Genomic DNA, 56,418 nt, shown 5'->3' with positions numbered 1-56,418 from the left:
CCCAACCGCCCGAAGTATTTTCTACCAGGTGGTGATTGTTGGTCTGCTGCTCTGGTTCGTTCTGAACATAGTCGGCAACGTCATGACCAACCTTGATCAGCGCGGCATCTCTACAGGCTTTGGTTTTTTGAGCCAGCCTGCTGGCTTCGGTATCTCACAATCCCTGATTGAATATGATGAAACCTTCACTTTCGGCAGAACCTTCTTTGTCGGCCTGCTGAACACTCTGCTGATTTCAGCAATGGGTATCATCACTGCTACTATTCTGGGAGTGTTTGTTGGTATCAGCCGTTTGTCGCCCAACTGGCTGCTGCGCAAGCTGTCGATGGTTTACATCGAAATCCTGCGTAACATCCCGCTGCTGCTCCAGATATTTTTCTGGTACTACGTTGTATTGCAGGCGATGCCCAGACCAAGAGACAGTCTCTCTATCGGAGAAGCGATCTTTATCAATGTCAGGGGGATCTCAATGCCCAAGCCTGTACCCGATTCGGGGTTCGGTATCTATGTGGCCTTGATTGTTGCTGCCATTATCGGTGTGATTGTGCTTGCCCGCTGGGCGCACAAACGGATGATGGATACTGGTCAGCAATTCCCGACCTTCTGGGCCTCCACTGGCATCCTGCTGGCGACCTTGATTATCGGGTTCTTCCTGACAGGTCGACCCATTGATCTCGATTATCCTGAGCTGAGAGGTCTGAACTTCCGTGGTGGTATGACCTTGTTGCCTGAACTGATAGCACTGTGGTTTGCACTGACTATCTATACAAGCACCTATATCGCCGAAATCGTTCGTTCAGGTATCGAATCAGTATCACATGGTCAGACAGAGGCTTGTCGTGCATTGGGTTTGAATGAAGGTCAGCGTCTGAAGCTGGTTATTCTCCCTCAGGCGATGCGCGTCATGATCCCACCGATGACCAGTCAGTATCTTAACCTGGCGAAAAACTCCTCACTGGCGACCGCTATCGGTTATCCGGACCTGGTATCTGTCTTTGCCGGAACAACCTTGAATCAGACCGGTCAGGCGATCGAGATCATCAGTATGACCATGCTGGTCTATCTGACGATCAGTCTGTCAGTATCGGCATTCATGAACTGGTTCAACAGGCGCATGGCGTTGGTGGAGCGTTAAGATGACTGAATTTACTCCAAAACCTGCGCGTCCCGCACCGCTGAGCGAAGTCGGCCTGGTGGGCTGGATGCGGAAAAATCTCTTCTCGAGTATCCCTAACGGGATCGTAACGCTGATTGGCATCTATGTTATCTGGCAAGCACTTTACTGGGTTATCAGTTGGGGCCTTGTAAATGCTGACTTTCTGGGTAATCACCGTTCCGATTGTGATAGTGGTGGTGCTTGCTGGGTATTTATCAGTGTGCGCTGGAATCTATTCATGTATGGATTCTATCCTGAAGATAGCTACTGGCGTCCGAACCTGGCGTTTATCCTGCTGATCGGGTTTCTGATCTGGTTGAGTGTGCCGCGTCTGCCTTTCAAAAAGGTTGGTGCAATACTCTCCATCACGGTCTTTCCGGTTACGGCTTACATTCTGCTTTATGGTGGTTTGGGGCTGGAAGTGGTTCCCACTCACCGCTGGGGCGGTTTGATGCTGACGCTGGTGCTGGCACTGATCGGTATTGTGGCAGCGATTCCGATAGGGATACTGCTTGCTCTGGGGCGTCGCAGCACCAATATGCCGGCAGTCCGTCTGGTCTGTGTGATCTTTATCGAGTTCTGGCGTGGTGTACCACTGATCACCATTCTGTTCATGGCGTCGGTGATGTTGCCGTTGTTCTTTGCTGGCGGCACGGATGCGGACAAGCTGATGCGTGCGTTGATCGGTATCATCATGTTCCAGTCCGCCTACATGGCTGAAGTGGTGCGCGGTGGTCTGCAGGCGCTGGGCAAAGGTCAGTATGAAGGTGCGGATGCGCTGGGTCTGAGCTATTGGCAGAAGACCAATCTGATCATTTTGCCACAGGCATTGAAAATCATGATTCCGGGCATAGTGAATACGCTCATCTCCCTGTACAAAGATACCAGTCTGATTTTGATTATCGGTCTGCTCGATGTTCTTGGGATGGTGCGCCAGGCACTGGCTGACCCGGCTTGGCTGGGATATCCGGCAGAAGGCTATATTTTTGCCGCCTTCATGTTCTGGATATTCTGTTTCAGCATGTCGCGCTACAGTGCCTATCTGGAGCGACGTCTCAACACCGGCCATAAAAGTTAAGTGGAGTCGTGGTCAATGACTACTGAAGATAAGTTTGTAATTACACTCAAGAATGTAAACAAGTGGTACGGTGAGTTTCACGTTCTCAAAGATATCAATCTGAACGTCAAGATGGGCGAGAAGATTGTTATCTGTGGACCTTCCGGTTCCGGAAAATCAACCATGATCCGTTGTATCAACCATCTTGAAGAGCATCAGGAAGGTGATATCGTCGTTGATGGAGTGCTTCTGAACAATGACTTGAAGAACATTGGTCAGATACGCAAGGAAGTCGGGATGGTGTTCCAGCACTTCAACCTATTCCCGCACCTGACGGTTCTGCAGAACTGTACATTGGCACCTATCTGGGTACGTAAAATGCCGAAGAAGGAAGCTGAAGCGATTGCGATGCAATTTCTTGAGCGAGTCAAAATTCCTGAACAGGCCAATAAGTACCCCGGCCAGTTGTCCGGTGGTCAGCAGCAGCGTGTGGCGATAGCACGCAGTCTGTGTATGAACCCGCGTGTCATGCTGTTTGATGAGCCGACCTCAGCGCTTGATCCGGAGATGATCAAAGAGGTGCTGGATGTCATGGTGCAACTTGCCAGCGAAGGGATGACCATGCTCTGCGTGACGCATGAGATGGGATTTGCGAAGAAGGTTGCAGATCGCGTTTTGTTCATGGATGCAGGTCAGATTGTCGAAGAGAACGAACCGGAGGAGTTTTTCAATAACCCTCAGTCGGATCGTACTAAACTCTTCCTCAGCCAGATTCTCGGTCACTGATCGAGAGCCTCACCGCAAAAAAAGGCAGCTCTTGAGCTGCCTTTTTCATTTCTACTACCAATGACCCCGGCATATCAGTCGTGTTGGACCCAGTGAATGCTTGTCAGGTGATTCAATGGTGAAATTTTCACGTAGACTTGATATAAGTTCTGGGCGCGGACTGGTAACGACCCAACTGGTAACGACCCAACTATAGGAACTCCACTCTTGGTCGTAACTCAAACGACTGATCAGGGATTGTTCGCTTTCTGACGTTCGGGTTATGAGCATGTTAATACGACAGCCATGCTACAGAGGCAGACTATTGAAGATTTTAATACTGAAACTCACTACCCTGCTGGGTCTCGCAGCAATGCTTGTGGCGTGTGGTAATGAAGCACCAGCCCGAACAGGTTCTGCGCCTGCTCGTGAACATCTTGTTGAGGTACATCGTGCCGAATTGGTGAATGCAGCCATTGAGCGCGTGCGTACAGGCTCACTGCGAGCCAAAACTGAGGTCAAACTATTTACACAAGAGGAGGGGCGTATTACGGCGTTGCCTTTCTATCCAGGAGACAGCGTCAAGCAGGGTGAAATGGTAGCGCAGTTGGATGATGCTTTACTGACGGCACAGCTGCAGCGGGCACGAGCAGAACTGGCACAGGCAAGACAGGATCTGGAGCGGGTGAAATCAATGGCACAGCGTAATCTGGTTTCTACAGAAGAGTTGCTGCGACGTGAAACGGAGCTTGAATCTGCACGCGCCGAAGAGGCTATTCTGGCAACCAGGATTGGCTATACCCGAATGCTGGCACCTTTTGATGGCGTTGTGACCGAAAGACTGAGCGAGATTGGCAATATAGCTCAGCGTTACACCCATTTGCTGACGCTGGCTGATCACAGCACGCTGATCGCGGATGTAACCTTATCAGAACTGGTGTTGGCCAATCTGGCCGAGGGCTATGCGGTGCAGATTACCATTGATGCTTTGGGAGGTGGAGGGCGTTTTGCAGGCATCATCAATCGCATATATCCCAATGTGGATCCCATAACCCGACGTGGCCAGATAGAGGTGGCGCTGCATCCAGTTCCGCCGGGTGCAAGGCCGGGTCAATTGGTCCGTGTAAACCTGTCAAGTACGTCGGGTGAGCGCCTGCTGGTGCCGTTCATTGCATTGAGATTCGATCAGGTTGAGTATATGTACGTAGTGGGTGAAGATGCATCAGTGGTGCGCAAGCCAGTGGTAACCGGACTACGGATTGGTGATCAGGTTGAGGTTCTTCAGGGAGTTGATCCGGGCGATATGATTGTCACACGTGGTTTCCTCGGTTTGACCGAAGGGCGTCAGGTTCGCGTGGTGACACCTCTTTCAGAACGTCAGGAAACCTGACAGGAGCACAGCAATGGCCAGAACACCTCTTCGACATGGTTCAGGTTTGGCCGGTTGGTCAATAAAACACCCTGTCGGTGTCTGCATGATTGCGCTTGCCGTGGTGATTCTTGGCCTGTTCAGTCTGGGGCGGCTCTCTGTTGATCTGTTGCCTCGGCTGATCTATCCCGAAATAAGGGTCAGTGTGATCGATCCCGGCGTTCCTGCTCCGGTCATGGAAGATCGGATTACCCGTTATCTGGAGGAGCAACTGGCTGTGACCGAGGATCTGGTCAGTATTCAATCTTCAACGGGTGTCGGTCGATCCTCGATTGATCTCTCTTTTCCCTATGGTAAGGACATTGATCTGGCGTTGCGTGATGCCAGTACCCGGCTTGATCGGGCACGGCGTTTCCTGCCTGACTCGATTGAGCAGCCGACTATCTTCAAGCGAGACCCTGCGCAGATCCCCGTATTGGAGTATGCCATCAGTTCAGCGCTGAAAGATCCTGTCGAGTTGCGCAGTTGGACAGATGATGTTTTTTCTAAATGGTTTATCAACCTGCCGGGGGTGGCTGCCGCAGAAACCGGCGGTGGCCTTGAGCGGGAGATACAGATTCTGCCGGATCAGCAGCGATTGGCTGGGCTCGGACTGGAGGTCGAAGATCTGATCCAGGCACTTAATCGTGGTAATCGTCAGGATTCTGCCGGGCGCCTGCGGATGGAGGGGCAAGAGATATCCGGGCGTATCAGTGGTCGCTTTGAAACAGTGGCCGAGTTAGCTGGACTGCCTTTGAGATTGTCTGATGGCAGCACAATAGCGTTAAGCGAAGTCGCACAAGTACATGATACACATAAGGATGAAGGGCTCAGAATTCGTGCGAATGGTGTTCCAAGCGTTAAGCTGTCGATTCAGAAGCAACCACTGGCAAATACTATTTCGGTTGCCAATGTAGTGCAGCAACGCCTGGATTGGCTTTTGGAGCAGGGGTTGCTGCCCCGTGATATTCACATTACACCGGTTGCTGATCAGTCTATCTATGTCCGTCAGGCAGTGAATAATTCTGTGCTGGCTGTTATCAGCGGGGCCTTGCTGGCGATGTCGATGGTGTATCTGTTTCTGGGTAATCTGCGTCGGACGCTGATTATCGGTAGTGCCATACCGATTGCTGTGATGGTCACTTTCATCCTGATGGGGTTGGGGGGCCTGACGCTGAATGTCATGACACTGGGCGGGCTGGCGCTTGGCGTGGGTATGCTGGTGGACAATACCATTGTTATGTTGGAGAACATCTATCGGCATCAGCGCGACGGGGAGGCCTCTGATGACGATGCCGCTAATGCAGCGGCTGAAGTGAATAGCGCGATTGTGGCTTCCACATCGACCAACCTGGCCGCAGTACTGCCCTTTCTGTTTGTCGGAGGGCTGGTAGGACTGCTCTTCCGTGAGCTGATAGTGACGATATCAGCCGCAATCTTCGCATCGATGGTTATTGCCTTGACCCTGGTTCCTGCACTGGCTTCCCGGGTCAGAACCACACGGGTCAGTTGGTTTCGCAAGCGTTTTGATATCGTCATAGAGTGGATGCAAGGGGGGTACTCGGGGCTTATCCGGCAGGTCCTGCGTTTCCGCTGGCCGATCCCGATTCTGTTTCTGGCGGGCCTTTTTTTCAGTGTTCCTACCTTTACCAGCGGCAATCAGACCTTTTTACCGACACTGGATGATGGCCAGATTCAGGTCAGGATGATCGGTGATCCGGGTATGGCGCTGGATGAGATGGACCAGCGTGTGTTGATCGTAGAGGAGCTTTTCCGTCAGCAGCCGGAGGTGGAGAGCATCTTCACAGTATCCGGTGGTTGGGTTTTCGGGCGGGCATCACGCGAAACATCCAATCAAGCAACTGTGATGGTTCAGCTGGTGCCTGTGTCTCAACGTGAGGTCAGCAGTCAGCAGTGGATCAACCGTATGAATAGTGCCATTGCGGCGGAGCTGATGTCAGGGTTGAATGTGCGAATGAGGCAGCAGGGTATCAGAGGTATTCGTACCAGCACAGGTGACGATGATATCAGTATACGGATACAGGGGAATGACCTTGATGTGCTGGATAGCCTGGCGCGTCAGACCATCCAGCAACTGCGTGGCGTGCAGGGGCTTCAGAATCTGGCTTACTCCTCCGAAGAGGAGTCGCTTGAGCTGGATATCGTGATTGACCGGGAGCGGGCGAGTGCGCTGGGCTTTGATGTTGAGGACCTGAACAGAGCCATGCAAGTGGCACTCGAGGGACGAGTCGTAACGGACTTCCTCGAGGGGGGGCGCTCTCATGATGTAAGGGTCAGGTTGCCCAGGCACGAGGCCAGTGATCCACAGGATCTTGAGTCGATACTCCTGTTCCCTGCAAGCAGTGGACGACTACCTGTCTATCTTGGCGATGTGGCACGCATTGATATGATTCGTTCGCCCGCTACGATCAATCGCGATAGCCAGATGCGTATTGTTGAGGTCAGTGCAACGCTGATGTCTGGCTATACTCTGGGTGGTGTTCTGGACGAGATTGAGACTGCCCTGGCGCAGACTGCTTTGCCTGAGGGCTATAGCCGTTATGATGGTGGTGCTGCTGAAGTCCTGGAGCAGGGTCAACGGATGACCACGATTCTGCTGGGGTTGGCACTGTTTCTGGTGTTTGTCGTTATGGCCGTGCAGTACGAGTCACTACGTAATCCTCTGGTGATTATTCTCAGTGTTCCTTTTGCCGCGATAGGTGTGGCGCTTGGTATCAATATTCTGGGTATGCCAATCTCCATGCCAGTTTGGCTGGGTATGATCATGCTGGCAGGAATAGTAGTCAACAACGCGATCGTGCTGGTTGAATATATTGAGTTGGCGCGTGATAAGGGGCGAAGCAGGGATGAGGCGATTATTGAGGCGGCTCGTCTGCGAATGAGACCAATCATGATGACGACCATGACGACTGTTGCCGGCATGCTGCCGCTGGCGATCGGTTTCGGTGAAGGTTCCGAAATGCTGCAGCCTCTGGCGGTGGCGATTGTATGGGGCTTGAGCTTCTCCATGCTGGTGGGCTTGTTACTGGTGCCGGTGATCTATTCGCTGCTGCATAGCGAGTCTGAGCCTGAAACGATCACTCACAACGAAACAGTGATGCAGAGTTGAACTTATAACGGTTTCTGTTGACGTAAACAGATGTTTCAGTGACTTCATTCTGTACTGACTCTGATATAAGATGCTCATCCAGAAGGAAGAGTCCCGGATAGGACATCAGAGTACGACCAGCATTGAGTTGAATGGGGAGCTATAGCTCCCCATTCGTGTGTTTAAACCTTAGTTAATTGAAATCAGGCTATACCCGGATGCGTTATCTTCCAATCTGTTCCAAGTCTATTCAGCTCGCACTGATTATACTGTTTTCCCTGATACTGTCTGGCTGCCAGTCCAACAGCCGAGATGCCGAACTGTCTGACATGATTCAACGCAACCTGATGGATCAACAGCGTCAACTTGCCTTGTTGATAGATGAGTCACAGCAGCGTCTGCAGATGCAGCAACTGAATCAGCAATCTGAGCTGTTGCGTCTCTCTTCGAGGCTGGAGTTATTAGGGCAGCAGTTGGATCGTCAACAGATAGCAGAAGAGGAGCGCTTTCGTCGCTTGCTGGCAAGAAGTCAACGTTCAGCAACCAATCCTGCACTCATACCGCCCCGTGCAGAGTCGGTCTCAGTCAATGGTGTGACCCGATCAGAAAAACTGCTGCTGGGGCGCTCTGAGTGGTTGGGCTTCCCTCTGCAGCGACTGGTATTGGCTGCCCGTATAGACTCGGGGGCTAATACGTCGTCATTGGATGCTCAGGATCTTGTTGATTTTGAAAGGGATGGGCAGCAGTGGGTGCGCTTCAGTGTGCACTTTCAGGATGGAGAGCAGTCACGTCAGATTGAGATAGAGGCGCCTGTTATCCGACGTGTCAGGATACGACAGGCGGTGGGTGCCGAGAGTCGTCCGGTGGTGGAGTTGCCAGTACGCATTGGACAGTCCAACCACAAGGTCGAATTTACACTGACGGACCGCGGAGAGTTGACCTACCCGGCATTGCTGGGGCGTCGCTTCATGATGGATGTAGCGATGGTTGATGTGTCAAAAAACTTTATACAGGGCCGACCTGAGTTTGAAGATCAGGGAGAGGATGCAACAACCCAGGGGCAGACATTGCTGCCAGTTGAGCTGGATACTGATCTTTAATACCCTCTGCAGCCATGGCTGCAGATACCTTCGCCCGTGAGAAACCGCTGCTGTGATGATCTACACAAATAAACGTCTTTTCTGGACCGCTCTGATTCTGATTCTTATCGGTGCTGCGCATAGTTACTATCGCTATGCAGTGCATCAGGTTCCTTTTTTGCCGGGTGCTGACAGTGAATACTGGGATGTCGAGGCCAAGGTTGAGTTTGTGGCGCGTGGTACCCCAGTGAGTGTTCGTCTGGCTTTGCCCAAGTCTCAGCCTGGCTTTCTTCTGAGTGCGGAACATACGGCCTCTGCTGGCTATGGTCTGCATATATCGGATCAAGACGCCCGTATGGCAGAGTGGACTATCCGTGAAGTGGATGGTCCTCAGGTGCTCTATTATCGGGCTCAGTTTCAGGTTGATGAGAGTGATAACAACGTCAGTGTCGGACAGCCCCCGCGTATTCAGCAGGTTATCTGGTCTCCGGCGCTGGAAACCGCTGCTCATCAGTTGTTGACCGAAGCCTGGCGAGAGTCTGCAGACCCTTTCAGTCTGGCCAGGGCCCTGCAGCAGCGCCTGTCCAGTCGCAACCATCAGCATGTCCAGTTGCTTCTGAGTGAATACTCACTGGCGGACGTAATGGTGTTGTTGCTGAATCAGGCTGAAGTCCCGTCGCGAGTTCTGCATGGTCTGAGCCTGGAGGATGGTCGGCGGCAGCAGACGCTGCAGCCCATTGTACAGGTGTTTTCAGGCAATCACTGGCAGCTGTTTGATCCTGAAATCGATATCGTACAGCGCGAAACACGCCCCTTTATGCTCTGGCAGCAGAGTGCAGTGCCGACTCTCGAAGTCGAGGGAGGATATGACTCTCGTTTGACCTTCTCCATGCTGAGTACACGGGAGCCAGCCTCAAGTAGTGTCCATGCGCTGGCGATATCGGATGCTGTGCTGAACCTGTCTATTCACAGCCTGCCAATCTCAGAACAGGCGATTTTCAAAATTATTCTGCTGCTGCCGCTGGGGGCGTTGGTGGTGGTGATGCTGCGTGTGCTTATCGGCCTGAAAACGGCAGGTACTTTCATGCCGGTGCTGATCGCAATGGCTTTTCTGGAGATGACACTGCTGACCGGCATTCTGACATTCCTGCTGGTCGTCGGAGCAGGTCTGGTGCTGAGGCAGTTTCTCGCTTATCTCAACCTGTTGCTGGTCGCACGAGTGTCGGCTGTGATCGTCTGCGTTATCGGATTGATCTCCCTTTTCTCGGTTCTGAGTTTTCATCTGGGTATCAGTGATGGCTTGAAGATGTCACTCTTCCCGATGGTCATCCTGGCCTGGACCATTGAGCGTATGTCGATCCTCTGGGAAGAGGAGGGGCCTCGAGATGTCATGGTTCAGGGCTTTGGTAGTCTGCTGACTGCAATACTGGCCTTCTTTGTCATGCAGTTCCCCTGGATGCGTTATTGGATGTTCAACTTTCTGGGGCTGCAACTGGTTGTGCTGGCGCTGATCATGATGTTTGGCAGCTACACCGGATACCGTTTGTTGGAACTTTGGCGATTTAAACCTCTGATGGAGCGATCCGATGCTCGGAGCGATTAAACTGCTTACCCAGCGCTGGCAGGCACTTCGTGCAGCCGGAGTTCTGGGCATGAATGAACGCAATATCAGTTATATTGGCGCCTATAATGACCGCAGCCTGTTCCCGCTTGTGGATGATAAGCTGAAAACCAAGGTGCTGGCACAGAAGTATCGCATCTCGACACCTCAATTGTTGGGTGTCATTCGCACTCAGGGTGATATCGCCCAGCTGGAAAGTCAGATTCGTGGTGCTGAAGGGTTTGTGATCAAGCCTTCTAAAGGCAGTGGTGGCAAAGGGATTCTGGTTATCCTGAAGCAGGAAGATGGGCGTTTTCAGAAATCCAGTGGTGACTGGGTGGAGCGTTTATATGTAGAGCGTCATCTGTCGAATCTGCTCTCCGGCCTTTACAGTCTGGGCGGTAATCCTGATGTGGCGCTGATCGAAGGGCTGATACGTTTTGATCCCAGCTACAGCCACTATACCTTTGAGGGAGTGCCTGATATTCGTGTGATCGTATATCGGGGTTATCCGATAATGGCGATGATGCGGCTCTCGACGCGCAGCTCAAATGGTAAGGCCAACCTGCATCAGGGTGCGATCGGTGTGGGTATCAGTATCGCCGACGGCCAGGCGGTCAAGGCGATTCAGCATGACCGTCCGGTCACTCATCATCCGGATACCGGGCAGTTGTTGTCGGAACTCAAGATCAGTGGCTGGACACAACTGCTGGGACTGGCCGCACGCAGCTATGAGATGACGGGTCTTGGTTACCTGGGTGTGGATCTGGTGCTGGATCAGTTCAAAGGGCCGCAGTTGCTGGAGCTGAATGCCAGACCAGGTCTGGCGATTCAGATGGCGAACGGGACGGGATTGAGTCTGCGGACCCAAGTCATTGATCAGCACCTCCTGCGGCTGGATCATGAAACTGAAACGTCCGTGGAACGGGCTGCCAGTGCACAGCGACTCTTTACGACTACTCCGCTTTTTGAATCATTTTCCGACCTCGATGAGGTCGTTCAGCAGTAGCTGAATGCGATCTGCGCCAAAGTAGATCGCTTCCTTCCATATCAGCGTCGGGGCTCCAAAAGCCCCGCGTGCGATCGCTTCATCGGTATTGTTCTTCAGGGCACTTTTAGCTTCGTCAGAGCCTGCTTTCTCTAATGCAGTGCTGTTAAATACCTGTTGCAGCAGAGCTATATCGGCAACATCTCTGCCATGTCCCCAATAGTGATCAAACAGGGCAAGCGATACGGACGGACGCTCATCGACTGGCAGGGCAGCCAGTGCGCGCTGGGCAGTCAGTGTGTTGGTTGGGAACACTGCGGGTTGCTGATAGGGCACACCATAATGCCTCCCCAGGCGAGGCAGGTCCTGTTCAATCATATAGTGTTTTTTGGGTGCCAGACTCAAGGGGGCAGTATTTCCCAGCTCGCGAAACAGGCCTCCAAGAAAAATAGGTTTCCAGGTCACTCTGGCACCGGTTTCTGCTTCGAGTCGGGCAATCTGGATCGCGGCGAAATAGCTGTAAGGACTGACGATGTCGTAGTAAAAATCTATCTCATGGCGCATGTATTATACTCAGTGTCTGAATGTCGGGTATTATATTTGCTGTTTTGAATGTCAGTTGCAACCTTTGCAGAGATTGAAACCAGAGATTACAACCAGAGAGTGAACCATGCTGTCAGTCAGTGGCACGATGGATGTACGCAGTTATCAGGCGGATGCCTGTGAGCATCAGCACAGCTATCACCAATTGGTGATGCCCCTGCGTGGCTGTCTGGATATGGAGATAGACCGGCGTGCCGGGCGTGTCGACGCGCGGCACGGCGCCGTCGTGCTGGCAGGCAGTTCACATAGCTTTTCTGCTGCTCAGGATAATGGCTTTATCGTTGCGGATCTGGCGGAAGGTGACGTTAATACATTGCAGGATCTGGGTGGTTTTGTGACGCTGAAACCAGCGCTCAGTGATTATCTGAGCTTTTTGTCGCGCGCGCTTTTGTCTGGCGTGTCTGAGGCCAATAAGCAGTTGATGCTGCAACTGTTGCTTCAACTCCTCTGTGAACAGCCTGATGGTCGTGTGCAGCTGGATCGACGCTTGCAAATGGCTGTGGATTTCATGCAGCAGAATCTGGGTCGTCCCTTGCGCATCCAACAGGTGGCCGGGATGGCGCGCCTGAGCAGCCGACAACTGCAGAACCTGTTTCAGCAGCAGCTAGGGCTCTCACCGCAGCACTATCTATTGCAGCTGCGCATGCAGCAGGCGCTGACACTTCTGCAGGAAACGGATCTCAGCGTACAGCAGGTTGCCGATGCCTGTGGTTATCAGAATCTCTCGGCTTTCAGCGCTCGCTTCAGCGCCTATCATGGTTGTTCTGCAAGACGCTTCCGACAGCCCTGACTTCTTCCGATCAGACACATTTTTCTGCGCCTGCAACAAAGTTTCCACGGCCCGTCCGCATTAGACTGAACGCTCACTGTTACTATCGAGATGTCAATCATGCGATCCCATACGGCCAGCGCAACAGCCATAGGCTCCATCTCCATTGTGCTCTGGGGTGCGTTGGCACTGATGACACGGCTCACCGGTAGTGAGATTCCGCCCTTTCAACTGCTGGCTATGACCTTTACGTTGGCAACCAGTACGATGCTGCTCAAGTGGATCATCAAGGGCGAGCATCCCGGCCACTATCTGCGCCAGCCTTTGCCGGTCTGGCTGCTGGGTGTGGGTGGTCTGTTCGGATATCACCTGTTCTATTTTATCGCGATGTCCAAGGCACCTGCGGTGGAGGTCAGCCTGCTGGCGTATCTCTGGCCGCTGCTGATTGTGGTCTTCACGGCGCTGTTGCCCGGTGAGTCGTTGAGGGCCAAGCATTGGGTGGGGGCGCTGATTGCGCTGTCTGGCTGTTGGGTGCTGATCGGTAAGGGGGAGGGTTTCGAAGCACAGTATCTCCAGGGTTATCTGGCTGCATTGGCTTGTGCCTTGATCTGGTCCAGCTATTCAGTTCTAAGTCGTGTGACCAAAGCGGTGCCGACAGATACGGTGGGTGGCTTCTGTGCCGTCACGGCACTGCTGGCCTGGCTCTGTCATCTGTTGTTTGAGACGACGGTATGGCCAGCGACCTCTCTGCAGTGGCTGGGGGTGATCGGGCTGGGTATCGGTCCGGTCGGGATCGCTTTCTTTACATGGGATTACGGGATCAAGCACGGCAATCTGCAACTGCTGGGCGTGCTGGCCTATGCGGCCCCGCTGATTTCGACACTGTTGCTGATTCTGGTGGGTGAAGCAGAAGCGAGCAATCGAGTGTTTTATGCCTGTGTTGCCATTGTAGTGGGAGCTTTGGTGGCAGGGTGGACTCACCGCAAGCGTCAGATGGTTAAGCCTGCGTAAAGATTTGTAGTCTATGCTTAACCTGAATGTTTCTATCACACGAGAAGCAAAATGAAAGATTGTTTTTCTTGAAAAAAGTGAGCAACATTAGGGCGTTTGAACGTCAAAAATAAGATAGAGGGAAACGCAATGTTCAAAAAGACATTACTGGGTGCTGCCATTATTGCTGTATCGGCAATTGGCGTGGCTCAGGCACAAGTCAAGGTTGGTTTTCTGGGTGGATTTACCGGTCCTATTGAGAGCCTGGCACCTCCAATCCTCGCTGGCGCACAACTGGCTATCAAGCAAGTAAATGAGCAGGGTGGCGTCCTTGACGGCCAGACTATCGAACTGCTCTCTGCTGATACAACCTGTACAGAAGCCTCTGCAGCCATCAACTCTGCAGACCGTCTGATCAACACTGAAAACGTTACGGCTATCGTTGGTGCTCTGTGCTCCGGCGCTACTATCGCTTCAGCAAATAACGTCGGGGTACCAGCGGGTGTCTTGATGGTATCCCCTGCCTCTACATCACCAGCAATCTCCGAGATTGCGGACAACGATCTGGTTTTCCGTACAACTCCTTCAGACTCCTATCAGGGTGAAGTATTGGCAAAACTGTTGCTGTCCAAGGGTATTGAAGATGTAGTCGTTACCTACGTCAACAACGATTATGGGCAGGGACTGGCGAGTGCCTTCACCACCGCTTATACAGCCGGTGGCGGAAATGTTGCAGCGAATGATGCCCACGAAGATGGCAAGGCTGATTACCGTTCCGAGCTGGGTGGTCTGGCTTCTCATGGTGTCGATAATCTTGTCGTGCTGGCCTATGCCGATACGTCTGGTCAGACGATTCTGCGTCAGGCATACGAAAGCGGTAACTTTACTCAGTACATCGGCGCCGACGGTATGGTCGGTGATGGTCTGGTGCGCGCTGTGGGTGCGGATGTCCTCGAAGGCATGATTGCAACCCGTCCTGGTACACCCGATATCCCAGGAGCTGGCATGTATGCAGAAGCGGCCACTGCTGAAGGTATGGACCCTAATGCCGTATTTGCTGGCCAGGCTTATGATGCCGCTTTCTTGATCGCATTGGCGATCGAGAAAAATGGAAGTGCTGATCGTGAAGGTCTGAATAAAGCACTGCGTGAAGTGGCTTCACCTCCAGGCGTTGTGATCATGCCGGGAGAGTGGGAGAAAGCAATCGCACTGATCAAAGAAGGTCAGGATATCAACTACGAAGGCGCATCCGGTAGTCAGGATTTTGATGAGCTGGGTAACGTACCCGGTATCATCGAAGAGATGGTTGTCACCGATGGTGCTTTCACAACTGTTGGTCTGATCGCAGACTGATTTCAGTTTAGTTTGTAATTCATCCTTTCAAGCCCTCCCTGGCTCCGGTCAGAGAGGGCTTTTTTATGCACAGGGATGTGCAGTATGCTGGCAATGCAGGAACAGTTGTCAGTAATGCGGATCAGGCCTCTTTGGCTGAAGCTGTCGTCACAGCAGTAGGCTTGGCAGAGCTGAATTTGATAAACATTACACCATTCCCTACCAGAATCATTACCAGCCCGAGCACCGCTGGAAGTGTCCAGACATAGCCCTCAAACACTGTTGATATGCCCAACGCGACCAATGGAAACAGCAGAGTGGCATAGGCGGCCTGACCCGCTCCGATGCGCCCGATAAGGGCGAAATAAGCGCCGAAGCCAATGACCGAACCGAACACCGCCAGATAAAACAGTGCGCTCAGATAACTGAAAGAGGTATCCAGTGTGAAAGGGGTGCCGCTCAGCAGCACGATGGTCAGCATCGTCAGTGCGCCATAGGACATCGCATAAGCGTTGGTGGACAGCAGATCAAGCCCTTTTCGCTGATGGCGCAGGCTGATCATATTGCCCAGTGAGAATCCATAGGTGCCGAGCAGAGCACAACCCAGACCGAAGAGTACCTCGAGGTTAAAGGACTCACCGCTGAGATCCGGCCAGAACAGCAGCAGCATGCCGATCAAGCCCAGTGCATTGGCCAGATAGATGCGTGAGGTGATTGGCAGGCGGAAGAAGATCACACCGTTGATCGCATTGAACATCACGGCCATGGAGAAGACGACTGAGTTGAGCCCCGACGTGATGTACTGGGTGGCCGTATAAAAGAGCAGAAAGTTGAAGCAGAAAACGCACATGCCCTGTAGCAGGCAGAAAAGGTGATCACGAGCACCGATCCTTCGCAGCTTGCCCAGCAGTGCCAGACAGAGCAGCAATATCAATGCCGCCAGCGCGAAACGATAAAAAACGGAAACGGTGACCGCCACTTCACCGAGCTGAAAAGCGATGGCGATCCAGGTGGTGCCCCAGATCAGAACTGTAGTGATATAGAGTAAGGTGTTCATGATGATCCTTGAAGGTAGTGCTGGCTGTCAGGGAGTCAGCAGCAGTCATCTGTTGTTGAGCTGCCACTATAGTCAGATCTGATATGTGGAGTCTTGCAGATTCCAGTGTTCAACTTGCACATTCTTGCGCTTTTTTATCCGGTTCAGGTCATATCTGCTTGGCAGAATCAGGGGGTATGTTTAGTATCGATGTAACATAATCGGCTGAAGGAGAGAGCAGGAGTCGTCATGCATTCGCAATATCAGGTATTTGAGCAGATGAGCCGGCATAAGCCGGTGCTGAAAGCGGGGTCCAGCCTTGAAAATGGTATGGGTCTGGCGCGCTGGTATAACGATGATGATCATATTGCTCTGGATAAGTCTGCCCACCACACGCTGAGTCTGTATGTGGCAGAAGGCTTTGAATGTTATCGCAAGACGCCTCATGGCTGGCGCAATGGCGGAGCTCCCGGGCGTTTCTGTCTGATGCCGAAGGATCTGGAGTCAGCCTGGGATATCCGTGGCCCACTGGAGTTTGTGCACCTGTACTTCACTGATCAGCATCTCAAGACCCTGACCGAACAGGTGTGGGACAGGTCGCCAACGAGTCTGCTGCTGGATGAAAGACACTTTGCAGAAGATGCCAGTATTTCAGCGCTCTATCATCAGTTCCTGTTGAATCTGAACTGGCAGGAACGCAGTGATCAACTGGCTCTGAGCAGCGCAACAACCTTGCTGCTGATCCATCTGCTCAAAACCTATGCCCAGTGCAACTGGCAACTGCCTCAGACCCGTGGTGGACTGGCACCCTATCAGCTCAGGCGAGTGCAGGAGTATATCGAGCAACATCTGGATCAACCGTTGCTGCTGCGAGATCTGGCGGCTCAGGTATGTCTGAGTGAGTATCACTTCTCACGCATGTTTCGTCAGAGTCAGGGGTTAGCACCACATCAGTATGTGCTGCAGAGGCGCCTCCAGCGAGCGGAATCTCTGCTTAAGGAGAGTACACTGTCACTGGCGGATATTGCTCTGAGCTGCGGTTTCAGCTCCTCCAGTCATCTATCCAACCGCTTTCGGCAGGTGAAGGGTGTGCAGCCTTCGCGTCTGAGGAAATCCGAACCCTGACATTTTGCCATGAGGATCTATGGCGTCTGACCTGACAACTACACGGCATCCAGTCGTAACCGCCATCATCTGGATGAGCGGTGCTCTGATCTCCTTTTCCGTGATGGCGATAGCCGCGCGTGAACTGTCCGCTGAACTGTCCACCTTTCAGATCCTGGCCTTTCGCAGCATGATCGGCTTGCTGATCGTGTCTGCCCTTCTCAGCCGCAGTGGCTGGCAGCAACTGCGGACGGATCATCTGGGGTTGCATGCGATGCGTAATGCGGTGCATTTCACCGGCCAGTTCTGCTGGTTTTATGCCATCGCTTTCATTCCGCTGGCAGCTGTGTTCGCCATGGAGTTCACCGTCCCTATCTGGACTGCGCTGTTTGCGGCAATTCTACTGGGAGAGCGCATTACCCTGCCCAGAGTGCTGGCGATTCTGATCGGCCTCAGCGGTGTGCTGGTGATGCTGCGGCCAGGACTGGCCGTGATCCACCCGGCGGCACTGGTGGCATTGGCAAGTGCGGTGGCGTATGGCATGACGCATACCCTGACCAAGAAGCTGTCCGGTCGGGACACGGCTTTGGCCCTTCTGTTTTACATGATGCTGATGCAGCTACCGCTTGGCTTGATCCCTGCTCTATTCAGTTGGACAACGCCTTCTCAGGCGCTCTGGCCGTGGCTGGTGATCGTCGGTATCACGGGGCTGACAGCGCACTACTGTATTGTACGAGCGATGGCGGTTGCCGATGCCACGATTGTGGTTCCGATGGACTTCATGCGCCTGCCATTGATCGCACTGGTGGGATTCTTGCTGTATGGCGAGAGGCTGGATCTTTTCCTGCTGCTGGGAGCAGGCCTGATCATTGCCGGCAATCTGGTGAATGTATTCAGTGAAAAACGCAGAAGCCGAAGCTGACACGGCCGAAACAGCCGCTACCGTCAGCTTTCCGGCTCAGCAGCTTCTTTCAGTCGTCGCTGGCGGTCCTGTTCCTGTTCCATGATCGCCTTGATCTCTTCCAGCACGCTGTCAACATCCGATATATGATCATCGTCCTGATACAGCCCGGTCAGTTCATGATCAGGGTGTAGATCACCCGCCTCATAGAGTGACCAGATCTCACGCGCATAGCGGGTATTTTTCAGCTCCGGCGCAAACTGGGCATAGTAGGCCGTCATGTTATCCACATCACGCGTAAGCATCTGCTGGGCATTGTTGTTGGCGGCAGCCTCAACGGCCTGTGGCAGGTCGATGATGACGGGGCCATACTCATCCAGCAGTACATTGAACTCGGAGAGGTCGCCGTGCACCAGTCCGGCACAGAGCATGAGCATCACATTGTGCATGATGAAAGCGTGATCTTCGCGCGCCTGTTCCGGTGTCAGAATCACATCGTTCAGGCGTGGTGCCTCGCTGCCATCATCCCCTGTAATCAACTCCATCAGGAGTACACCCTCAACACAACCATAGGGTTGCGGAACGCGAACACCTGCACTGGATAAGCGGTAGAGGGCTTCAACTTCGGCATTCTGCCAGCTGCTTTCCTGCTGGCTTCGGCCAAATTTTGAGCCCTTCTCCATCGCGCGGGCTCGGCGGCTGTTGCGTACCTTGCGCCCTTCGCGATATTGAGCAGCCTTCTTGAAGCTGCGTTGATTGGCTTCTTTATAGACTTTGGCGCAGCGGATCTGATCGCCGCAGCGCACGACATAAACGGCAGCTTCCTTCCCGCTCATCAGAGAGCGAAGGACTTCATCCACCAGGCCGTCTTCTACCAGTGGCTGTATTCTTTTCGGGATTTTCATGCAGACCTTATACAGCATTTGAAGGTTGCGGGGAATATGGGGGCTGTGTTCTGATAAACTTTACCTATTTTAAGTGACCCTTTTAATGCTAGTTATTTCAGAAACACTCCAGCTTGCAGACTGGGAAATAGAGATTACCCAGATCCGTGCTCAGGGTGCCGGTGGCCAGAACGTAAACAAGGTCGCGTCGGCGGTTCATCTGCGTTTTGATATTCCACACTCATCGCTGCCTGCGGTCTACAAGGAGAGATTACTGCGCCTGTCGGATCAGCGTATCAGCAGTGATGGTGTACTGATCATCAAAGCGCAGCAGTATCGAACACTGGAGAAGAATAAGGAGGATGCGCTGCAGCGGTTGAAAGAGCTGATTCTTGAAGCGATCCGGCCGGTCAAGAGCCGCAGGCCTACCAAACCCACGCGAGGCTCGCAGCGCCGACGCATGGATAAGAAAACCCAGCACGGTCAAACCAAGGCGCTGCGTGGCAAGGTGGATTCCTGAAGGATTGCTCAGTCTGCATGTCGTTATTCAGCGAGCTCTTCAGGTCTGAGTGTCAACACTTCGTAGCCATCGGGTGTCACCGCGATAGTATGCTCCCATTGTGCAGATAGCTGCTGGTCGTGTGTCAACGCGATATCCCAGCCATTTTTCATCCGCTTGTGGCGTAATCGTGCAGTGCCCTGGTTGATCATCGGTTCAATCGTGAATACCATGCCGGGTTTCAGCTTCAAACCTGTACCAGGGCGGCCGTAGTGCAACACCTCTGGTTCTTCATGCATCTCGCGGCCAATACCGTGCCCACAATACTCGCGCACAACGCTGTAGCCAGCGACTTCGGCATGGCGCTGTATCGCATGTCCGACATCCCCCAGTGTGGCACCGGGGCGCACCTGCCGAATACCGGCCCACATGGCGTCATAGGTGGTTTGTACCAGTCTTCTGGCCTCTTCAGAAACGCTGCCGATCATATACATCTTGCTGGAGTCGGCGATAAAGCCGTTTTTTTCCAGCGTGATATCCAGATTCAGTATATCGCCATTGCAGAGTTTACGCTCGGAACTGGGCATGCCATGACACACCTCGTCATTGATTGAAGCATTCAGGGCGTAGGGATAGTCATATTGCCCGACACTGGCAGGGCGAGCCTTGAGTTCGCGCCGGATAAAGCGATCAACCGCCTGATTGATATCCATAGTACTGATCCCTTCACGCACATAGCTGTCGAGCATGGCGAAAACGGATGCAAGCAGTTGTCCGGCATGGCGCATGGTGTGCAGCTCAGCAGACGATTTAAGCAGGTTCGAATTCATGCAGTATCTTTCTGATGGTGGATGAATGAGCGCCGAGCAGCATGCGCGTCAGCTCCTGATAGGTTTTATCCGGATAGAGTTCAGCCAGCATACCCATGCGAAGCCAGTGCTCGGCCTGGGCATTGATGGAGCGCGACATTGCCTTGCTGGCGAGGCGCAGCTCTTCGTGCAGCTCCTCATCGATCTTGACGATACCCATTAAAGTGCTCCGAATATATGAAACGTATATGTATTATATATTCGCTTATTGGGAGAGATCAATAAGCCCTTTTGTCCATCTACCATTAGGTCAGTCAACAGGTTGAATCGATCTTTGAGTCGCTGTTGGAGTGTCGAGAACATCAGTTGCTGAAAACAGGCAAGAGCGGTTGCGCCCATTCTGCTTTGCTTCATACATAGCCAGATCTGCATGGCGCAGGAGTGTTTCGGCATCCTGTCCATGTTCAGGATAAAGCGCAATGCCAATGCTGACGGAGGTAGCGATCACTCGCTTGTAGCAAGCGATCGGGCGCGCTACCAGAGCGGCCAGCTCACGGGCAATCTGTTGTGCCTCCTGGACATCATCCACTTCGGACAGAATGATGACGAACTCATCACCACCGATTCGCGCTATTGTGTCGCCTGCTCTGATGCGTTGTTTGAGTCGCTGCGCAACCTCGACCAGCAGGGCATCACCAAAGTCATGACCATATTGATCGTTGACCGGCTTAAGGTTATCCAGGTCCAGGTAGAGCAGCGCAAGCGGTAGTTTGGTGCGCTGTGAAAGCGCCAGAGTGTGTTGCAGCAGCTCATTGAACAGAGCCCGCCCCGGCAATCCTGTCAGGGCGTCGTGCTGCGCCTGCAGTGCCAGTTGCTGCGCTGTCGAGACTGCGGCGAGTGCATCCAGACGCTCACGATGTATTAATCCGACCTGATAGCTCATGACCTGTGCCAGCAGCAGAACCTCTATCAGTACTGCGAGCAGGCCGATATGTTCAATCCAGATGATATTACTGTAAGCCATGCCACTGCTGGAGATGGCTATCAGCGCTGGCACCAGAAATGCGACGTTCGCAATCAGATAGAATCCAGCCACTTTGCTGCGTTGGCGCAAACGTGCGATGGCGGCCAGCAGCCCGAAGAATCCGAAGATAAATACACCATAGCGGGCGAGCTCAAGTGTCCATTCCGGGCGCAGCCAGGCAATTGGCCAGAAGCAGGTCAACGTGATTATTGCCAGAGCTCCCAGGTGCCAGATGACAGGGTTACGACGGCGAGTAATCTCCAGAAGCTTCAGTACGAAGAGGATGTATAACAGGTTGGAGAATAGAATCGGCACACTGGAGAGATAAAACCACTGTGGGCCAAACAGCCCTTTGAGTACCAGGAGTGCGGAGGCGTTATAGGTCAGATTGCTGAATATGAAACCTGCATACAGCAGATCTGTCAGGGCGCGACGCCAGACACCCATCACCAGATAGTAAAAGCCCAGTCCTATGAATATGCCAAGCCCTATCAGTACCAGCGCATTGGCGCGGTTGATTGTTTTCTTGTATTGCTCCTCGTTGAACAGCATGGGTGTGGGTGTCGCGATATAAAAAGGGCTCTGCAGTCGACTCAGGATTTGATACTCGCCTGCAGGTAGTTGCAAGGGACGGCCGTGACGCAGGAAATAGGGATCAACAGTCGCACTGCTGGCGCCACCTTCCAACTCGACCAACAGCGTACCTTGAGCATCGTAGACTGAGTGGCGAAAATGTCCCAACACCGATGAATTGCTGAAGTCGATCACCAGGGATTCCGGCTGTGTCAGTGTCAGGTTCAGCAGATAGGTATAACTGCCGCTGACCTTGGGGGCAGGACCATCGGGCAGTGCGGCTAAGGAGGATATTGCATGCTGCGCTTCAGATCCAACCCAGCGCCCTTGCTGTTGCAGATCGGAAGCGACCGCATGAGATAGAAACAACAGGCAAAGCAGCAATAGTACGGTTAGCACTGGTGACCCGCAATGGAGTTGTTTTCGGCCAGTATCAGTGTAATCCGGATGTTGTGATAACAGCACATCAGCCTCTTCTGTTTATCATGAGCCTTATATTCACATATGTAGGGGGAGATGTGTAGACTGTTTGATATTGAGTAGCGAATGCTACTGATAAAGGGCGCTGAGGGTTGCTGTTAGTTTGAATGGTGGCCGAGAGGGTGTTCATTGAAACAGATCGGGTCGCGATGGCGACCCGATCCGAGGGGCATGATTACTTATACTGAGCAATTTTCTCCGGGAACAATCCCTTCGGTGCGTAACGCAGTACCAGCGTGATGATCAGTCCGATACTGAACACCCTGGCCTGCAGAGCGCGGCTGGAGAAGTCGCTTGGCGCTTCCCAGGCGAACCAGAGATCACCCAGATAACTGATGGCATTAAGCAGAGCCAGCGCAGCAGGTTCTGACATGACCCAGACCACATAAACCAGCACAGCACCGAACAGTGTACCGATGTTATTGCCTGGACCACCCAGAATCACCATAACCCAGATCAGGAAGGTATGGTTCAGCGGCAGGTAACCGTTAGGGTCGAAAATGCCGTTGAAGGTAGCCAGTGCCGCGCCGCCGATGCCCATCAGGACACAGCCGAAGATGAACACCTCCAGACGACGCTTGTTGACATCCTTACCCATCGCGGATGAGGAGATCTCATTGTCGCGGATAGCGCGCATCATGCGGCCCCAGGGGCCGTTATAGGCGCGGTGGAGCAGGAAGAAGATCACCGCAATCATCACCGCCGTGACCGACAGGTATAGTGCGCGCGCCATGATAAAACCGACTTCGCCAGCTCCCGGTACAGGCCAGGGCAGGGGGGAGACGGTCAGCGTGCCGCGGGTCATCCACTCGAAGTTCTTCAGGAACGCCTTGATTATCTCAGCAACACCCAGTGTGGCGATCGCCAGATAGTCACTACGCAGGCCCAGACAGATATGGCCAATGAAGTAGGCCACGGTACCGGCCAGGATGCCGCCGACGGTCCAGCCGACCCAGATCGGCAGGCCGAAACCACCGATAAAACCAGCCTCAGACACTATTGCACTGGTGACTGGTGCAAAACCGTTGATCACCCAGAAGTAAACCACAGCACCGAGGATCATGGTGAAGGGGATCTGAATCTTGCGTGGTACCTTGAGGCGGTGCAACTGACTGGCTGCAACCACCAGCAGAACACCGATAATCAGCTTCAGGAAAGCGCCACCGAGTTCACCCGGCAGATCGGTTTCCCAGAAGCGTGGATTGGTAGGGAAAGTCATCAACATGGCAGAGAAACCACCCAGAGCGACAAACCCCATGATGCCTGCGTTAAACAGGCCGGCATAACCCCACTGAATCGTCAGACCGAGTGCAATGATGGCGTAGCAGCTGGCTTCAACCAGTACCCGAACACCATAGGCCGAGCCCATGATGCTGATCAGAAGCAGCATGGCGACCACCAGAGCGGTGATCAGAATCATTTCTTTTAAAGCGGTATTTGACAACATCATAGTACCTTCCCTTTAAAGAGGCCGGTAGGACGCCAGACCAGAATCGCCAGCAGTATGAAGAAAGGCACGGTGATCTTGAATTCGGTTGGCACGATGGCAAGGCTACTGGGCAGATCAAACCACAGATAATCGCGGAACGGGCGCAGTAGAATTGACCAGTTGAAGACCGACAGTGTCTCGGCGAAGCCGATCACAAACCCACCAACCAATGCTCCATAGGGATGACCGACACCACCGACGATGGCGGCGGCGAAGATCGGCAGCAGCAGGTGGAAACTGAGATCCGGCTTGAGCGTAACGTCGAGCGACAGCATGGTGCCAGCCGCAGCGGCCAGGCAGCCGGCGATTACCCAGGTGACCTTGACGACGGTATCGGTGTTGATACCGGAGACACTGGCCAGATCCGGGTTATCGGACATGGCGCGCATCGCCTTACCGAGACGGGTACGGGTCAGGAACAGGTGCAGTGAAATCACCGAAACAATGAGCACAATGAACAGCAGTATCTGCGGATCGGTGATCACCAGTGGACGACTGGCCAGCTCAAAGGGCAGGTCGATGCGAAAGATATCCTTGCGGTCATCGATATACATATTGCGTGCACTGGTGCCCATGAACATGCGGATCAGGCCCTGCAGCATTAGTGTAACACCGAGCGATGCCATCACGATGACAATCGGCTTGACGTTGTGCTTGCGCAGCGGCCTGTAGAACCCCTTGTCGAGGTAGATCGCCGTTACGGCGGTCAGTGCCATGGCTATCGGCAGCATGATAAATGCGGTTGGCAGGCCGATGGCAGGTCCGACTGCAGGGAACATCGCTGTCAGGAAAAACGCGTAAAAGGCACCCAGCGTCATCATGTCTGCATGGGCGAAATGGGCGAAACGCAGGATGCTGAAGATCAGCGTGATACCGACCGCGCCGAGGGCGTAGATCGAGCCGATCACCAGTCCGGAGATCACCACATTATTGAGAAAAAAGACTAATTCGTTCAAAACGCAATCCTCGTCAGATTAACCACCCAGGAACGCCTTGGCGACTTCCGGATCATTGAGCAGGTTTTCCCCGGTATCGGTGAAGCGGTTCTGACCCGCTGCCAGCACGAAGCCTTTGGAGGCGATCTGCAACGCCTGTTTGGCGTGCTGCTCCACCATCAAAATGCCGACACCGGCCTTGTTGATGGTGATGATCCGTTCAAAAATCTCCGCCATGTACAGAGGAGAAAGTCCTGCCGTTGGCTCATCCAGCAACAACAGGCTGGGCTCAATCATCAGGGCGCGCCCCATCGCGACCATCTGGCGCTGGCCGCCCGACAGTTCGCCTGCCGGCTGTTTACGCTTGTCGGCCAGTGGAGGGAAAAAGCTGTAGACCTGATCCAGCATGTGAGCGAAATCATCCTTACGGCTGAAGGCGCCCATCTCCAGATTTTCCTGCACGCTCAGGCTCGGGAAGATGTTCTTCTCCTGAGGCACAAACGCCATTTTTTTACTGACGAGTTCAGTGGGCTCTGCGTTGGTGATCTCTTCGCCACGCAGCAGTATGCTGCCTTCATTAACATGCAGCAGGCCGAAAATCGCCTTCAGCATGGTGGATTTGCCAGCCCCGTTAGGGCCGACGATGACACCGATATCACTCTGATCGATCGTCATGTTGACGCCGTTCAGAATATTCATGCCACCATAGCCACCGTGCACATTGGTTGCTTCCAGTAATACCATTGTCTGCTCCTGTCTCAATGTGCGTCGTTGCCGAAGTAGGCTTCGATGACTTCTGTATTGGCCTGGATCTCTTCAATCGTGCCCTGGGCCATTACGCTGCCCTGAGCCAGCACGATGACCGGATTGCAGAGCTTCGCAATCATGTCCATATCGTGCTCGATAACGAGGAAGGTGTAACCCAGTTCGCGGTTCAGACGCAGAATGTTGGCGATCAGTTCCTGCAGCAGAGTACGGTTGACCCCGGCGGCGATCTCATCGAGCAGCACCAGACGCGCATCCACCATCATGGTGCGACCCAGTTCCAGGAGTTTTTTCTGGCCACCGGACAGGTTGCCAGCCAGCTCATTCTTGACATGGCTCAGGCCGACAAAGTCGATCACTTCCAGAGCCTTCTGCCGCACGGCGGTTTCCTGGCTGCGTACCAGCCCCGGCTTGAACCAGACATTGAACAGATTCTCGCCCTCCTGCTGCGGCACCATCATCAGGTTTTCCAGAGCAGACATATTGGAAAACTCCTGCGCGATCTGAAAAGTACGCAACAGTCCGCGGTGGAAGAGTTCATTGGATGGGATCGAGGTGATGTCTTCGCCATCAAAGAGTATAGTGCCGGTATCAGCTGGAAATGTGCCGGCAATGATGTTGAAGAGGGTGGACTTACCTGCTCCGTTGGGGCCGATGACGCCAGTGATTGAGCCTTGCTCTACCTTGATGGAACAATCATTGATGACATTGAGGCTACCGAACGATTTGGATACATTATTGACTTCAATAATTGAACCCATTAAACCTCCCGAAAAGTAAGCAGTACGGCCATTGGTAATGACCGCTGACCGGTTTGTTATTATTGTATCGCCTGTAGGCGAAACGGTTCTGACACACGGGAAAGGGTGATGCCCGCGCTTATGGGGGCGCATTTTAGCCCAGTCGGGGTCAGAAACCTATCCGGGTTATTCATCTAAAGTCGAAATCCCATGAATTCGCCTTGTTCAGAGCATCTTACAAGCGCCAGACATTCAGCAGCAGTATAGATCAGCAGGAGATAATATTTTGTCAGCACCACCACAATGGGATGATGGGAAACACTTTTTGCATCGTTTTTTCTCGGTATTCCGCTACAGCCGACGTGCCATAGAGCTGGTCTGGACCACGTCCCGGGGGCTGACCTGGGGACTGGGTCTGCTGACACTGGTGGCTGGCGTACTCCCCGCCGTTGCCGCTTATCTCGGGCAGTTGATCGTGGACTCGGTGGTACAGGCAATTGCCGATCATCAAGTGCACGGTCAGGCGGACTACTGGCCGATGTTGCGCTTCGTGTTGATGGAGTGTCTGGTGATCGTGCTGATATCGGCTGCACAGCGCGGCCTGTCGGCGCAGCAATCCCTGCTGCGAGCCCTGCTCGGGCAGCGGGTCAATGAGATGATACTGGAGAAAGCGCAGACCCTGTCGCTGGCTCAGTTTGAAGACTCCGAGTTCTACGACAAGCTGACCCGGGCCAGACGTGAGGCATCTGTACGTCCGCTCGCGCTGGTCAACAAGACCTTCGGTTTGATCCAGAACGCGATCTCAATGCTCAGTTTTGCCTTTCTGCTGGTGCAGTTCTCACCCTGGGCGATACTGGTGCTGTTTCTGGCTGCTTTGCCGGTGTTCATCGCCGAAGCCAAGTTTTCCGGTGATGCTTTCCGTCTGTTCCGCTGGCGCTCGTCCGATACACGGATGCAGATGTATCTGGAAACCGTGTTGGCACGTGAAGACAGCATCAAGGAGGTCAAGCTGTTCGGGCTCGGCAAACTCTTCCTGCAGCGCTACAAGGATATTTTCCACAAGCTCTATGCTGAGGACCGGCGGCTGACGTTGCGCCGTGATGGCTGGGGTTTTGCATTGGGCTTGTTGGGAACGCTGGCGTTTTATGGCGCCTATGCCTGGATAGTGATTGAAACCGTACAGGGACTGATTACGCTGGGGCAGATGACCATGTATCTGATGGTGTTCAAGCAGGGGCAGGCCGCGATCAGTGCCAGCCTCACGGCGATCAGCGGCATGTATGAGGATAACCTCTATCTGTCCAATCTGTATGAGTATCTGGAGCAGCCGGTGGAAGCTGATGCCGGTGACGCCACTGAAGGGCCTGATCCAGGAGACGGTATCCGTTTTGAGGAGGTCAGCTTCACCTATCCCGGCAGTCAGCGCCCTGCGTTGCAGTCTATATCCTTGCATCTCAAGCCCGGTCAGAGTCTTGCGCTGGTGGGTGAGAACGGTTCCGGCAAGACGACACTGATCAAGCTGCTGACACGTCTTTATCAACCTTCATCCGGTCGCATTCTACTGGATGGGCTGGATCTGAATGCCTGGGACCCGGTACGACTGCGTCAGCGCGTCGGGGTGATCTTTCAGGACTTTGTTCGCTACCAGTTGCTGGTCGGCGAAAATCTGGGCGCGGGTGATGTCGAAGCCTTTGATGATGAAACACGCTGGCAGGAAGCCGGTGAGTTGGGACTGGCCGATTCTTTTATTCGCGAACTGAATAAAGGCTATCACACCCAGCTCGGGCGCTGGTTCAAGGGTGGGCAGGAGCTGTCCGGCGGGCAGTGGCAGAAGATCGCGTTAAGCCGCGCCTTCATGCGCAGCGCAGCCGATATTCTGGTGCTGGATGAGCCGACGGCGGCCATGGATGCCGAAGCGGAGGCCACGATCTTTGAACATTTCCGCCAGCATACAACGCAACGCATGGTGATTCTTATCTCGCATCGTTTCTCCACCGTGCGTAATGCCGATCAGATCGTGCTGATCAATGCCGGGCGTGTTGTGGAGCGTGGCACGCATCAGGAACTGCTGGCGCTGAACGGGCGCTATGCCGACCTCTTCCATCTGCAGGCAAAGGGTTATCAACTAGACTGAATACGCAGCTATCGATCTCTGCTGTCGCTTAGAGACAGGTGTGTCGCAAATGGTGCGGGTCTTGACGGTGGCAAGCATCTGACTGAGCAAGGGTCAGACTAACATCGCACCAAGCATGGCAAAGTACCAGGAGTGCCGTCCTGGAGGGTATTTTGCTACACAATAAAAGACAGGAGATGCAGATGATCAACCGTGATGGCTATGCCCGTGAAGATAAACTTGATGCTTTTGATGCCGAACTTGCGGCGGCACTGAATGAGGAGCAAGAGCGCCAGGAAGTGCATATTGAACTGATTGCCTCCGAAAACTACGCCAGTGTGCGAGTGATGGAAGCTCAGGGCGGTCAGCTGACCAATAAATATGCCGAAGGCTACCCGGGCAAGCGTTACTACGGCGGTTGTGAAGCAGTTGATAAGGTTGAGGCCTTTGCGATTGAGCGTGCCTGCCAGTTGTTCGGTGCCAGCTATGCCAATGTGCAGCCACACTCCGGTGCACAGGCGAATGCGGCGGTCTTTATGGCGTTGGTATCACCGGGTGATACGATTCTGGGCATGAGCCTGGCACACGGTGGTCATCTGACGCACGGTGCTGCGCCTAACTTTTCCGGCAAGAACTACAATGCTGTGCAGTATGGTCTGAAGCCGGAAACCGGCGAGATCGACTACGAGCAGGTTGAAGCACTGGCGCGTGAGCACAAGCCAAAAATGATCATTGCCGGTTTCTCTGCCTACTCACTGGTGGTGGACTGGGCGCGTTTTCGTCGTATTGCCGACGAAGTGGGCGCATTCCTGTTTGTTGATATGGCACACGTGGCGGGTCTGGTTGCGGCGGGTCTCTACCCCAGCCCACTGCCTCATGCACATGTTGTCTCCACTACAACGCATAAAACCCTGCGTGGTCCACGTGGTGGTCTGATTCTGACTGCGCTGGATGACGAAGCGCTGCACAAAAAACTCAACGGCGCTGTATTCCCCGGTCAGCAGGGCGGCCCACTGATGCATGTGATTGCAGCCAAGGCCGTCGCGTTCAAAGAGGCGATGTCACCGGAGTTCAAAACCTATCAGCAGCAGGTGCTGGATAACGCCAAGGCGATGGCCGGCGTATTTATCGAACGCGGCTATGATGTCGTTTCCGGCGGCACCGAGGATCACCTGTTCCTGGTCTCCCTGATCCGTCAGGCGATCACCGGGAAGGATGCTGATGCTGCGCTGGGTCGCTCGCACATCACTGTGAACAAAAACAGCGTACCGAATGATCCACAGAGCCCGTTTGTCACCTCTGGACTGCGTATCGGTACCCCTGCGGTAACCTCTCGCGGCTTTGAAGTGGCTGAGTGCACGCAGTTGTCCGGTTGGATCTGCGATATTCTGGACGTGTTGGCTGCCGGTGAAGATACCGCTGCCATCGAAGAGCAGACTCGTGGCAAGGTGGCTGAGCTTTGCGCGCGTTTCCCTGTTTATACCGGTACCCGCGGCTGATACAGGCCCTGGAGCTTTAACTGGAGAGTTAGTATGCAGCGTTATTCAGGTTTCGGGCTGGCCAAACATGCCCTCACTCATCATGAGAACTGGCAGCGGATGTGGCGTAATCCCACACCGAAAAAGCAGTACGATGCGATCATCGTTGGTGGCGGTGGTCACGGTCTGGCGACCGCCTACTATCTGGCCAAAGAGCACGGTATGACCAATATCGCTGTGATCGAGAAGGGCTGGCTGGGTGGCGGCAACACCGCACGTAACACCACTATCGTACGCTCCAACTACCTGTGGGATGAGGCAGCTCATCTGTATGAGCATGCGATGAAGCTCTGGGAAGGACTGTCGCAGGATCTCAACTACAACGTGATGTTCTCGCAGCGCGGCGTTCTTAACCTGGGCCACACGCTTCAGGATATGCGTGATATACAGCGCCGCGTCAATGCCAACCGTTTGAACGGTATCGACGGCGAAGTGCTGGATGCAAAGCAGGTCAGCGAGATCGTGCCGATGATGGATTGCTCCGCTAATACTCGCTATCCGGTGATGGGTGCTTCCTGGCAGCCACGCGCCGGTGTGGCGCGTCACGATGCTGTTGCCTGGGGCTTTGCCCGTGGTGCTGACAGTCTGGGTGTGGATCTGCTGCAGCAGACAGAAGTGACCGGCATGCGGATCGAAGATGGCCAGATAATCGGTGTTGAAACCAATCGCGGCTTTATCGGTTCTACGCGTGTCGGTTGTGTCGCGGCTGGTAACTCCAGTGTGTTGGCGAAGATGGCGGGTATCAAACTGCCACTGGAATCGCATCCTCTGCAGGCGCTGGTATCTGAGCCGATCAAACCGATTCTGGATACGGTGGTGATGTCCAACCATGTTCATGGCTATATCAGCCAGTCGGACAAGGGCGATCTGGTCATCGGTGCCGGTATTGACGGCTACAACGGTTATGGCCAGCGCGGCAGCTACCCGACGGTTGAGCACACGCTGCAGGCGATCGTTGAGATGTTCCCGGTCTTTTCACGGGTGCGCATGAATCGTCAGTGGGGCGGAATCGTGGATACCTGCCCGGATGCCTGTCCTATCCTGTCGGCTACAAAAGTGAAGGGGCTGTTCTTCAACTGTGGTTGGGGTACTGGTGGCTTCAAGGCCACACCGGGCTCCGGCAATGTGTTTGCCTGGACGCTGGCCAAGGGCTATGCCCATCCGCTGGCGGCACCTTTCAGTATAGATCGCTTCCATACTGGCCAATTGATCGACGAGCACGGCGCTGCCGGCGTCGCCCACTGATTCGAGGGAATTCACATGTTGCATATCTATTGTCCCTACTGTGGCGAGCATCGCGAAGAGAGCGAGTTCCGGCCCAAAGGTCAGGCACACATCATCCGCCCGAAAGATCCGGTCAATACTTCGGACGAAGAGTGGGGTGATTACCTGTTTTTCCGTGAAAACCCACGTGGCATCCATCATGAGATGTGGGTACATGCCGTGGGCTGTCGCAAGTTTTTTAATGTCACGCGCGACACCGTCAGTTACGAAATTCTTGAGGTTTACAAAATGGGTGAGCAGCCCACAGTCACCGCTGCCACGCAGCAAAAAGGAGGTCAGAAATGAGCCAGATCAATCGTCTGACCCAGGGCGGCCGGATCGACCGCTCGAAAACGCTGAACTTCACCTTCAACGGCACCAGCTACACCGGTTTTCCAGGTGACACTCTGGCATCGGCTCTGCTGGCCAACGGTGTCGATATTGTCAATCGCAGTTTTAAATACTCGCGTCCGCGCGGTATTGTCGCCGCTGGTGCGGAAGAGCCCAATGCCGTGGTGCAGCTGGGTTCTACCGAAGCGGCGCAGGTGCCCAACGTGCGTGCCACACAGCAGGCGCTGTATCAGGGTCTGACGGCTGCAAGCACCAACGGCTGGCCAAATGTACAGAACGATGTGATGGGGCTGCTCGGTAAGCTGGGCGGCAAGATGATGCCGCCGGGTTTTTACTACAAGACCTTCATGAAGCCTGCTTCCATGTGGATGACCTATGAAAAACTGATCCGTAAAGCAGCGGGTCTGGGTCGCAGCCCACGCGAGAAGGATCCTGACATCTATGACCATATGCACCGTCATTGCGATGTGCTGGTGATCGGTGCCGGTCCTGCTGGTCTGGCCGCTGCGCTGGCAGCCGGTCGCAGTGGAGCACGCGTGATCATCTGTGATGAGCAGGAAGAGATGGGTGGTTCGCTGCTGGATTCTCGTGATCTGATCAACGGACAGGATCCTGCACTCTGGGCTGCAGTTGCGGTTGCCGAGTTGCTGGCGATGGATGAGGTGATGGTTCTGCCGCGCACCACAGCCAATGGCTATCATGATCACAACTTTGTCACTCTGCATGAACGCCGTACCGAGCATCTTGCCGATACTGCACCGCAGATCAACGGCCAGCCGCAGGCGCGTGCACGCATGCATCATATCCGTGCCGGACAGGTAATCCTGGCAACGGGTGCGCATGAGCGTCCAGTGGTATATGCCAACAACGATGTACCGGGCAATATGCTGGCTGGTGCCGTGTCCACCTATATTCGTCGCTATGGTGTGGTGCCGGGCAACAAACTGGTGCTGACCACCAGCAACGATTATGGCTATCGCGCTGCACTGGACTGGCATGAAGCCGGTCGTGAAGTGGTGGCTATTGTCGATGCGCGCGCCAATCCTGACGGCGATCTGGTCAAGGCCGCACGTGAGAAGGGGATTCGCATCATCACTGGTAGTGCGGTGTTTGAAGGCAAAGGCTCCAAGCGCGTATCCGGTGCCCGTGTTGCACGGATCGATCTGGACAACTTCAAACTGGCTGGCTCCGTTGAAGATCTGGTTTGCGATACCATCGCCAGTTCCGGTGGTTACAGCCCGGTCGTCCATTTGGCGGCGCACACAGGTGCACGTCCCGTATGGAGCGATGAAGCGATAGGCTTCCTGCCGGGTAAGGTCAAGGGGATGACTCCTGTAGGTGCTGCACGTGCTGTCTATTCATTGAGTGCTGTGCTCGCGGATGCTGTCGAAGCGGGTGCCAGTGCAGCTGCTGCCTGTGGATTTGAGTCCGGTGGCATTGAGCTGCCACAGGTACAGAGCGCTACAGAAGGTCCTGCCTGTGCGCTGTTCCAGGTACCGCATGAAAAGCCAACCATGCGTGCGCCTAAGCAGTTTGTCGATCAGCAGAATGATGTCTCGGCGGCAGCGATTGAGCTGGCCACCCGTGAAGGCTTCGAGTCTATCGAGCACGTCAAACGCTACACCGCGATGGGCTTCGGTACCGATCAGGGTAAACTGGGTAATATCAATGGCATGGCGATTGCCGCTCGCTGTATGGGTCAGACGATCCCGCAGACCGGCACCACCGTGTTCCGTCCCAACTACACCCCAATCACCTTCGGTGCGATTGCCGGCCGTCATTGCCGTGATCTGTTTGATCCTGAGCGTTATACGGCGCTGCAGCCATGGCACGTCAAGCGCGGTGCGAAATTTGAGGATGTTGGCCAGTGGAAACGCCCCTGGTACTTCCCGATTGGTAACGAAAGCATGCACGACGCCGTGGCGCGTGAGTGTCTGGCGGTGCGTGAAAAGGTCGGTATTCTGGATGCGTCCACACTGGGTAAGATCGATATTCAGGGTAAGGATGCACGTGAGTTCCTGGGCCGTATCTACACTAACAAGTGGGAAAAACTGGGTGTCGGCAAGGCGCGTTATGGTCTGATGTGTAAAGACGACGGCATGGTGATGGACGATGGTGTCACTACCTGTCTGGCGGAAGATCATTTCCTGATGACCACCACGACCGGTGGCGCAGCGGGTATCCTGGAGTGGCTGGAGTTGTGGCACCAGACCGAGTGGCCGGAGCTGGAGGTTTATTTCAACACCGTGACTGACCACTGGGCGACCATGACGATTACCGGTCCTCGTGCTCGTGATCTGCTGTCGGAAGTAACCGATATCGATCTCGACAAGGACAACTTCAAATTCATGGAGTGTCGTGAAGGTCAGGTGGCAGGTGTACCGGCAAGGGTTTACCGCATCTCCTTCACTGGTGAGCTGACCTATGAGATCAACGTGCAGGCCAACTATGCGATGCGGGTCTGGGAAGCGCTGTTCCAGCATGAAGCCAAGTATGGTCTGACGCCTTACGGCACCGAGACAATGCACGTGTTGCGTGCCGAGAAGGGCTTCATCATTGTCGGTCAGGATACCGATGGTTCGGTCACACCGGAAGATCTGGGCATGCAGTGGTGTGTCGGTTACGACAAGCCCTTCTCCTGGATCGGCCATCGTGCGCTGACTCGTCCGGATACCAAACGCGATGATCGCAAGCAGTTGGTCGGCCTGAAACCGGTTGATCCCAAAGTGGTGCTGCAGGAGGGGGCGCAGATCGTGCGTGATCCGAATCAGACCATCCCGATGAAAATGGTGGGTCATGTTACCTCCAGCTACTACAGCCCGGTCCTGAACTCCGGTTTTGCACTGGCGGTAGTGATGGGTGGGCACAAGCGGATGGGTGAGAAGGTCTATCTGCCGATGGCGGATGGCAAGACCCATGAAGCTGAGATTGTCAGCCCCATCTTCTTTGATCCAAAAGGAGCGCGCCAGAATGTCTAAGGTAGCCATTATCGATCAGTGCGCGGGTTCTGACATTCGCGCTGAGTCACCCCTGCACCACGTCAGTGTCCCGTCAGCAGCGGCCAATCCTGGTGTCGTGCTGGAGCAGAAACCGTTTCTGGGGCATATGACGTTGCGCGGGAATGCGGCTGATGAGGCTTTTTGCGCGGCGATCCAGCAGATGCTGGGTGTCGCGTTGCCCGTGCAGCCATCCGCGCTGGTGCACGATGCCAGTGGCGAAAACAGTATTCAGTGGATTTCGCCGGATGAGTGGCTGATCGTTGTGCCCGGTGGGCGCGAGTTTGAGATAGAGACAGCCCTGCATCAGGCATACAGCGGTCATTTTGCCATCGTTACCGTCAGTGGTGGGCAGACCCTGCTGACGCTGAGCGGTCCGAATGCTCTGGATGTGCTGCATAAATCCACCGTCTATGATGTGCACCCGCGCAACTTCCCGGTGGGCAAGGGGATCACCTCCAACTTTGCCAAGGCCACGGCGATTATCCGTCGTCCGAGTGAAGATGTATGGGAACTGATCGTACGTCGCAGCTTCTCCGACTACTGCTACAGCTGGTTGGTGGATGCTTCGCGCGAGTACGGTGTATCGGTCAAGGTATGATCCAACCGCTGCCGAGGGTGACCCCTTCGGCAGCCTAGAATTTTGTGTCCGGGGGACATTATGAACAATTCACCTGAAACCTGGATCCTGGCGGCACAGTGCCCCAGTCGGATCGGCACTGTCGATGTTGTTACTCGTTTTCTGCGCGAAGAGGAGTGCTACATCACCGAACTTAACTCTTTTGATGATCGCCAGACCCAAGGCTTTTTTATCCGTGCCGAGTTTCGCCCTCTGAGCGAGGAGTTCGATAGTGACTCTTTTCAGGAGCGATTTGCCGAGCGGGCCGCCGAGTTCGAGATGAACTTCGAGCTGACTGCTCCCGGTACGCGCATGCCGGTCGTGATCATGGTATCCAAGGCGGATCATTGTCTGAACGATCTGCTGTATCGCCATCGTATCGGTCAGTTGCCGATCGATATCCGTGCTGTGGTGTCTAACCATCCAGATCTGGAATCACTGGCGCAGTGGCACAATATTCCCTATCACTACTTCCCGATTACCGCTGATACCAAGGTTGAGCAGGAAGCGCAAGTGTGGCAGGTGATTGAGGAAACCGGTGCCGAACTGGTGGTGCTGGCGCGTTACATGCAGGTGCTGTCAGCAGATATGTGCGAGAAGCTTTCAGGCAAAGCGATCAATATCCACCACTCTCTGTTGCCAGGCTTCAAGGGTGCCAAACCCTATCATCAGGCCTATGCCAAGGGGGTCAAACTGGTCGGAGCGACAGCGCATTACATCAATACCGATCTGGATGAAGGGCCGATCATCGCTCAGGGTATCGAGTCGGTAGATCATGCACACTATCCCGAAGATCTGGTGGCGAAAGGGCGTGATATCGAGTGTCTGACGCTGTCGCGAGCAGTCGGCTACCATGTGCAGCGCCGCGTGTTTCTGCATGCGAACCGAACTGTTGTCTTTCCCAACTGATTTCTGACTGAAACAACAGGAGATTACGAGCAACTGCTGCACGCGTGATGACTAAGCGTGCAGCGGATTTTTCGTGGTGTCCTATAATAATGATAATGAGGAAAAAACATGTCCATCAGCGTATTTGACCTGTTCAAGATTGGCGTAGGGCCTTCCAGCTCTCATACTGTGGGTCCAATGCGTGCCGCCTACGACTTCATTGCCGAGCTGCGTGAGCGCAACCTGCTGGAGGCCGTGACCCGAGTGGAGGTACGCCTGTTCGGCTCGCTGTCGGCTACTGGTGTCGGGCATGCCACTGATCTGGCGATCATCATGGGGTTGATGGGTGAGCGCCCTGATGAGATAGATCCCGCCAATATCATACCGCGTGTAGAAACGCTTAAAGAGACGCAGACCCTGCTGCTCGATAGCCGCCTGCCGATCGGTTTTGACTGGGCGCGTGACATGCTGTTTCTGGATGAGGTGTTACCGCACCATCCCAATGCGATGCGCCTGACGGCATGCGATGACAAGGGTGAGCTCTACAACAATACCTACTACTCAGTCGGTGGTGGCTTTGTCGTCACTGAGGCGGATGCACAGGATGACCAGTTGGTGCTGCATCAGTCCCCCTTGCCCTACGAATTCAACACAGCGGAAGAACTGCTGCGCCTGTGCAAACAACACAATTTCACCATCAGTGAGCTGATGCTGGAAAATGAGAAGGTCTGGCGCTCCGAGGAGGAGATCCGCAGTGGCCTGTGTCGCATCTGGAAAGCGATGGCAGACTGTGTCGAAAGTGGCCTCAAGCATGATGGTATCCTGCCAGGTGGGCTCAAGGTGCGTCGGCGCGCTGCGGCGTTTTACAAGCGTCTGGAGGCTGTCGAACAGAACAAGAGCGTCATCGCCAGCAACTTCTCGGTCATGGACTGGGTTAATGTCTACGCGCTGGCGGTGAATGAGGAGAACGCCGCAGGTGGGCGGATGGTAACAGCTCCAACCAATGGTGCAGCCGGTATCATCCCTGCAGTGCTTTTCTACTACATGAAGTTTGAGCCGACCGCCTCCGAGAAGCATGTTGTTGATTTCCTGCTGGCAGCGGGTGCCGTGGGCATACTGTGCAAGAAAAACGCCTCCATCTCCGGTGCCGAAGTCGGCTGCCAGGGGGAAGTGGGGTCTGCCTGTGCCATGGCAGCGGCGGGTTTATGCGAAGTGCTGGGCGGTACGCCGGAACAGGTGGAGAATGCTGCTGAGATTGGGCTTGAGCACAACCTCGGTTTGACCTGCGATCCAGTGGGTGGGCTGGTACAGGTGCCCTGCATCGAGCGTAACGCCATCGCCTCGGTCAAAGCGATTAACGCCGCGCAGATGGCCTTGCGCGGTGACGGTGAGCACTTCATCTCTCTGGATAAGGTGATCCGCACCATGCGCGACACCGGCCGCGACATGCAGGACAAGTACAAGGAAACCTCGAAAGGGGGGCTGGCGGTTAACGCGATTGAGTGTTGATTTATTGTGAGTGCAAGGGGCTAGCTAGGCTCCTTGCCTTTCATAGGATGACCTCATATCATGTAAATGAACATAGGAGTTATTTATGTCAATTTATGAGTTAACGCAAAAAGTCAAAACCTCTGGTCAAAAAAGAACCCATGAGCAGCGCATGAAATTGCTCAAAGAGGCTCATGTGCTTGATGCTCGCGGTGGCTTTGACCGTAAATTCTTTACATCCTCAGACTCCGATGATCATTCAGCGTCTTCTACTGTTCAGGCATAATGTATTCATCCAAGCCCTCTATCGTTTATGGGTTTCATGGCTTAGACAAAGATGTAGCCATCAAAATTCTCAATCAGCAAACTCAATTCAAACATAGCACCAATAAATATGACTGGTTGGGTAGCGGTATTTATTTTTGGGAAAATAACCTCGAAAGAGCCCAACAATATGCTATTCAAGATAGCCAACGTGCTGCGTCGAATGTTCAGACTCCTTTTACTTTGGGGGCCGTTATAGAACTGGGAAATTGTTTAGATTTACTTGATCAACAATACAACGATTTTCTAGGCGTCGTGTATCAGCAATTGAAAGATGACTTGGAAGCCGAAGGCAAACCGTTACCGGTAAATAAGCCTTTCGGGAAATCAGATTTTGATTTTAAGGCCCGAGAGCTTGATTGCGCTGTGATTCGTTATGCCTGTGCGCTTGCTAAGGCGGAAGGTCAGCCATTCGACTCTGTAAGGGCTGCATTTATCGAAGGTGAGCCTCTTTATGAGGGGGCCAGATTTTTCTCAGAAAACCACATTCAACTTGCGATAATCAACCCTGACTGTATAAAAGGAATATTTCTGCCTAGAAAATCGTCAACTGAAACAGTGTTTGCTGATGAAAAGCCAAGTTGTTCACTTTAATTTTCAATAAGTTGAATTGCCATGGCGTTAGCGATGGTATGTGTTTTGAGAACAACCGGAATAAAACTTGCCTGTGGCTTGATCGAGCTTTCTGCAAGCCCTTATGGCATATATTGCCTTAATTCCAGCTCGTTCTGCTTTCAGGACTCAGCATCATCGGACTTAGCATTATCGGCGAGTTCCTTGTTCGCGTGAGAGCCGGTAATTGGAAAGGAGGCGGCGAAAGCAACCAATCTGACTTGCATGTTGTGCATTTTATCAGTGGCTTGGTCCACCATCTCTTGGGCAGCCTTGCTGCGACAACTCAGCCCCTTATCGAGATAGTATTCGGTATCAATCGAACCATCACAGCGGCGGCGAATTGTGGGAATATCGTTCATGTTGTCCTCCCTGGACATTTGTTGACTACAATTATGGAGGGACCTATCCAGCCTCGCTTGAAGGGACCCTGCTCTTTTCCTTTAGAGCTCTGAAGGAAGGCTTTAAAATGCTTGAGTCTGGACCATACCGAGCGCAGCCCAGAAATATGCGCTTCGCTTTTGCCGATTGTGAACTCGATCTCGATGCGCATGTGTTGCGCATGGCGGGTGACGAGGTGCGTGTGGAACCTCAGGTTTTTGACCTGATCGCCTGCCTGGTTCTGGCCCGCGGAAGGCTCTTGAGCTATGAGGATCTGATGACTGAGGTTTGGCGTGGCCGCATTGTGTCGGATGCGACCATCGCCAGCAGGATCAGCATGGCGCGCAAAGCGGTCGGTGACGATGGCAAGCGTCAATCGGTAATCCGAACGGTTTCGCGATGCGGGGTTCAACTTGCCGTTCCAGTCACTGAGTTGCCAGGTACCATGCAATCCGGCATGACGGCCACGTCTGATGATGAGAAGCACAATCAAACCATCCGCTACACGAAGTCCAGAGACGGAACTGGAGTCGCGTGGGCCGAGTGTGGCGAAGGCCCTGTTTTGCTTCGGGCTGGTTACTGGCTAGGACACCTCGAACACGAATGGTCCAGTCTGGTCTGGCGTCCACTACTTGATCGCCTTTCGTCAGGACGGCGGCTGGTTCGTTACGATCCGCGTGGTACAGGATTGTCTGACCGACAGTTGAACGGAGCGACCGTCGAACAACTGGTCGATGATATGGAGGCGGTTGCAGATGCAGCCTCGCTGGAGACATTCCCTGTTTTTGCAATGAGCCAAAGCGTTCCGGTAGCTCTCGCCCTTGCCGCAAGAAGGCCTGAACGAGTGAGCCGACTCATCCTGTTGAACGGGTTTGTGCAGGGCTCGACAGTCCGGGGCGAGATCGAGAAGACCGAGACCTTTGTGGGTATGATACGCGCCGGTTGGGGCGTTCCCGGTTCAGCCTTCATGCGCGCACTTGCGACGGTATACATACCGAATTCGACGTCAGTTGAACTCAATAGCCTCGTTCAGATGCAGGTCTTGTCTGCCACGGCTGACGTTGCGGTAGAGCTCCGACAGATCATCGGCAGGATTGATGTGCGTCATTGCCTCGAACAAGTGGAGTGCCCGACATTGGTCGTGCACTTCTCCGGTGACCAGGTGCAGCCGTCAGAACAATCCAGAATCATGGCGCAAAAGCTGAAGAGTGTGGAGTTCCATCTTATGGAGTCTCAAAACCACATCCTGATTCCCAGCGACCCGATCTGGGCGATCTGCCATGATGAGATCGATCGGTTTTTGGCGCTTGGCAACGCTGGCCCTTAGATTGCGCGACAGTTATCAGCACGCTCAGTTCGAGCTGTGCAGCCGAATAGCGAGGCGCGGGCTATTCAATGCTGAAACCACCGGCTAACCGATGGCCTACGTCACTTCTTACTGGCGTCTCCGAGCCCTCTGCCCCGGTTTTCAGGACTATCGTACATCGCTCGATTGCAGTGCTTCATGCACCGCTCGCCCATGGCGTACGACAATCTCGGGCAGAGCCTGGATGTCGTTGGCACCGGTATGGAAGTTAACGATACAGGCACGCAGGACGTAGCGCCCGCCGATTACGGCGTTGGAGATGAATGCTTCACCGGAGGACTGGAGTCGTTCGAGGAGCTCCTGGTTGAGCTGATTAAGGTAGGTCTCGTCGATTTCAGCCTTGAGGTTCGGTGGCACATAGCGAAATGTCGTGATGCTGAGGTCCTGGCTCATCGCCTCGAGTTCCTCGTACGCGTCGACCTGCTCGTAGAGCTCACGCGAGAGCTGGATGTCGTCGCCGATCATCCGCACATACCCATTGCGCCCGGCCTGCTGGAGGGAGAGCCATACCTTCAGCGCCCTGAAGCCACGCGAATTCTGCGGTCCGAAGTCAAAGAAATTGGTCGCTTCCTCCCCGAAGTGGTAATAGACAGGATGGTACGAGAACGCCTCTCGCAGGCGTTCGGAATGTCGAACCAGCACGCAGCCAGCCTCCAGTGGGGCGTACAGCCACTTGTGGGGGTCGAGCGCTACCGAGTCAGCCAATGCAAGCGCCCGGAGATCATCAGAGGCCGTCGGCAGTGCTGCTGCAAACCCTCCGTAGGCACCGTCGACGTGTAGCCAGATGCCAGCCTCCCGGCAGACACGGGCGATTTCGACCAGCGGATCCACGGCGCCGGTGCTGACCGATCCCGCAGTTGCGGCGACCATAATGGGCCGCGCACCGGCCCTTTGGTCCTCGGTAATGGCATCGCGGAGCGCGTCCACATTCATACGTAGCCGGGCGTCCACCGGGATCCAGCGAATGGCATGAGTACCCAGACCGGCGATATCGACTGCCTTCTGGATCCAGGTGTGGGTCTCGGTGGAAGCGTAAACCCGAAGTGTCGCGGCATTGGGTCCGCCGATGCCGGTGTCGCGTACTGACGATCCGAGCGCCGCTACTCGCGCGGTGAGCAGGCCCACGATGTTCGCCATATTGCCGCCACTGACCAGCAGACCCCCGCAATCCCGCGGATACCCGACTAGCTCTGCGATCCACCGCACGGTCTGGACTTCAATCTCGCTTGCCACCGGTGACAGCCGCCAGGCACCGACATTCTGATTGACTGCCGCCGCGAGAAAGTCACCGAGCATGCCGATCGGCGCGGGCGAAGACGTCACATAGCCCATGAAACGGGGATGGGCATTAAACAGGGAGTGATCGAAAAGCAGCCGCGTCGCGCGTTCCAGCAGCTCCCCGCTATCGGTGCCGTTTTCCGGCAGCGCTGAATCACCGTCGATCAGTGCACGGATCGCATCGAGCGAATCGTTTGGAGTGACAGGGCGCTCGGGTAATGACTTGAGAAAATCGGCGATGGAATCAACCAGCGCATGGCCTGTACGGCGGAACGACTCGGCGTCCATTGCCAGTGGCGCCTCGCGCCCCTGATCAGACTCGATTGCGGAATTTTCGGTTCCGTCATGCATGGCTCACCTCCTGTGCCTCGAATGCACGATGGCATTCCTGGTCGAGCATACCAGCTACTTAAAGTTGGTATCCAAGAACTTTCACGATAGTGGATTTCCCGTCAATTGCAAATTGCAAATTGCAACGAAACTATTCCATGCATAAACGGCTAAACCTATGTCATTCATAGCCGACCGGCGAAGCTCAGTGAATCCAACTGGTTCTGAATGCTGACTCGAATACCGCCTACGCGAGTTTCTTCGTCCACCAGTTTTGCATGCACCAGCATCAAGTTGCGGATCGCACGCAGGTGAATCGAAGCCATATCAGTGAGTCGGATGATGCCCATGTCGAACGAACATATCTATGCCGATGCCTACCAACCCGGTCAGATCGCGCAACGGGTCGAGCGTATGGGGTGGCGAAAGCGCAGGCTGATGCGATGACATTTGATGAAAGTCAAAAATCCCGACTGATCTATCTGCTATTGTATCGCCTCTTCATGTTATGAAAAGCGTGATGAAGAATGTGATAAAGAGCGTGATGAAAAGCAGAGGTGATATATGGAGCTGGTATGCCCCGCAGGGAATCTTCCGGCCCTGAAGCAGGCGGTGGATCAGGGTGCGGATGCGGTCTATTTCGGTTTCAAGGACGCCACCAATGCACGGCAGTTCATCGGTCTTAACTTCAACGAAGCCCGCGCGCGGGAGGGTATCGAGTATGCGCATCAGCGCGGTTGTCGTGTCTTCTGTGCCATCAATACTTATCCACAACCTGCGGGCTGGGAGAGCTGGGCGGCAGCAGTGGATAAAGCGGCTGCTCTGGGTGTGGATGCGCTGATTCTGGCGGATATCGGCCTGCTGGATTATGCCGCCGAGCGCCATCCGACGATCGCCCGTCACCTGTCGGTGCAGGGGTCGGCAACCAGTCATGAAGCGCTGAGCTTTTATCAGCGCCAGTTCGGCATCCGTCGTGCGGTTTTGCCGCGGGTACTGTCCATCACACAGGTTGAGGATCTGGCTCGACAGAGTCCGGTGGAGCTTGAGGTGTTCGCCTTCGGCAGTCTGTGCATCATGGCCGAAGGGCGCTGTTATCTTTCCTCCTATCTGACCGATGAATCCCCCAACACCTGCGGTGCCTGTTCACCCGCTAAGGCGGTCCGCTGGCAGGAGACTGATCAGGGGATGGAGTCACGCCTGAATGGTGTGCTGATCGATCGCTTTGCCGCGGGTGAGAAGGCTGGCTATCCAACGCTGTGTAAAGGGCGTTTCCGGGTGGAGGATCAGCTCTACCATGCGATAGAGGAGCCGGTCAGCCTCAGTACGCTGGATCTGTTGCCGAAGCTGCAGGAGATCGGAATCAGTGCGGTCAAGATCGAGGGGCGTCAGCGCAGCCCGGCCTATGTGGAAAAGGTCACGCGGGTCTGGCGTCAGGCGCTGGATGCTTTGGGCCATAATACATTGGGCCATGATACATTGGGCCAAGACACGACAACAACGGGTGATATGGCTCGCTGGCAGATACAACTGGGGCAGTTGTCAGAGGGCAGTATGACAACGCTGGGTGCCTATCATCGCAAGTGGAAGTAATAAGATTGTTAATGGAGGTGGCCGGATGAAACTATCCCTTGGGCCGATACAGTATTTCTGGGCCGCAGAAGTGGTACGGGACTTTTATCGACAGGTAGCCACCTGGCCGGTGGAGATTGTCTATCTCGGTGAAACCGTCTGTTCACGCCGGCGCGAGCTGAAGCTGGATGATTGGCTGGCGATCGCACGGTCGCTCAGTGATGCAGGCAAGCAGGTGGTGCTGTCGAGCCAGACACTGATTGAGTCGGAAGGCGATCTGCGCCATCTGCGAAGGCTCTGTGAACAGGCGAGTCATGATGGCGGCAACTGGTTGATCGAAGCCAATGATCAGAGTGCACTGCAACTGCTGAGTGAGCAGGAAGTGCCGTTTGTGACGGGGCCCTCGGTGAATATCTATAACGCACGCACGCTGGGACTGCTGCACAAGCTTGGATTGCAGCGCTGGTGCCTGCCGGTGGAGCTGTCCCGTCATACACTGGAGGCGATGCAGGCCAGCATTGCGGAGCAGGGGCTGGCGCTGGAAACCGAGGTGTTTGCCTATGGACATCTGCCGCTGGCCTGGTCGGCGCGTTGTTTTACGGCGCGCTATCATGATCTGCCCAAGGATCGCTGTGAGTTTGTCTGTCAGCGTTATCCTGATGGTCTGATGATGAGTTCGCAGGAGTCTCAGGAGCTGTTTGTGTTGAATGGCATCCAGACGCTGTCGGGAGCCTGCTATGATCTGGCAGACCAACTGCCACTGATGCAACAACTGCAGGTGGCCGTTGTGCGCCTGAGTCCGCAGGCCAGTGGCATGGCCGAAGTAGTGGCTCGCTTTGATCGAATCAGACGTGGTCAGCAGGAGCCCTCCGATCAGATCAGACTCAGAGACCTCCAACACTGCAATGGCTACTGGTTCGGTAAGCCGGGGATGGAGCAGTGTGCCTCGTCCCCCGGCCTCTCGTAACGTTTTTTCGACACGCAGGTATCAGGCGGCCGCTCTGCCCGAGTGGCTCGCCGTACTGCGAAAAGGCTTCAATGTTGCCAGCCGGGTGCGGTAAAGATGCTCCACACGTAGCAGCAACTTGCCGACAGGACTTTTATCCACCGACCACTCGATACTGTCGAGTAGATTCTTGACGCCGAGCCCGAGTTCGGTGTCACCCTCGACCTGTATCCGGCGCTGAAAAAACAAACCATCGGCATCTTCCTCCTTTCTGGCCAGTGTCATAAAGGCGGCCATATCACCCAGAATAGTGGCTTCGCCGGGTTGATCAACCAGGCGCAGTTGGTTATTGACAAGGGTGAAGGTCAACTCCAGTTCGATATCACGCAGCTTCAGGCTGATATAGCGCCCCTCCAACAGTTCAAAATCGCCTGCCTCCAGGTATTCGGAAAAGATCAGATTGAACTGCGGTTCCAGCAGCTTGCGTTTAAGCATCAGGGGCATGTGTCGGTTGATCTGATGTGACAGCGCGCGGGGTGTTGGCAGCCGTTTCAGTGGTGACAGGGGCAGGGGCATCAGGAATCTCTCCAGGTTAAGCAAGGGCGTTGGGGTTATTTTAGTCGCTTGTGATCTTCTCAAACATGACATTAGTCAAGGTTTATTCTGTTTGACGCTATATGATTAAACACAACATATAGTGTTTATATGCTCATTAAATTCAACATATGGTGTTTATATGAGAATCGAACAGAAGGAAGGAGTGGCTGCCAGTCAGGTGGATGTTCGCCACACGATCGAGGAGTATCTGCAGCGGCAGGACTGGCGCATCAATGCCAACGCTAATCAGGGCTACTCGCTGGGCGGCATGGTGCTGAATGTGGCGGGCAAGGTGATTGCCAACTACTGGCTGGATCAGATCTATGATCAGGAGATCGGTCAGGCGCATCGTAACGCTGATCTGCATATTCATGATCTGGATATGCTGTCAGGTTACTGCGCTGGCTGGTCCTTGCGGCAGTTGCTGTTTGAAGGTTTCAACGGCGTGCCGGGTCGGGCAGAGAGTACCGCGCCGAAGCATCTTTCCAGTGCGCTGGGGCAGATGGTCAACTTTCTCGGTACGCTGCAGAATGAGTGGGCCGGGGCGCAGGCGTTCAGCTCCTTTGACACCTATCTGGCGCCCTATGTGCGCGCCGATCGCTTGAGCTATACCCAGGTGCGCCAACTGATTCAGGAGTTTATCTACAACCTGAATGTGCCATCGCGCTGGGGTACCCAGACACCCTTCACCAACCTGACCTTTGACTGGGTCTGCCCGGCCGATCTGGCGGAGCAGGTGCCGGTGATCGCCGGGGTTGAGCAGCCCTATACCTATGGCGATCTGCAGGTGGAGATGGATCTGATCAACCGTGCCTATCTGGAGGTGATGCGTGACGGCGATGCCTGCGGTCGCATCTTTACCTTTCCGATTCCGACCTACAACATCACACCGGAGTTTGACTGGGATTCACCCAATACCGATCTGCTGTTCGAACTCACCGCGAAATACGGTTTGCCCTATTTTCAGAACTTTCTCAACTCTGATCTGAAACCACATATGGTGCGCTCCATGTGCTGCCGCCTGCAACTGGATGTGCGTGAGTTGCTCAAGCGTGGCAATGGTCTGTTCGGTTCAGCAGAGCAGACCGGCTCCATCGGTGTGGTGACGATCAATTGCGCGCGGCTGGGTTATCTCTACAAGGGTGACTGGCCAGCATTGATCGCGGAGCTGGATCGCCTGATGGGACTGGCGCGTGACAGCCTGGAGGTGAAACGGCGCTGCGTGCAGCAGTGGATGGATGACGGGCTGTATCCCTACACCAAACGCTACCTCGGCACTTTGCGTAACCATTTCTCCACGATCGGTGTGAACGGCATCAATGAGATGCTGCGCAACTTCAGTAACAGCAACAACAGCGACGACCAACTGAACATTGCTCAGGGTGAGGGACATAACCTGGCGCTGGCACTGCTGGATCATATCCGTGAGCAGATGCAGCAGTTTCAGGCGCAGACAGGTCATCTGTATAACCTCGAAGCCACACCCGCTGAGGGCACCACCTATCGATTTGCCAAAGAGGACCGGCAGCGCTTTGCCGATATTCTGCAGGCGGGAACGCCGGAAAAACCCTACTACACCAACTCCAGCCAGCTCCCTGCCGGGCATACGGATGATCCCTTCGAGGCGCTGAGTCTGCAGGATGAGCTGCAAAGCAGATACACCGGCGGCACAGTGCTGCATCTGTATATGCGTGAGCGGGTATCCAGCCCCGCCGCCTGCAAACATCTGGTCAAGGCATCACTGAGCCGCTTCCGTCTGCCCTATCTGACGGTCACGCCAACCTTCTCCATCTGCCCGGTGCATGGCTATCTGGCGGGGGAACATGAGTTCTGTCCGAAGTGCGATGACGAGTTGCTACGTGAGAAAAGGTTGGGAGAGAAAAGAAAGCAGATCCATTCATTGAATCAAACGGTCACAACGACCACACAACCCTGAGGAATCTATTATGAATAACATAATTGCCATGAACACTGAGACAACCCTGACACCTGTCACCCTGAATGATAACGAGCGCCAGCGCTGTGAGGTCTGGACACGGGTGATGGGCTATCACCGTCCCGTCAGCCAGTTCAATCCCGGTAAACAGTCTGAGCATGGTGAGCGTCGCCACTTTTCAGAGCACAGCCTGAGTCACTGAACCTATCTGACTTGAACAGAAACGGAGCAACGGTATGTCTACCAGAGCAGCAGATCATCTGGCAATTGCTGGCGTAACCCCCATCAGCACATTGGATTATCCCGATCATCTGGCCTGTGTGATCTTCACTCAGGGTTGTCCGATGCGGTGTGGCTATTGCCATAATCCACAGATGATCAGTCGACAGCAGACACCCGATGCTCCGCGCTGGTCGGACCTGCGCGTTTTTCTTGAAGAGCGTGCAGGTCTGCTTCAGGCCGTGGTGTTCAGTGGTGGTGAACCCACATTGCAGAGCGCTTTGCTGGCGGCAGTCAGAGAGGCGTTTACTCTGGGCTATAAAATCGCATTGCATACCTCAGGGGTTTATCCCCAGCGGCTAAAACCCTTGCTGCCCTATCTGAGCTGGGTCGGTATGGATATCAAGGCACTGCCTGAGGATTACGATCAGGTGTGTGGGCGGCGGGGACTTTATCAGGGCGTTGAGCAAAGCCTCGAACTGCTGCTGCAGTCAAAGGTGGCTCAGGAGGTCAGAATCACCCTGCATCCCAACGACTTCAATCTGGCAAAGCTGGCGTTGTTGCTGGAGCAGTTGCAGGAGATGGGCGTCAGACATTGCGCTATTCAACTGGCCAGAGGCGGGCAGTGTCTTGATCCCGCCTATCGTGAGTTATCCAATCCCTTCGATCCTGAGCAGCTACAGACACTGATCAATCATCTCTGTATGGGCTTTTCCAGGCTTGAGCTGCGTACTGGTTGATACCGAATTAATTTATTAACCCGGTGGTAATTTACATCTGATTTATGTATAATGCCTGCATGAATATTGACGCACGCAAGCTCAGCCCAGAGCAACAGGAACTTCTTAGGCAGAAGTCGATTCGACTCCGCAAGAGAGGCAAAACCTTCCGTGAAATCGGTCAACTTCTCGACGTTCACCCCGATACTGTCGGGCGCTGGTACAAGCGCTACGAGACAGGCGGTGCCGCCGCTATTGCGGTTCAAAAACGAGGCCCTAAAAACAAACCACGTCGATTGAGTGAACAACAGGAGCAGCAGGTCATAGAAGCTGTTCGCGACCAGATGCCAGATCAGTACAAGCTTGGTTTCGCCCTGTGGACTCGTCGCGCTATTGCTCAGTTGATCAAGCAGCTCTGGGGCATCGACATACCTGTCCGTACAATGGGGGATTACCTCAAACGCTGGGGCTTCACACCACAGAAGCCGCTGAAGAAAGCATGGGAGCAGAACCCCTCCCGTGTCGATGCCTGGCTGAAGGAGGAGTATCCCCAGATCAAAGCGCGTGCAGAAGCGGAGAATGCCCAGATTTTCTGGGGTGATGAGACGGGTATCAAGAACAACACCCAGCACGGTCGGAGCTATGCACCGGTGGGTCAAACTCCGGTCCAGCCACTGCCTGCCAAGCGGGTGTCGCTGAATATGATTTCGGCGATCACCAATCAGGGCACTGTGCGCTTCATGTTGTATGAGTCGACGATGACAGCCAAGGTGTTGAAGAAATTCCTGCGGGCCTTGATTGAGTCGACACCCGGTAAGGTCTTCCTGATCCTGGACAACCTGCGGGTACATCATGCCAAAGTGGTGAAACGCTGGCTCGAACGTAAGGCGGTTAAGCGCTATCTGGAAGTCTTCTTTCTGCCGGCGTATTCGCCAGAGCTGAACCCGGATGAGTATCTGAACTGCGATCTGAAAGGCATGGTACATAGTGGTCCGGCTCCTCGGACAGTGGACGAGCTGAAGAACCGAACTCGCTCCTGCATGCGGACACTGCAGCGACGTCCCGAACGGGTGAAAAAGTACTTTAACTCTGAGCATATAGCCTATGCTGCATAGTCGATCTAAAATGCCACCGGGTTAATAACAAACTCTAATCAGTTATATTTTTTAATGGTTCTCTCAACCAAAGCCCCCCATGAAAATCCATTAGGCCATTTGCTTTTGCTTTGGCAACTTGTTCAGGTGATCCAATGATAGACTCATAGACCTCAGCATTGTCTTCAGGTATCCATCCTATATTAGAAATCAAACAGTTATCCCAGAAACTTTTACTATTATTTGATCGTCCATAAATGATAGGGCAACCAATTTCTTTTGCCATTGCAATACGACTTATCAATCCAAAAAAGTCGTTCGGACTCAACCATGTGGACAGCATTCTTGGGTCTGTCGGTTGTTCGAAACAAGAACCGATTCGGACAATGGCTGTCTCGATTCCGTATTTTTCATAATACATCCTCGCAACGGCTTCACCAAAAACCTTAGACACGCCATAATAGCTATCAGGCTTTGGTATTGCATTCGCATCAATATTCTCCTCACAGCGATAAGCCCCCACGGTGTGATTAGAGCTGGCAAAAATTATTCTAGGCTTGTTACAGTTTAAGGCAGCTCGATAAAGATTATGGACACCAATGATATTAGCCGGAAAAATATCATCCCAGCTTTGTTCTGTTGAAACGCCACCTAAGTGCAATATTAAATCTGCACCTAAAACTGCACGTTTTACGTCAGCATAATTGGCCAAATCAGCGACAACACTTTCCTCATGATGTGATAGATCATTGATGGATGAGATATCACTAAGGCGGACATTATTTGCAATTCGATGGAGCATTGGTCTCATCAAACTTGCGACACCACCTTTAGCTCCGGTAATGAGTATAGTATCAATCATAACATTAATTTCCGAATAGCCGAGGCAGAGTTAATGATATTTCTGGTATGTAAGTTGTTGCCAAAAGAGCTATCAGAATAGAAAGATAAAAAGGCCATACTGTTCTCAATACACTCTCGATTTTGACTTTTGCAACAGCGCATCCGACAAATAAGCAGGCTCCTACAGGTGGAGTGGTCAGGCCCAACCCTAAGTTCATCATCAGGATCATACCGAATTGGACAGGGTCCATGCCAAACTCACGAACAACTGGAAGAAATATCGGAGTACAGATAAGAATCAGGGCTGCCATATCCATGAACATCCCAAGGACCAGTAAAGCAATATTTATCAAAAGCAAAATAGCTATTTTGTTATCTGAAATTGCTAACATTCCCTCTTTAATTATCAGAGGCACCTCATAAAGTGCCAGGAAGTAGGCAAATGCAGTAGCTGAACCCACGAGTATCATCACTAATGAGGTAGTCCGGGCCGCTTGTGTCAAGCTCTTCGTAAATGCCTCCCAGGTTAATGTACGATAGACAAAAAAAGTGACTAGAATTGCCCATATCGCGCCCATTGCAGCAGACTCAGTGACCGTAAATATGCCAGATAATACCCCACCAATGATGACAACAGCCGTCAGGAAGCCTGGAATAGCATATATAGCTGATACTATAAGTGCTCTGGCACCTGGAAAAGGTTTTGATGGATAGCCCCTTTTTACTGCTATTAACCATGCAGTGAATGCTAACATGATGCACATCAGGATACCGGGCACAATACCGGCTAAAAATAGGCTGGATATAGATACGCCTCCCCCAGCAGCCAGTGCATATAGAATCATATTATGGCTCGGTGGAATCATAATTCCCGCAATAGAAGAGGTAACTGTTACATTGACGGAGTAGTCATCATCATATTTTTGCTCTCGCATCATAGGAATTAACACCGAGCCCAAGGCAGATGTATCCGCAACTGCCGAACCGGAAATTCCACCAAATAGCATTGAACTAGAAACATTCACTATCCCTAGACCACCACGAAATCTTCCAACCAGGTTATCTGCAAAGACAACTAAACGCTTTGCAATTTGACCATGCATCATGAGCTCACCGGCAAATACGAAAAATGGTATAGCCAGTAAGGAAAAGCTGCTCATACCGGCAACCATGCGCTGGAATGTTAATAATGCAGGAGTGCCCTCATAGAATGTAGCACCTATTGCGGCAATCAATAATGAGAATGCTATTGGAAAACCAAGTGCCATAGTAATAATGAAGAGACCAATTAAAATGGAGATACCCATTAGTTTTTCTCCTCATTACGACTCAGCAGAATAATTTTTTCAATCATGAAGATCATAATCAATGCACCGCATATAACAAGTGGCAAATAGCGCATTCCCTGAGGAATGCCCAGTAGCGGGATCTTTCGTCCCCAAGTCCCTATCACAAGAGAAAATGAATACCAAGACATGAGTGCACCCACCATAAATAATGAAGTGGTAGTCAGGAAATCCAGGAAACGCCGTACTCTGGGTGACAGAAAGTCAACAAAGAAAGTAATACCAAGGTGGAAGTTTTCTCTCAGCCCAACAGCAGAAACAGGCAGCACAACAACTAAAACGAGAAGAAGTGCAAGGTTCTCTGCCCATGTAGGGGAATCATTAAGGATGTAGCGTCCCCAGACCTGATAGCCCATAAGAATGATGAGAAAAATCAGGGCCAGGGAGGCCAGTGCGATGATAATTTTAGTTATCCAGTCGAATATGACCATTTCATGCACTCTGGTAATGAGTTTGAACAACCCTCTCTCGAGGGCTGTTGTAACTAGCGATACTTTTACTCGACCGATTGGATTTTAGAAAGGATATCTTTGACCTCTGGATCAGTAGCAAACTCAGCATAAACAGGCTGCATTGCATTGATGAAGTCTGTTTTGTCGTCCAACTCTACAATAGTTGCACCAGAGTCACGAATTATCTGTTCAGATTTCTCCTCACGTTGCGCCCAGAGTGTACGCTGTAAATCAGCACTGTCTCGCGCACTTTGTTTGAATATCGCTTTTTCTTCGTCTGATAACTTATTCCAAACAGACTTGTTGATAGCAAACACTTCCGGGACGATGGTGTGCTGGTCGAGCAAGTAGTATTTAGCTACCTGATAGTGACTGGTCGATTCGTATGAGGGCCAGTTATTTTCTGCACCATCAACAACTCCCGATTGGATCGAAGTATAAACCTCACCGAATGGGATCGGAGTGGCGTTGGCACCAAGCGCCTCGACCATGGCCACATTAACATCAGAGTTTTGCACTCGAATCTTTAAACCTTTGAGGTCATCAATTGAGTTCAGTGGCTTATTGGCATAGAAAGACCGGGAACCACTGTCGTACCACGCTAATGCAACCATATCAGCTGCTTCCATAGCTTTGCCGATTTCATCTCCGACAGCCCCATCCATAACGCGGTGCATGTGCTCTACAGATTTGAATGCATATGGCAGTGTTGTGGCCTGAGTGGCCGACACTATGTTGTTCAGTGGAACCAGATTAAACACTGCAAAGTCTACTACACCGAACTGAAGAAGCTCAATGGCATCGTCTTGTTGGCCAAGCTGTGCTGAATGATAGGCTTTTGGCGTGTAGCTCCCATTGGTACGTTCTGCAATCAGTTTCCCAAATTCATCCATGGCAACTGATACTGGATAGTCAGGCTGGTGTCCATTCCAGCCTTTCAGCTCTTTGGCTTGAGCAGTGATGACAAGGGCTGCAGCACTGATGGCTATGACTGTTTTGAAAAACAACGGATGAAGTTGCATCTTTGTATCTCCTTGGTTTATTTTTATTGTTACTATTGGCAGTTAAGTTATGTCTTGTTGTTTTATCTTGTCATACAAGTTGTGTCAAGTCTGTCGTTACCATTTTTCTTTGAGTAAGCGTATGAGCAGTACTTCAAAAAGTGAAAGGGCCAATCTGGTTGTCAAAATTTCCAAAGAGTTGATGGATCAGATCACAGGTGAGCTCTATGCCATCGGTGATAAGTTGCCTAGTGAGTCTTATTTGTCTGAGACCTACGGCGTTAGTCGAACAGTCGTAAGGGAAGCCATCGCCTCACTACGAGCCGGTGGTATTGTTGAGACCCGCCAGGGTGCTGGAGCCTTCGTGGCCAGCAAGCTTAACTTTGGTCAGAAAGGATTCAGGCCAATTGATTTAGCAAGGGTTTCGTCAATTATAGAGGTGCTCGAAATGCGCATCGCTGTAGAGTCGGAAGCTGCAGCGCTTGCCGCAGAGCGACGTTCACCAACTCAGGCAGCCAAAATAGTTGAAGCCGTTCGGAAGTTTGGTCACAGGGTAGAAAGCGGGGAAAACTCGACGAAGGAAGACTTTGAATTCCATGCTGTAATTGCCGAAGCGACAAATAACAGCCGCTTCATTGAATTTTTGGATATGGTTGAAGCTGCCATTAGCCCGAGGAGTCAGTTAGATGGACCTATGTCGGATGTGACGCGTGACAAGGCATACTTTGAAAACATCTACAAGGAACACAAAAAGATTGCAGATGCTATTTATGCGAAAGATGTGAGGGGTGCCAGGCAAGCCATGCGGGAGCACATTAGCGGCACCTTGAATAGATATGCAGATTTACTGATATCTGGAAACTTGTAAGACAAGTGTTGACAAGATGGTATTCATGAGTTCAATCTAGCGGCGTAACCAATTGCTAGGAGTGAACTCATGACACCATTAGAGTTAAAAGAACATCTTGGATCAGGCTTGCTATCCTTCCCTGTTACACCCTTCGACAGTGATGGAAAATTTAATCCGGAACCCTACGCCGAACACTTGTCATGGCTGAGTCAGTACGATGCCAAAGTCCTCTTTGCGGCTGGAGGTACTGGAGAATTCTTTTCACTTTCTCCTGAAGAAATTCCAGAGATAGTGTCTGTTGCAAAAGCGTCTGCTGGCGGATTACCGATTGTTTCTGGCTGTGGTTATGGTACCCGTTTGGCGGTTCAAATAGCTCAGGAAGCCGAGCAGGCAGGTGCGGATGGCATTCTTTTATTACCACACTATTTGATTGATGCTGGGCAAAATGGTCTTTATGCCCATATCAAAACAGTGTGTGATGCTGTTTCAATCGGAGTGATGGTTTACAACCGTGATAACTCTCAATTATTGCCGGAAACATTAGCTCGACTTGCTGATGAATGTCCGAACCTGGTGGGTTTTAAAGATGGTACAGGCAATATAGGTCTCGTTCGGAAGGTCACCGCAAAATTAGGCAACCGATTGACTTATCTCGGTGGTATGCCTACCGCTGAGCTGTTTGCAGAAGCCTATCTTGGTGCCGGATTTACTACTTACTCTTCGGCTGTGTTTAACTTTGTGCCGAAGCTGGCCTGTGATTTCTACCGTGAATTAAGGGCCGGTAACATTGAGTACACCACAAAAATTCTTAATAGCTTCTTTTATCCCTTTATGGAGATCAGGGATAAAGAAAAGGGATATGCCGTATCTGCAATTAAAGCAGGCGTAAGACTTCAAGGCTTTGCCGCTGGCTCCGTGCGCTCTCCTCTGACAGATCTCACAAGCGAAGAGGAGTCCATGTTACTGCAACTGATTGAGGCTCATCGCTAATGCGTATCGTTGATGTTCAAACTCATCTGCTGGACTATGCATTACCCACTCCGTTTGAGAGTGCCTCAATGCGCTTTGATCGAAGACAACATCTACTGGTAGAAGTTGTTTGCGATAATGGTCTGATAGGTTGGGGAGAGTGTCTTGGACCTGTATTAATGAATGCGGCGGTTGTTGAAGCCTACAAAACGCGAATAATCGGGAAAGACCCTCTCGAAACAGAGAAAATCTGGTTAGACCTCTACCATACTTATCGTGATCAAGGCCAGCGTGGCATCAGTATCACCGCGCTCTCCGGCATAGACATAGCATTGTGGGATATCAAAGGAAAGTTCTTTAAAAAACCTGTTTCTACCCTGCTGGGAGGACGTTTCCGTGAGTCCGTCAAGGCCTACGCCACTGGTTCATTCAAACTGCAAGGGGTTGATCGAATCAGCTCTGTCGTTCAGGAAACGCTTGGTTATAAAGCTGAAGGCTTTCATGCGATCAAGATGAAAATTGGTTTCAACAAGGAAGAGGATCTGGAATTGATTCGTCAGGTGCGTGAGGCTGTTGGTCCCGATATGAGACTGATGATCGACGCCAATCACGGCTATCAGGTGGATGAGGCTATAGCAGTAGGCATACAGGCTTCGCAATATGATATTGACTGGTTTGAAGAGCCCATCGTTCCAGAGTGGTTGGACGCCTACCGGGACGTTAAGAAAGGACAGCCGATCCCGGTAGCTGCGGGAGAAACCTGGCATTCTCGCTGGGGGATGCAGCAACCTATTCAACAGCGGCTCGTGAATATCATTCAGCCAGATGTCTGCGGAGTCGGTGGCTTTACCGAAATGAAACGGGTTGTTGATATGGCTCAACTGGTGGGAGTGCGTGTTGTTCCACACGTGTGGGGGACCGCCGTTCAGATCGCTGCCAGCCTCCAGGTAATGGCGAACTTACCTCCGGCACCAGTACGTATCGACCCGCTGGAACCAATCTTTGAATTTGATCGGACGCATAATCCGTTCAGGCAGGCTGTTGTTCATACACCGATAGAACACGTCAATGGCATACTGCAAATTCCCGATAAGCCAGGGTTGGGTATTGAGATTAATCGTGAGGCATTAGAAGAGTACCGGTTGAAGCCATGATCGAAAGAAAATTAACCGGGCAGCCATCTAAATTCCCAGCCATTCCAAAATTGACTGACTGTCAGAATCACATCTACGCGCCTGGCTTCCCTCGTGTGGAACCAGGGCCTGAAGTACCAGCAGGATGTCCAGGCTTGGATGAGTATCTGCACCTGAGCAAATGGCTTGGGATAGAGAGAACTGTGATAACGGTTGGTAATGCCCATCAGACGGATAATCGATGTTTAGTTGATATTCTTGGAAAGATCCCTCTCCCTGCAACAGGGGTTGCCGCATTCCAGCCTGACATCCTTCCAGTCGAGCTTAATTGGCTAAGAGAACGTGGCATTGTTGGAGCCCGGATCATGGATCTCCCCGGTGGGGCGGTACCTTTTACCGCATTGGCAGGGATTGATCGTCTCACCCGTGTCAGAGATATGATGATTGCCATACAGTTTGATGGCAACACACTGGCTGACAAGTTCGCACAGCTGATGAACGTGCGTTCACGATTCGTCATTGATCATCATGGCAAATTCTTTAAACCAGTTAGCCCGCACGGCCCCGAAGTCGACATGATTAAGAAGCTACTGGATAAGGGTAACTGCTGGTTTAAATTTGCGGGATGTTACGAGTCTTCGATTATGGGTGGTCCTCATTATGATGATGTCGCTGAAATTGCCCTGGTGATTTCTGAGTATGCGCCCGAGCGTATCGTCTGGGGCACTAATTGGCCACATAACTCGTGCACAACAACACAGACTTACCCTGATGACATGACTCTTCTTGATTTGGCATTAAGCTGGATTCCAGCGAAATATCATCAAAAAGTGTTGGCAGAAAATCCTGAGGAGTTATATGGATTTTTCAGGCATTAACAGATCACGGTATCCGGAAACGCAACAGTATTCAGGAGGTATTTTGTGAACATTACAGGCGAAATGATTATAGGCTTCCGCTCAGTCAGGGGCACTGAAAAAGGGATTCAAGCCGTTAACCCTGCGACTAACGAACTTTTAGCACCAGTATACTTGAGTAGTGGGAAAGATAACCTTGATGAAGCCTGTCGTTTGGCTGATGCAGCGTTTGATATATTCAGGGA

At 53.1% G+C, this 56,418-nt stretch carries 54 protein-coding genes (2 of these 54 cut by a window edge); 36 read left to right on the top strand and 18 right to left on the bottom strand.

Annotated features, from left to right (window positions below; genetic code table 11):
* The 8 genes from ACK3CJ_RS20640 to ACK3CJ_RS20605 all read left to right on the top strand — a co-directional run.
* Positions 1–1,135, top strand: the 3' portion of a protein-coding gene (locus ACK3CJ_RS20640; RefSeq protein ID WP_409524075.1) for an amino acid ABC transporter permease. It extends 44 nt beyond the left edge of the window; 1,135 of the gene's 1,179 nt are visible here — the last part of the coding sequence; its start codon lies off the left edge, out of view; its stop codon occupies positions 1,133–1,135.
* Position 1,136: 1 nt separating this feature from the next.
* On the top strand, positions 1,137–2,234 hold the full coding sequence (locus ACK3CJ_RS20635; protein WP_409524074.1) for an amino acid ABC transporter permease: 1,098 nt from the start codon (positions 1,137–1,139) through the stop codon (positions 2,232–2,234).
* 15 nt (positions 2,235–2,249) lie between these two features.
* Positions 2,250–2,999, top strand: a complete 750-nt coding sequence (locus tag ACK3CJ_RS20630) for an amino acid ABC transporter ATP-binding protein (protein ID WP_409524073.1) — start codon at positions 2,250–2,252, stop codon at positions 2,997–2,999.
* Between the two features lie 304 nt (positions 3,000–3,303).
* On the top strand, positions 3,304–4,368 hold the full coding sequence (locus ACK3CJ_RS20625) for an efflux RND transporter periplasmic adaptor subunit (RefSeq protein ID WP_409524072.1): 1,065 nt from the start codon (positions 3,304–3,306) through the stop codon (positions 4,366–4,368).
* A gap of 13 nt (positions 4,369–4,381) precedes the next feature.
* Positions 4,382–7,516, top strand: a complete 3,135-nt coding sequence (locus ACK3CJ_RS20620) for an efflux RND transporter permease subunit (RefSeq protein ID WP_409524071.1) — start codon at positions 4,382–4,384, stop codon at positions 7,514–7,516.
* A gap of 197 nt (positions 7,517–7,713) precedes the next feature.
* Positions 7,714–8,595 carry an ATP-dependent zinc protease gene (locus tag ACK3CJ_RS20615; RefSeq protein ID WP_409524070.1) on the top strand — a complete coding sequence of 294 codons (882 nt, stop codon included), beginning with the start codon at positions 7,714–7,716 and terminating at the stop codon, positions 8,593–8,595.
* A 55-nt stretch (positions 8,596–8,650) separates the two neighbouring features.
* Positions 8,651–10,177 carry an inactive transglutaminase family protein gene (locus ACK3CJ_RS20610; protein WP_409526631.1) on the top strand — a complete coding sequence of 509 codons (1,527 nt, stop codon included), beginning with the start codon at positions 8,651–8,653 and terminating at the stop codon, positions 10,175–10,177.
* Entirely contained in the window at positions 10,161–11,183 is a 1,023-nt protein-coding gene (locus ACK3CJ_RS20605; RefSeq protein WP_409524069.1) for an alpha-L-glutamate ligase-like protein, read from the top strand. The genes ACK3CJ_RS20610 and ACK3CJ_RS20605 overlap by 17 nt, the downstream gene beginning before the upstream one ends.
* Here the strand turns inward: ACK3CJ_RS20605 and ACK3CJ_RS20600 are convergent.
* Positions 11,148–11,726 carry a 2-hydroxychromene-2-carboxylate isomerase gene (locus ACK3CJ_RS20600; protein ID WP_409524068.1) on the bottom strand — a complete coding sequence of 193 codons (579 nt, stop codon included), beginning with the start codon at positions 11,724–11,726 and terminating at the stop codon, positions 11,148–11,150. The genes ACK3CJ_RS20605 and ACK3CJ_RS20600 overlap by 36 nt on opposite strands.
* Before the next feature lie 106 nt (positions 11,727–11,832).
* On the opposite strand from ACK3CJ_RS20600, the gene ACK3CJ_RS20595 reads away from it, so the two are divergent.
* The 3 genes from ACK3CJ_RS20595 (at position 11,833) to ACK3CJ_RS20585 (ending at position 14,877) form a co-directional block, all read left to right on the top strand.
* Positions 11,833–12,555, top strand: coding sequence for a helix-turn-helix domain-containing protein (locus ACK3CJ_RS20595; protein WP_409524067.1), 723 nt, complete (start codon positions 11,833–11,835; stop codon positions 12,553–12,555).
* 99 nt (positions 12,556–12,654) lie between these two features.
* Entirely contained in the window at positions 12,655–13,545 is an 891-nt protein-coding gene (locus ACK3CJ_RS20590; protein WP_409524066.1) for a DMT family transporter, read from the top strand.
* Positions 13,546–13,674: 129 nt separating this feature from the next.
* On the top strand, positions 13,675–14,877 hold the full coding sequence (locus ACK3CJ_RS20585) for an ABC transporter substrate-binding protein (protein WP_409524065.1): 1,203 nt from the start codon (positions 13,675–13,677) through the stop codon (positions 14,875–14,877).
* Between the two features lie 121 nt (positions 14,878–14,998).
* Here ACK3CJ_RS20585 and ACK3CJ_RS20580 read toward each other — a convergent pair whose 3' ends face one another.
* Positions 14,999–15,913, bottom strand: coding sequence for a DMT family transporter (locus ACK3CJ_RS20580; RefSeq protein ID WP_409524064.1), 915 nt, complete (start codon positions 15,911–15,913; stop codon positions 14,999–15,001).
* 228 nt (positions 15,914–16,141) lie between these two features.
* On the opposite strand from ACK3CJ_RS20580, the gene ACK3CJ_RS20575 reads away from it, so the two are divergent.
* Together ACK3CJ_RS20575 and ACK3CJ_RS20570 are read left to right on the top strand one after the other, a co-directional pair.
* On the top strand, positions 16,142–17,017 hold the full coding sequence (locus ACK3CJ_RS20575) for an AraC family transcriptional regulator (protein WP_409524063.1): 876 nt from the start codon (positions 16,142–16,144) through the stop codon (positions 17,015–17,017).
* Positions 17,018–17,036: 19 nt separating this feature from the next.
* Positions 17,037–17,918, top strand: a complete 882-nt coding sequence (locus ACK3CJ_RS20570; protein ID WP_409524062.1) for a DMT family transporter — start codon at positions 17,037–17,039, stop codon at positions 17,916–17,918.
* A gap of 23 nt (positions 17,919–17,941) precedes the next feature.
* Here the strand turns inward: ACK3CJ_RS20570 and ACK3CJ_RS20565 are convergent, their stop codons facing one another.
* Positions 17,942–18,802 (bottom strand): PA4780 family RIO1-like protein kinase, encoded by an 861-nt coding sequence (locus ACK3CJ_RS20565; RefSeq protein ID WP_409524061.1) that lies wholly within the window; start codon positions 18,800–18,802, stop codon positions 17,942–17,944.
* 85 nt (positions 18,803–18,887) lie between these two features.
* On the opposite strand from ACK3CJ_RS20565, the gene arfB reads away from it, so the two are divergent.
* Positions 18,888–19,301 carry an alternative ribosome rescue aminoacyl-tRNA hydrolase ArfB gene (arfB, locus tag ACK3CJ_RS20560; protein WP_409524060.1) on the top strand — a complete coding sequence of 138 codons (414 nt, stop codon included), beginning with the start codon at positions 18,888–18,890 and terminating at the stop codon, positions 19,299–19,301.
* A gap of 23 nt (positions 19,302–19,324) precedes the next feature.
* Here arfB and map read toward each other — a convergent pair whose 3' ends face one another.
* The 7 genes from map to ACK3CJ_RS20525 all read right to left on the bottom strand — a co-directional run bounded on the left by map (position 19,325) and on the right by ACK3CJ_RS20525 (position 26,116).
* On the bottom strand, positions 19,325–20,110 hold the full coding sequence (gene map / locus ACK3CJ_RS20555; protein ID WP_409524059.1) for a type I methionyl aminopeptidase: 786 nt from the start codon (positions 20,108–20,110) through the stop codon (positions 19,325–19,327).
* A complete protein-coding gene (locus ACK3CJ_RS20550; RefSeq protein WP_409524058.1) occupies positions 20,091–20,309 on the bottom strand; it encodes a ParD-like family protein in 219 nt (72 codons plus the stop codon). The genes map and ACK3CJ_RS20550 overlap by 20 nt, the downstream gene beginning before the upstream one ends.
* Before the next feature lie 90 nt (positions 20,310–20,399).
* On the bottom strand, positions 20,400–22,085 hold the full coding sequence (locus ACK3CJ_RS20545) for a diguanylate cyclase domain-containing protein (RefSeq protein ID WP_409524057.1): 1,686 nt from the start codon (positions 22,083–22,085) through the stop codon (positions 20,400–20,402).
* Positions 22,086–22,341: 256 nt separating this feature from the next.
* The gene (locus tag ACK3CJ_RS20540; RefSeq protein WP_409524056.1) at positions 22,342–23,616 is read right to left on the bottom strand and encodes a branched-chain amino acid ABC transporter permease; all 1,275 of its coding nucleotides are present in this window, start codon (positions 23,614–23,616) and stop codon (positions 22,342–22,344) included.
* Positions 23,613–24,611 carry a branched-chain amino acid ABC transporter permease gene (locus ACK3CJ_RS20535; RefSeq protein WP_409524055.1) on the bottom strand — a complete coding sequence of 333 codons (999 nt, stop codon included), beginning with the start codon at positions 24,609–24,611 and terminating at the stop codon, positions 23,613–23,615. The genes ACK3CJ_RS20540 and ACK3CJ_RS20535 overlap by 4 nt, the downstream gene beginning before the upstream one ends.
* Before the next feature lie 18 nt (positions 24,612–24,629).
* On the bottom strand, positions 24,630–25,334 hold the full coding sequence (locus ACK3CJ_RS20530; RefSeq protein ID WP_409524054.1) for an ABC transporter ATP-binding protein: 705 nt from the start codon (positions 25,332–25,334) through the stop codon (positions 24,630–24,632).
* A gap of 14 nt (positions 25,335–25,348) precedes the next feature.
* Positions 25,349–26,116, bottom strand: coding sequence for an ABC transporter ATP-binding protein (locus tag ACK3CJ_RS20525; protein WP_151702341.1), 768 nt, complete (start codon positions 26,114–26,116; stop codon positions 25,349–25,351).
* 265 nt (positions 26,117–26,381) lie between these two features.
* On the opposite strand from ACK3CJ_RS20525, the gene ACK3CJ_RS20520 reads away from it, so the two are divergent.
* The 10 genes from ACK3CJ_RS20520 (at position 26,382) to ACK3CJ_RS20475 (ending at position 38,269) form a co-directional block, all read left to right on the top strand.
* Positions 26,382–28,229, top strand: a complete 1,848-nt coding sequence (locus ACK3CJ_RS20520) for an ABC transporter ATP-binding protein (RefSeq protein WP_409524053.1) — start codon at positions 26,382–26,384, stop codon at positions 28,227–28,229.
* A gap of 182 nt (positions 28,230–28,411) precedes the next feature.
* Positions 28,412–29,707: a serine hydroxymethyltransferase gene (glyA, locus tag ACK3CJ_RS20515; RefSeq protein WP_409524052.1), complete on the top strand. Its 1,296-nt coding sequence runs from the start codon at positions 28,412–28,414 to the stop codon at positions 29,705–29,707.
* Between the two features lie 33 nt (positions 29,708–29,740).
* Positions 29,741–30,991 (top strand): sarcosine oxidase subunit beta family protein, encoded by a 1,251-nt coding sequence (locus ACK3CJ_RS20510; protein ID WP_409524051.1) that lies wholly within the window; start codon positions 29,741–29,743, stop codon positions 30,989–30,991.
* Between the two features lie 15 nt (positions 30,992–31,006).
* On the top strand, positions 31,007–31,315 hold the full coding sequence (locus ACK3CJ_RS20505; RefSeq protein WP_151702345.1) for a sarcosine oxidase subunit delta: 309 nt from the start codon (positions 31,007–31,009) through the stop codon (positions 31,313–31,315).
* Entirely contained in the window at positions 31,312–34,338 is a 3,027-nt protein-coding gene (locus ACK3CJ_RS20500) for a sarcosine oxidase subunit alpha family protein (RefSeq protein ID WP_409524050.1), read from the top strand. The genes ACK3CJ_RS20505 and ACK3CJ_RS20500 overlap by 4 nt, the downstream gene beginning before the upstream one ends.
* Positions 34,331–34,957 (top strand): sarcosine oxidase subunit gamma, encoded by a 627-nt coding sequence (locus ACK3CJ_RS20495; RefSeq protein ID WP_409524049.1) that lies wholly within the window; start codon positions 34,331–34,333, stop codon positions 34,955–34,957. Before ACK3CJ_RS20500 ends, ACK3CJ_RS20495 begins: the two co-directional genes overlap by 8 nt.
* Before the next feature lie 60 nt (positions 34,958–35,017).
* Positions 35,018–35,884 carry a formyltetrahydrofolate deformylase gene (purU, locus tag ACK3CJ_RS20490; RefSeq protein WP_409524048.1) on the top strand — a complete coding sequence of 289 codons (867 nt, stop codon included), beginning with the start codon at positions 35,018–35,020 and terminating at the stop codon, positions 35,882–35,884.
* A 108-nt stretch (positions 35,885–35,992) separates the two neighbouring features.
* Positions 35,993–37,372 (top strand): L-serine ammonia-lyase, encoded by a 1,380-nt coding sequence (locus ACK3CJ_RS20485; RefSeq protein ID WP_409524047.1) that lies wholly within the window; start codon positions 35,993–35,995, stop codon positions 37,370–37,372.
* Between the two features lie 85 nt (positions 37,373–37,457).
* The gene (locus ACK3CJ_RS20480) at positions 37,458–37,637 is read left to right on the top strand and encodes a hypothetical protein (protein ID WP_409524046.1); all 180 of its coding nucleotides are present in this window, start codon (positions 37,458–37,460) and stop codon (positions 37,635–37,637) included.
* Entirely contained in the window at positions 37,637–38,269 is a 633-nt protein-coding gene (locus ACK3CJ_RS20475) for a hypothetical protein (protein ID WP_409524045.1), read from the top strand. The genes ACK3CJ_RS20480 and ACK3CJ_RS20475 overlap by 1 nt, the downstream gene beginning before the upstream one ends.
* A gap of 140 nt (positions 38,270–38,409) precedes the next feature.
* Here the strand turns inward: ACK3CJ_RS20475 and ACK3CJ_RS20470 are convergent, their stop codons facing one another.
* Complete coding sequence (locus ACK3CJ_RS20470; protein WP_409524044.1) at positions 38,410–38,649, bottom strand: hypothetical protein; 240 nt, start codon at positions 38,647–38,649, stop codon at positions 38,410–38,412.
* Between the two features lie 146 nt (positions 38,650–38,795).
* Between ACK3CJ_RS20470 and ACK3CJ_RS20465 the strand changes: the two genes are divergently transcribed.
* A complete protein-coding gene (locus ACK3CJ_RS20465; RefSeq protein WP_409524043.1) occupies positions 38,796–39,995 on the top strand; it encodes an alpha/beta fold hydrolase in 1,200 nt (399 codons plus the stop codon).
* 147 nt (positions 39,996–40,142) lie between these two features.
* Here the strand turns inward: ACK3CJ_RS20465 and ACK3CJ_RS20460 are convergent, their stop codons facing one another.
* Both ACK3CJ_RS20460 and ACK3CJ_RS20455 read right to left on the bottom strand, forming a co-directional pair.
* Complete coding sequence (locus tag ACK3CJ_RS20460; RefSeq protein ID WP_409524042.1) at positions 40,143–41,663, bottom strand: pyridoxal phosphate-dependent decarboxylase family protein; 1,521 nt, start codon at positions 41,661–41,663, stop codon at positions 40,143–40,145.
* Positions 41,664–41,827: 164 nt separating this feature from the next.
* A complete protein-coding gene (locus tag ACK3CJ_RS20455; RefSeq protein ID WP_409524041.1) occupies positions 41,828–41,992 on the bottom strand; it encodes a hypothetical protein in 165 nt (54 codons plus the stop codon).
* Between the two features lie 214 nt (positions 41,993–42,206).
* On the opposite strand from ACK3CJ_RS20455, the gene ubiU reads away from it, so the two are divergent.
* Both ubiU and ACK3CJ_RS20445 read left to right on the top strand, forming a co-directional pair.
* Positions 42,207–43,232 carry a ubiquinone anaerobic biosynthesis protein UbiU gene (gene ubiU, locus ACK3CJ_RS20450; protein WP_409524040.1) on the top strand — a complete coding sequence of 342 codons (1,026 nt, stop codon included), beginning with the start codon at positions 42,207–42,209 and terminating at the stop codon, positions 43,230–43,232.
* 25 nt (positions 43,233–43,257) lie between these two features.
* Positions 43,258–44,178, top strand: a complete 921-nt coding sequence (locus tag ACK3CJ_RS20445; protein WP_409524039.1) for a U32 family peptidase — start codon at positions 43,258–43,260, stop codon at positions 44,176–44,178.
* 21 nt (positions 44,179–44,199) lie between these two features.
* Here the strand turns inward: ACK3CJ_RS20445 and ubiT are convergent, their stop codons facing one another.
* Positions 44,200–44,733 carry a ubiquinone anaerobic biosynthesis accessory factor UbiT gene (gene ubiT / locus ACK3CJ_RS20440; protein WP_409524038.1) on the bottom strand — a complete coding sequence of 178 codons (534 nt, stop codon included), beginning with the start codon at positions 44,731–44,733 and terminating at the stop codon, positions 44,200–44,202.
* Between the two features lie 160 nt (positions 44,734–44,893).
* Here ubiT and ACK3CJ_RS20435 point away from each other — a divergent pair, with 160 nt between their 5' ends.
* From ACK3CJ_RS20435 to ACK3CJ_RS20420, 4 genes are read left to right on the top strand one after another with little or no spacing between them, the layout of a single operon-like run.
* The gene (locus ACK3CJ_RS20435) at positions 44,894–46,690 is read left to right on the top strand and encodes a ribonucleoside triphosphate reductase (RefSeq protein ID WP_409524037.1); all 1,797 of its coding nucleotides are present in this window, start codon (positions 44,894–44,896) and stop codon (positions 46,688–46,690) included.
* 28 nt (positions 46,691–46,718) lie between these two features.
* The gene (gene nrdD, locus ACK3CJ_RS20430) at positions 46,719–46,892 is read left to right on the top strand and encodes an anaerobic ribonucleoside-triphosphate reductase (protein WP_409526630.1); all 174 of its coding nucleotides are present in this window, start codon (positions 46,719–46,721) and stop codon (positions 46,890–46,892) included.
* A 34-nt stretch (positions 46,893–46,926) separates the two neighbouring features.
* Positions 46,927–47,649: an anaerobic ribonucleoside-triphosphate reductase activating protein gene (locus ACK3CJ_RS20425; RefSeq protein WP_409524036.1), complete on the top strand. Its 723-nt coding sequence runs from the start codon at positions 46,927–46,929 to the stop codon at positions 47,647–47,649.
* Between the two features lie 59 nt (positions 47,650–47,708).
* On the top strand, positions 47,709–48,743 hold the full coding sequence (locus tag ACK3CJ_RS20420) for an IS630 family transposase (RefSeq protein WP_409523339.1): 1,035 nt from the start codon (positions 47,709–47,711) through the stop codon (positions 48,741–48,743).
* 34 nt (positions 48,744–48,777) lie between these two features.
* On the opposite strand, the gene ACK3CJ_RS20415 is transcribed toward ACK3CJ_RS20420, so the two are convergent.
* The 4 genes from ACK3CJ_RS20415 to ACK3CJ_RS20400 all read right to left on the bottom strand — a co-directional run bounded on the left by ACK3CJ_RS20415 (position 48,778) and on the right by ACK3CJ_RS20400 (position 52,385).
* Positions 48,778–49,584 carry an NAD-dependent epimerase/dehydratase family protein gene (locus ACK3CJ_RS20415; protein WP_409524035.1) on the bottom strand — a complete coding sequence of 269 codons (807 nt, stop codon included), beginning with the start codon at positions 49,582–49,584 and terminating at the stop codon, positions 48,778–48,780.
* 4 nt (positions 49,585–49,588) lie between these two features.
* Positions 49,589–50,872 (bottom strand): TRAP transporter large permease, encoded by a 1,284-nt coding sequence (locus ACK3CJ_RS20410; protein WP_409524034.1) that lies wholly within the window; start codon positions 50,870–50,872, stop codon positions 49,589–49,591.
* Positions 50,872–51,342 carry a TRAP transporter small permease gene (locus tag ACK3CJ_RS20405; protein WP_409524033.1) on the bottom strand — a complete coding sequence of 157 codons (471 nt, stop codon included), beginning with the start codon at positions 51,340–51,342 and terminating at the stop codon, positions 50,872–50,874. Before ACK3CJ_RS20405 ends, ACK3CJ_RS20410 begins: the two co-directional genes overlap by 1 nt.
* Positions 51,343–51,407: 65 nt before the next feature.
* A complete protein-coding gene (locus ACK3CJ_RS20400) occupies positions 51,408–52,385 on the bottom strand; it encodes a TRAP transporter substrate-binding protein (RefSeq protein ID WP_409524032.1) in 978 nt (325 codons plus the stop codon).
* A gap of 121 nt (positions 52,386–52,506) precedes the next feature.
* Here ACK3CJ_RS20400 and ACK3CJ_RS20395 point away from each other — a divergent pair, with 121 nt between their 5' ends.
* From ACK3CJ_RS20395 to ACK3CJ_RS20375, 5 genes are all read left to right on the top strand, one after another.
* Complete coding sequence (locus tag ACK3CJ_RS20395) at positions 52,507–53,232, top strand: FadR/GntR family transcriptional regulator (protein WP_409524031.1); 726 nt, start codon at positions 52,507–52,509, stop codon at positions 53,230–53,232.
* 69 nt (positions 53,233–53,301) lie between these two features.
* Positions 53,302–54,204: a 5-dehydro-4-deoxyglucarate dehydratase gene (gene kdgD, locus ACK3CJ_RS20390; protein ID WP_409524030.1), complete on the top strand. Its 903-nt coding sequence runs from the start codon at positions 53,302–53,304 to the stop codon at positions 54,202–54,204.
* Entirely contained in the window at positions 54,204–55,337 is a 1,134-nt protein-coding gene (locus ACK3CJ_RS20385) for a mandelate racemase/muconate lactonizing enzyme family protein (protein ID WP_409524029.1), read from the top strand. The genes kdgD and ACK3CJ_RS20385 overlap by 1 nt, the downstream gene beginning before the upstream one ends.
* Complete coding sequence (locus tag ACK3CJ_RS20380) at positions 55,334–56,194, top strand: amidohydrolase family protein (protein ID WP_409524028.1); 861 nt, start codon at positions 55,334–55,336, stop codon at positions 56,192–56,194. Before ACK3CJ_RS20385 ends, ACK3CJ_RS20380 begins: the two co-directional genes overlap by 4 nt.
* A 45-nt stretch (positions 56,195–56,239) precedes the next feature.
* Positions 56,240–56,418, top strand: partial view of an aldehyde dehydrogenase (NADP(+)) gene (locus ACK3CJ_RS20375; RefSeq protein ID WP_409524027.1) — the beginning only. 1,399 nt of this gene lie beyond the right edge of the window; only the first 179 of its 1,578 coding nucleotides appear in the window; its start codon is at positions 56,240–56,242; its stop codon lies off the right edge, out of view.

It is taken from the genome of Nitrincola salilacus, from assembly GCF_046271865.1.
Lineage (GTDB): Bacteria > Pseudomonadota > Gammaproteobacteria > Pseudomonadales > Balneatricaceae > Nitrincola > Nitrincola salilacus.
The sequence above is the reverse complement of the archived record's forward strand: the minus strand, read 5'-3'. Positions and strand labels throughout refer to the sequence as shown.

What these genes read in the sequence shown, in the direction of transcription:
- ACK3CJ_RS20635 (WP_409524074.1), top strand. Translation starts at nt 1,137, where the DNA reads ATGACTGAATTTACTCCAAAACCTGCGCGTCCCGCACCGCTGAGCGAA.
- ACK3CJ_RS20630 (WP_409524073.1), top strand. Translation starts at nt 2,250, where the DNA reads ATGACTACTGAAGATAAGTTTGTAATTACACTCAAGAATGTAAACAAG.
- ACK3CJ_RS20620 (WP_409524071.1), top strand. Translation starts at nt 4,382, where the DNA reads ATGGCCAGAACACCTCTTCGACATGGTTCAGGTTTGGCCGGTTGGTCA.
- ACK3CJ_RS20615 (WP_409524070.1), top strand. Translation starts at nt 7,714, where the DNA reads ATGCGTTATCTTCCAATCTGTTCCAAGTCTATTCAGCTCGCACTGATT.
- ACK3CJ_RS20610 (WP_409526631.1), top strand. Translation starts at nt 8,651, where the DNA reads ATGATCTACACAAATAAACGTCTTTTCTGGACCGCTCTGATTCTGATT.
- ACK3CJ_RS20605 (WP_409524069.1), top strand. Translation starts at nt 10,161, where the DNA reads ATGCTCGGAGCGATTAAACTGCTTACCCAGCGCTGGCAGGCACTTCGT.
- ACK3CJ_RS20600 (WP_409524068.1), bottom strand. Translation starts at nt 11,726, where the DNA reads ATGCGCCATGAGATAGATTTTTACTACGACATCGTCAGTCCTTACAGC.
- ACK3CJ_RS20595 (WP_409524067.1), top strand. Translation starts at nt 11,833, where the DNA reads ATGCTGTCAGTCAGTGGCACGATGGATGTACGCAGTTATCAGGCGGAT.
- ACK3CJ_RS20590 (WP_409524066.1), top strand. Translation starts at nt 12,655, where the DNA reads ATGCGATCCCATACGGCCAGCGCAACAGCCATAGGCTCCATCTCCATT.
- ACK3CJ_RS20585 (WP_409524065.1), top strand. Translation starts at nt 13,675, where the DNA reads ATGTTCAAAAAGACATTACTGGGTGCTGCCATTATTGCTGTATCGGCA.
- ACK3CJ_RS20580 (WP_409524064.1), bottom strand. Translation starts at nt 15,913, where the DNA reads ATGAACACCTTACTCTATATCACTACAGTTCTGATCTGGGGCACCACC.
- ACK3CJ_RS20575 (WP_409524063.1), top strand. Translation starts at nt 16,142, where the DNA reads ATGCATTCGCAATATCAGGTATTTGAGCAGATGAGCCGGCATAAGCCG.
- ACK3CJ_RS20570 (WP_409524062.1), top strand. Translation starts at nt 17,037, where the DNA reads ATGGCGTCTGACCTGACAACTACACGGCATCCAGTCGTAACCGCCATC.
- ACK3CJ_RS20565 (WP_409524061.1), bottom strand. Translation starts at nt 18,802, where the DNA reads ATGAAAATCCCGAAAAGAATACAGCCACTGGTAGAAGACGGCCTGGTG.
- arfB (WP_409524060.1), top strand. Translation starts at nt 18,888, where the DNA reads ATGCTAGTTATTTCAGAAACACTCCAGCTTGCAGACTGGGAAATAGAG.
- map (WP_409524059.1), bottom strand. Translation starts at nt 20,110, where the DNA reads ATGAATTCGAACCTGCTTAAATCGTCTGCTGAGCTGCACACCATGCGC.
- ACK3CJ_RS20550 (WP_409524058.1), bottom strand. Translation starts at nt 20,309, where the DNA reads ATGGGTATCGTCAAGATCGATGAGGAGCTGCACGAAGAGCTGCGCCTC.
- ACK3CJ_RS20540 (WP_409524056.1), bottom strand. Translation starts at nt 23,616, where the DNA reads ATGATGTTGTCAAATACCGCTTTAAAAGAAATGATTCTGATCACCGCT.
- ACK3CJ_RS20530 (WP_409524054.1), bottom strand. Translation starts at nt 25,334, where the DNA reads ATGGTATTACTGGAAGCAACCAATGTGCACGGTGGCTATGGTGGCATG.
- ACK3CJ_RS20525 (WP_151702341.1), bottom strand. Translation starts at nt 26,116, where the DNA reads ATGGGTTCAATTATTGAAGTCAATAATGTATCCAAATCGTTCGGTAGC.
- glyA (WP_409524052.1), top strand. Translation starts at nt 28,412, where the DNA reads ATGATCAACCGTGATGGCTATGCCCGTGAAGATAAACTTGATGCTTTT.
- ACK3CJ_RS20510 (WP_409524051.1), top strand. Translation starts at nt 29,741, where the DNA reads ATGCAGCGTTATTCAGGTTTCGGGCTGGCCAAACATGCCCTCACTCAT.
- ACK3CJ_RS20505 (WP_151702345.1), top strand. Translation starts at nt 31,007, where the DNA reads ATGTTGCATATCTATTGTCCCTACTGTGGCGAGCATCGCGAAGAGAGC.
- ACK3CJ_RS20500 (WP_409524050.1), top strand. Translation starts at nt 31,312, where the DNA reads ATGAGCCAGATCAATCGTCTGACCCAGGGCGGCCGGATCGACCGCTCG.
- ACK3CJ_RS20495 (WP_409524049.1), top strand. Translation starts at nt 34,331, where the DNA reads ATGTCTAAGGTAGCCATTATCGATCAGTGCGCGGGTTCTGACATTCGC.
- purU (WP_409524048.1), top strand. Translation starts at nt 35,018, where the DNA reads ATGAACAATTCACCTGAAACCTGGATCCTGGCGGCACAGTGCCCCAGT.
- ACK3CJ_RS20485 (WP_409524047.1), top strand. Translation starts at nt 35,993, where the DNA reads ATGTCCATCAGCGTATTTGACCTGTTCAAGATTGGCGTAGGGCCTTCC.
- ACK3CJ_RS20480 (WP_409524046.1), top strand. Translation starts at nt 37,458, where the DNA reads ATGTCAATTTATGAGTTAACGCAAAAAGTCAAAACCTCTGGTCAAAAA.
- ACK3CJ_RS20475 (WP_409524045.1), top strand. Translation starts at nt 37,637, where the DNA reads ATGTATTCATCCAAGCCCTCTATCGTTTATGGGTTTCATGGCTTAGAC.
- ACK3CJ_RS20470 (WP_409524044.1), bottom strand. Translation starts at nt 38,649, where the DNA reads ATGAACGATATTCCCACAATTCGCCGCCGCTGTGATGGTTCGATTGAT.
- ACK3CJ_RS20465 (WP_409524043.1), top strand. Translation starts at nt 38,796, where the DNA reads ATGCGCTTCGCTTTTGCCGATTGTGAACTCGATCTCGATGCGCATGTG.
- ACK3CJ_RS20460 (WP_409524042.1), bottom strand. Translation starts at nt 41,663, where the DNA reads ATGCATGACGGAACCGAAAATTCCGCAATCGAGTCTGATCAGGGGCGC.
- ACK3CJ_RS20455 (WP_409524041.1), bottom strand. Translation starts at nt 41,992, where the DNA reads ATGGGCATCATCCGACTCACTGATATGGCTTCGATTCACCTGCGTGCG.
- ubiU (WP_409524040.1), top strand. Translation starts at nt 42,207, where the DNA reads ATGGAGCTGGTATGCCCCGCAGGGAATCTTCCGGCCCTGAAGCAGGCG.
- ACK3CJ_RS20445 (WP_409524039.1), top strand. Translation starts at nt 43,258, where the DNA reads ATGAAACTATCCCTTGGGCCGATACAGTATTTCTGGGCCGCAGAAGTG.
- ubiT (WP_409524038.1), bottom strand. Translation starts at nt 44,733, where the DNA reads ATGCCCCTGCCCCTGTCACCACTGAAACGGCTGCCAACACCCCGCGCG.
- ACK3CJ_RS20435 (WP_409524037.1), top strand. Translation starts at nt 44,894, where the DNA reads ATGAGAATCGAACAGAAGGAAGGAGTGGCTGCCAGTCAGGTGGATGTT.
- nrdD (WP_409526630.1), top strand. Translation starts at nt 46,719, where the DNA reads ATGAACACTGAGACAACCCTGACACCTGTCACCCTGAATGATAACGAG.
- ACK3CJ_RS20425 (WP_409524036.1), top strand. Translation starts at nt 46,927, where the DNA reads ATGTCTACCAGAGCAGCAGATCATCTGGCAATTGCTGGCGTAACCCCC.
- ACK3CJ_RS20420 (WP_409523339.1), top strand. Translation starts at nt 47,709, where the DNA reads ATGAATATTGACGCACGCAAGCTCAGCCCAGAGCAACAGGAACTTCTT.
- ACK3CJ_RS20415 (WP_409524035.1), bottom strand. Translation starts at nt 49,584, where the DNA reads ATGATTGATACTATACTCATTACCGGAGCTAAAGGTGGTGTCGCAAGT.
- ACK3CJ_RS20410 (WP_409524034.1), bottom strand. Translation starts at nt 50,872, where the DNA reads ATGGGTATCTCCATTTTAATTGGTCTCTTCATTATTACTATGGCACTT.
- ACK3CJ_RS20405 (WP_409524033.1), bottom strand. Translation starts at nt 51,342, where the DNA reads ATGGTCATATTCGACTGGATAACTAAAATTATCATCGCACTGGCCTCC.
- ACK3CJ_RS20400 (WP_409524032.1), bottom strand. Translation starts at nt 52,385, where the DNA reads ATGCAACTTCATCCGTTGTTTTTCAAAACAGTCATAGCCATCAGTGCT.
- ACK3CJ_RS20395 (WP_409524031.1), top strand. Translation starts at nt 52,507, where the DNA reads ATGAGCAGTACTTCAAAAAGTGAAAGGGCCAATCTGGTTGTCAAAATT.
- kdgD (WP_409524030.1), top strand. Translation starts at nt 53,302, where the DNA reads ATGACACCATTAGAGTTAAAAGAACATCTTGGATCAGGCTTGCTATCC.
- ACK3CJ_RS20385 (WP_409524029.1), top strand. Translation starts at nt 54,204, where the DNA reads ATGCGTATCGTTGATGTTCAAACTCATCTGCTGGACTATGCATTACCC.
- ACK3CJ_RS20380 (WP_409524028.1), top strand. Translation starts at nt 55,334, where the DNA reads ATGATCGAAAGAAAATTAACCGGGCAGCCATCTAAATTCCCAGCCATT.